Origin of the sequence: Streptomyces sp. NPDC006326, assembly GCF_040612915.1 — a bacterium.
In the GTDB taxonomy this organism is placed as follows: domain Bacteria; phylum Actinomycetota; class Actinomycetes; order Streptomycetales; family Streptomycetaceae; genus Streptomyces.
Genome location: NZ_JBEXRC010000021.1, coordinates 1 through 56,034 on the forward strand (window position 1 = coordinate 1; position 56,034 = coordinate 56,034).

55 protein-coding genes (1 of these 55 only partly in view) are annotated in these 56,034 nt (G+C 71.6%); 19 read left to right on the forward strand and 36 right to left on the reverse strand.

Going from position 1 to position 56,034, the window contains the following annotated elements; translation table 11 throughout:
* Positions 1-115: 115 nt before the first annotated feature.
* From ABZ128_RS17885 to ABZ128_RS17900, 4 genes are all read right to left on the reverse strand, one after another.
* A complete protein-coding gene (locus tag ABZ128_RS17885; protein WP_356849368.1) occupies positions 116-1,408 on the reverse strand; it encodes a hypothetical protein in 1,293 nt (430 codons plus the stop codon).
* Positions 1,383-1,946, reverse strand: coding sequence for a DUF6114 domain-containing protein (locus ABZ128_RS17890; RefSeq protein ID WP_356849369.1), 564 nt, complete (start codon positions 1,944-1,946; stop codon positions 1,383-1,385). Before ABZ128_RS17890 ends, ABZ128_RS17885 begins: the two co-directional genes overlap by 26 nt.
* 126 nt (positions 1,947-2,072) lie before the next feature.
* Positions 2,073-2,711, reverse strand: a complete 639-nt coding sequence (locus ABZ128_RS17895) for a DUF6230 family protein (RefSeq protein ID WP_356849371.1) — start codon at positions 2,709-2,711, stop codon at positions 2,073-2,075.
* Positions 2,712-3,306: 595 nt separating this feature from the next.
* A complete protein-coding gene (locus ABZ128_RS17900; protein ID WP_356849372.1) occupies positions 3,307-4,311 on the reverse strand; it encodes a tetratricopeptide repeat protein in 1,005 nt (334 codons plus the stop codon).
* 206 nt (positions 4,312-4,517) lie between these two features.
* Between ABZ128_RS17900 and ABZ128_RS17905 the strand changes: the two genes are divergently transcribed.
* On the forward strand, positions 4,518-5,144 hold the full coding sequence (locus tag ABZ128_RS17905) for a TetR/AcrR family transcriptional regulator (RefSeq protein ID WP_356849374.1): 627 nt from the start codon (positions 4,518-4,520) through the stop codon (positions 5,142-5,144).
* A 135-nt stretch (positions 5,145-5,279) separates the two neighbouring features.
* Here the strand turns inward: ABZ128_RS17905 and ABZ128_RS17910 are convergent, their stop codons facing one another.
* The 4 genes from ABZ128_RS17910 to ABZ128_RS17925 form a co-directional block, all read right to left on the reverse strand.
* A complete protein-coding gene (locus ABZ128_RS17910) occupies positions 5,280-6,980 on the reverse strand; it encodes a methylmalonyl-CoA mutase family protein (RefSeq protein ID WP_356849375.1) in 1,701 nt (566 codons plus the stop codon).
* Between the two features lie 80 nt (positions 6,981-7,060).
* On the reverse strand, positions 7,061-7,396 hold the full coding sequence (locus ABZ128_RS17915; protein WP_356849376.1) for a DUF3817 domain-containing protein: 336 nt from the start codon (positions 7,394-7,396) through the stop codon (positions 7,061-7,063).
* 58 nt (positions 7,397-7,454) lie between these two features.
* The gene (locus ABZ128_RS17920; protein ID WP_356849378.1) at positions 7,455-7,964 is read right to left on the reverse strand and encodes a MarR family transcriptional regulator; all 510 of its coding nucleotides are present in this window, start codon (positions 7,962-7,964) and stop codon (positions 7,455-7,457) included.
* 21 nt (positions 7,965-7,985) lie between these two features.
* Positions 7,986-9,239 carry an MFS transporter gene (locus ABZ128_RS17925; protein ID WP_356849379.1) on the reverse strand — a complete coding sequence of 418 codons (1,254 nt, stop codon included), beginning with the start codon at positions 9,237-9,239 and terminating at the stop codon, positions 7,986-7,988.
* A gap of 100 nt (positions 9,240-9,339) precedes the next feature.
* On the opposite strand from ABZ128_RS17925, the gene ABZ128_RS17930 reads away from it, so the two are divergent.
* A complete protein-coding gene (locus ABZ128_RS17930; RefSeq protein WP_356849381.1) occupies positions 9,340-10,338 on the forward strand; it encodes a DUF5937 family protein in 999 nt (332 codons plus the stop codon).
* Between the two features lie 52 nt (positions 10,339-10,390).
* Here the strand turns inward: ABZ128_RS17930 and ABZ128_RS17935 are convergent, their stop codons facing one another.
* Complete coding sequence (locus ABZ128_RS17935; RefSeq protein ID WP_356849382.1) at positions 10,391-10,699, reverse strand: MTH1187 family thiamine-binding protein; 309 nt, start codon at positions 10,697-10,699, stop codon at positions 10,391-10,393.
* On the reverse strand, positions 10,696-11,043 hold the full coding sequence (locus tag ABZ128_RS17940; protein ID WP_356849383.1) for a DUF3817 domain-containing protein: 348 nt from the start codon (positions 11,041-11,043) through the stop codon (positions 10,696-10,698). Before ABZ128_RS17940 ends, ABZ128_RS17935 begins: the two co-directional genes overlap by 4 nt.
* Before the next feature lie 153 nt (positions 11,044-11,196).
* Between ABZ128_RS17940 and ABZ128_RS17945 the strand changes: the two genes are divergently transcribed.
* The 4 genes from ABZ128_RS17945 to ABZ128_RS17960 all read left to right on the forward strand — a co-directional run bounded on the left by ABZ128_RS17945 (position 11,197) and on the right by ABZ128_RS17960 (position 13,842).
* Positions 11,197-11,835, forward strand: coding sequence for an AIM24 family protein (locus ABZ128_RS17945; protein WP_356849385.1), 639 nt, complete (start codon positions 11,197-11,199; stop codon positions 11,833-11,835).
* Complete coding sequence (locus ABZ128_RS17950) at positions 11,835-12,485, forward strand: AIM24 family protein (protein WP_356849386.1); 651 nt, start codon at positions 11,835-11,837, stop codon at positions 12,483-12,485. Before ABZ128_RS17945 ends, ABZ128_RS17950 begins: the two co-directional genes overlap by 1 nt.
* Positions 12,482-13,303, forward strand: a complete 822-nt coding sequence (locus tag ABZ128_RS17955; protein WP_356849387.1) for an AIM24 family protein — start codon at positions 12,482-12,484, stop codon at positions 13,301-13,303. The genes ABZ128_RS17950 and ABZ128_RS17955 overlap by 4 nt, the downstream gene beginning before the upstream one ends.
* A 62-nt stretch (positions 13,304-13,365) precedes the next feature.
* Complete coding sequence (locus ABZ128_RS17960; RefSeq protein WP_356849504.1) at positions 13,366-13,842, forward strand: MarR family transcriptional regulator; 477 nt, start codon at positions 13,366-13,368, stop codon at positions 13,840-13,842.
* A 296-nt stretch (positions 13,843-14,138) separates the two neighbouring features.
* On the opposite strand, the gene meaB is transcribed toward ABZ128_RS17960, so the two are convergent.
* Both meaB and ABZ128_RS17970 read right to left on the reverse strand, forming a co-directional pair.
* Positions 14,139-15,098 (reverse strand): methylmalonyl Co-A mutase-associated GTPase MeaB, encoded by a 960-nt coding sequence (gene meaB, locus ABZ128_RS17965; protein ID WP_356849388.1) that lies wholly within the window; start codon positions 15,096-15,098, stop codon positions 14,139-14,141.
* Positions 15,099-15,182: 84 nt separating this feature from the next.
* A complete protein-coding gene (locus tag ABZ128_RS17970) occupies positions 15,183-16,385 on the reverse strand; it encodes an acetyl-CoA C-acetyltransferase (protein WP_356849389.1) in 1,203 nt (400 codons plus the stop codon).
* Between the two features lie 137 nt (positions 16,386-16,522).
* Between ABZ128_RS17970 and mce the strand changes: the two genes are divergently transcribed.
* The 7 genes from mce to ABZ128_RS18005 all read left to right on the forward strand — a co-directional run bounded on the left by mce (position 16,523) and on the right by ABZ128_RS18005 (position 27,090).
* Entirely contained in the window at positions 16,523-16,966 is a 444-nt protein-coding gene (gene mce / locus ABZ128_RS17975) for a methylmalonyl-CoA epimerase (RefSeq protein WP_356849390.1), read from the forward strand.
* A gap of 312 nt (positions 16,967-17,278) precedes the next feature.
* Positions 17,279-21,814, forward strand: coding sequence for a polarized growth protein Scy (gene scy / locus ABZ128_RS17980; protein ID WP_356849391.1), 4,536 nt, complete (start codon positions 17,279-17,281; stop codon positions 21,812-21,814).
* A gap of 193 nt (positions 21,815-22,007) precedes the next feature.
* Entirely contained in the window at positions 22,008-22,946 is a 939-nt protein-coding gene (locus tag ABZ128_RS17985) for a cellulose-binding protein (RefSeq protein WP_356849393.1), read from the forward strand.
* Between the two features lie 115 nt (positions 22,947-23,061).
* Positions 23,062-24,090 (forward strand): ABC transporter ATP-binding protein, encoded by a 1,029-nt coding sequence (locus ABZ128_RS17990; RefSeq protein WP_356849394.1) that lies wholly within the window; start codon positions 23,062-23,064, stop codon positions 24,088-24,090.
* A 2-nt stretch (positions 24,091-24,092) separates the two neighbouring features.
* Positions 24,093-24,869 carry an ABC transporter permease subunit gene (locus ABZ128_RS17995; protein ID WP_356849395.1) on the forward strand — a complete coding sequence of 259 codons (777 nt, stop codon included), beginning with the start codon at positions 24,093-24,095 and terminating at the stop codon, positions 24,867-24,869.
* Between the two features lie 218 nt (positions 24,870-25,087).
* Positions 25,088-26,215, forward strand: coding sequence for an ABC transporter ATP-binding protein (locus tag ABZ128_RS18000; protein WP_356849397.1), 1,128 nt, complete (start codon positions 25,088-25,090; stop codon positions 26,213-26,215).
* Positions 26,212-27,090, forward strand: coding sequence for an ABC transporter permease (locus tag ABZ128_RS18005; protein WP_356849398.1), 879 nt, complete (start codon positions 26,212-26,214; stop codon positions 27,088-27,090). The genes ABZ128_RS18000 and ABZ128_RS18005 overlap by 4 nt, the downstream gene beginning before the upstream one ends.
* 12 nt (positions 27,091-27,102) lie before the next feature.
* Here the strand turns inward: ABZ128_RS18005 and ABZ128_RS18010 are convergent, their stop codons facing one another.
* A complete protein-coding gene (locus ABZ128_RS18010; RefSeq protein ID WP_356849399.1) occupies positions 27,103-27,438 on the reverse strand; it encodes an ATP/GTP-binding protein in 336 nt (111 codons plus the stop codon).
* A 230-nt stretch (positions 27,439-27,668) separates the two neighbouring features.
* Here ABZ128_RS18010 and ABZ128_RS18015 point away from each other — a divergent pair, with 230 nt between their 5' ends.
* Positions 27,669-28,688: an LLM class flavin-dependent oxidoreductase gene (locus ABZ128_RS18015; protein ID WP_356849400.1), complete on the forward strand. Its 1,020-nt coding sequence runs from the start codon at positions 27,669-27,671 to the stop codon at positions 28,686-28,688.
* Between the two features lie 132 nt (positions 28,689-28,820).
* On the opposite strand, the gene ABZ128_RS18020 is transcribed toward ABZ128_RS18015, so the two are convergent.
* The gene (locus ABZ128_RS18020; protein ID WP_226724241.1) at positions 28,821-29,213 is read right to left on the reverse strand and encodes an SCO5389 family protein; all 393 of its coding nucleotides are present in this window, start codon (positions 29,211-29,213) and stop codon (positions 28,821-28,823) included.
* A gap of 219 nt (positions 29,214-29,432) precedes the next feature.
* On the opposite strand from ABZ128_RS18020, the gene nucS reads away from it, so the two are divergent.
* Positions 29,433-30,104 carry an endonuclease NucS gene (gene nucS, locus ABZ128_RS18025; protein ID WP_356849402.1) on the forward strand — a complete coding sequence of 224 codons (672 nt, stop codon included), beginning with the start codon at positions 29,433-29,435 and terminating at the stop codon, positions 30,102-30,104.
* Positions 30,105-30,785: 681 nt separating this feature from the next.
* On the opposite strand, the gene ABZ128_RS18030 is transcribed toward nucS, so the two are convergent.
* From ABZ128_RS18030 to ABZ128_RS18040, 3 genes are all read right to left on the reverse strand, one after another.
* Positions 30,786-33,158 carry an ATP-binding protein gene (locus ABZ128_RS18030; protein WP_356849403.1) on the reverse strand — a complete coding sequence of 791 codons (2,373 nt, stop codon included), beginning with the start codon at positions 33,156-33,158 and terminating at the stop codon, positions 30,786-30,788.
* 186 nt (positions 33,159-33,344) lie between these two features.
* Positions 33,345-33,668, reverse strand: coding sequence for an STAS domain-containing protein (locus tag ABZ128_RS18035; protein ID WP_133896866.1), 324 nt, complete (start codon positions 33,666-33,668; stop codon positions 33,345-33,347).
* 164 nt (positions 33,669-33,832) lie between these two features.
* Positions 33,833-34,681 (reverse strand): 3-hydroxyacyl-CoA dehydrogenase family protein, encoded by an 849-nt coding sequence (locus tag ABZ128_RS18040; RefSeq protein ID WP_356849405.1) that lies wholly within the window; start codon positions 34,679-34,681, stop codon positions 33,833-33,835.
* A 627-nt stretch (positions 34,682-35,308) separates the two neighbouring features.
* Between ABZ128_RS18040 and ABZ128_RS18045 the strand changes: the two genes are divergently transcribed.
* Complete coding sequence (locus ABZ128_RS18045; protein WP_356849406.1) at positions 35,309-35,881, forward strand: cob(I)yrinic acid a,c-diamide adenosyltransferase; 573 nt, start codon at positions 35,309-35,311, stop codon at positions 35,879-35,881.
* Here ABZ128_RS18045 and ABZ128_RS18050 read toward each other — a convergent pair.
* Positions 35,878-36,429 carry a hypothetical protein gene (locus tag ABZ128_RS18050; RefSeq protein WP_356849407.1) on the reverse strand — a complete coding sequence of 184 codons (552 nt, stop codon included), beginning with the start codon at positions 36,427-36,429 and terminating at the stop codon, positions 35,878-35,880. The two genes, ABZ128_RS18045 and ABZ128_RS18050, sit on opposite strands and share 4 nt — an antisense overlap.
* A 180-nt stretch (positions 36,430-36,609) precedes the next feature.
* Between ABZ128_RS18050 and ABZ128_RS18055 the strand changes: the two genes are divergently transcribed.
* The 3 genes from ABZ128_RS18055 (at position 36,610) to ABZ128_RS18065 (ending at position 40,504) form a co-directional block, all read left to right on the forward strand.
* Complete coding sequence (locus tag ABZ128_RS18055) at positions 36,610-37,827, forward strand: histidine kinase (protein WP_356849409.1); 1,218 nt, start codon at positions 36,610-36,612, stop codon at positions 37,825-37,827.
* Entirely contained in the window at positions 37,824-38,501 is a 678-nt protein-coding gene (locus tag ABZ128_RS18060) for a response regulator transcription factor (protein ID WP_356849410.1), read from the forward strand. The genes ABZ128_RS18055 and ABZ128_RS18060 overlap by 4 nt, the downstream gene beginning before the upstream one ends.
* 185 nt (positions 38,502-38,686) lie before the next feature.
* On the forward strand, positions 38,687-40,504 hold the full coding sequence (locus ABZ128_RS18065; RefSeq protein ID WP_356849505.1) for a glycoside hydrolase family 18 chitinase: 1,818 nt from the start codon (positions 38,687-38,689) through the stop codon (positions 40,502-40,504).
* Between the two features lie 111 nt (positions 40,505-40,615).
* On the opposite strand, the gene ABZ128_RS18070 is transcribed toward ABZ128_RS18065, so the two are convergent.
* The 18 genes from ABZ128_RS18070 to ABZ128_RS18155 form a co-directional block, all read right to left on the reverse strand.
* The gene (locus ABZ128_RS18070) at positions 40,616-41,062 is read right to left on the reverse strand and encodes a DUF2550 domain-containing protein (protein ID WP_356849412.1); all 447 of its coding nucleotides are present in this window, start codon (positions 41,060-41,062) and stop codon (positions 40,616-40,618) included.
* A 131-nt stretch (positions 41,063-41,193) separates the two neighbouring features.
* Complete coding sequence (locus tag ABZ128_RS18075; protein WP_249767820.1) at positions 41,194-41,568, reverse strand: F0F1 ATP synthase subunit epsilon; 375 nt, start codon at positions 41,566-41,568, stop codon at positions 41,194-41,196.
* Between the two features lie 140 nt (positions 41,569-41,708).
* Positions 41,709-43,151 (reverse strand): F0F1 ATP synthase subunit beta, encoded by a 1,443-nt coding sequence (gene atpD / locus ABZ128_RS18080; RefSeq protein WP_356849414.1) that lies wholly within the window; start codon positions 43,149-43,151, stop codon positions 41,709-41,711.
* Positions 43,151-44,068, reverse strand: a complete 918-nt coding sequence (locus ABZ128_RS18085) for a F0F1 ATP synthase subunit gamma (protein ID WP_356849416.1) — start codon at positions 44,066-44,068, stop codon at positions 43,151-43,153. Before ABZ128_RS18085 ends, atpD begins: the two co-directional genes overlap by 1 nt.
* A gap of 20 nt (positions 44,069-44,088) precedes the next feature.
* Positions 44,089-45,684 carry a F0F1 ATP synthase subunit alpha gene (atpA, locus tag ABZ128_RS18090; protein WP_356849417.1) on the reverse strand — a complete coding sequence of 532 codons (1,596 nt, stop codon included), beginning with the start codon at positions 45,682-45,684 and terminating at the stop codon, positions 44,089-44,091.
* Positions 45,685-45,813: 129 nt separating this feature from the next.
* Positions 45,814-46,629: a F0F1 ATP synthase subunit delta gene (locus ABZ128_RS18095; RefSeq protein ID WP_356849418.1), complete on the reverse strand. Its 816-nt coding sequence runs from the start codon at positions 46,627-46,629 to the stop codon at positions 45,814-45,816.
* Positions 46,626-47,165 (reverse strand): F0F1 ATP synthase subunit B, encoded by a 540-nt coding sequence (locus ABZ128_RS18100; protein ID WP_356849419.1) that lies wholly within the window; start codon positions 47,163-47,165, stop codon positions 46,626-46,628. Before ABZ128_RS18100 ends, ABZ128_RS18095 begins: the two co-directional genes overlap by 4 nt.
* A gap of 41 nt (positions 47,166-47,206) precedes the next feature.
* Complete coding sequence (atpE, locus tag ABZ128_RS18105; RefSeq protein WP_355965164.1) at positions 47,207-47,440, reverse strand: ATP synthase F0 subunit C; 234 nt, start codon at positions 47,438-47,440, stop codon at positions 47,207-47,209.
* 77 nt (positions 47,441-47,517) lie between these two features.
* On the reverse strand, positions 47,518-48,354 hold the full coding sequence (atpB, locus tag ABZ128_RS18110) for a F0F1 ATP synthase subunit A (protein WP_356849506.1): 837 nt from the start codon (positions 48,352-48,354) through the stop codon (positions 47,518-47,520).
* 210 nt (positions 48,355-48,564) lie between these two features.
* Positions 48,565-48,999: a hypothetical protein gene (locus ABZ128_RS18115; RefSeq protein WP_356849420.1), complete on the reverse strand. Its 435-nt coding sequence runs from the start codon at positions 48,997-48,999 to the stop codon at positions 48,565-48,567.
* Positions 49,000-49,273: 274 nt separating this feature from the next.
* Positions 49,274-50,608, reverse strand: a complete 1,335-nt coding sequence (locus ABZ128_RS18120; RefSeq protein ID WP_356849507.1) for an MraY family glycosyltransferase — start codon at positions 50,606-50,608, stop codon at positions 49,274-49,276.
* A 105-nt stretch (positions 50,609-50,713) separates the two neighbouring features.
* Entirely contained in the window at positions 50,714-51,943 is a 1,230-nt protein-coding gene (gene glyA / locus ABZ128_RS18125; RefSeq protein WP_356849421.1) for a serine hydroxymethyltransferase, read from the reverse strand.
* A 144-nt stretch (positions 51,944-52,087) separates the two neighbouring features.
* Positions 52,088-52,744 carry a protein-tyrosine-phosphatase gene (locus ABZ128_RS18130; protein WP_356849423.1) on the reverse strand — a complete coding sequence of 219 codons (657 nt, stop codon included), beginning with the start codon at positions 52,742-52,744 and terminating at the stop codon, positions 52,088-52,090.
* Positions 52,741-53,388 carry an L-threonylcarbamoyladenylate synthase gene (locus tag ABZ128_RS18135; RefSeq protein WP_356849424.1) on the reverse strand — a complete coding sequence of 216 codons (648 nt, stop codon included), beginning with the start codon at positions 53,386-53,388 and terminating at the stop codon, positions 52,741-52,743. Before ABZ128_RS18135 ends, ABZ128_RS18130 begins: the two co-directional genes overlap by 4 nt.
* A gap of 46 nt (positions 53,389-53,434) precedes the next feature.
* The gene (gene prmC, locus ABZ128_RS18140) at positions 53,435-54,280 is read right to left on the reverse strand and encodes a peptide chain release factor N(5)-glutamine methyltransferase (protein WP_356849425.1); all 846 of its coding nucleotides are present in this window, start codon (positions 54,278-54,280) and stop codon (positions 53,435-53,437) included.
* Positions 54,281-54,335: 55 nt separating this feature from the next.
* On the reverse strand, positions 54,336-55,415 hold the full coding sequence (gene prfA / locus ABZ128_RS18145) for a peptide chain release factor 1 (protein WP_356849426.1): 1,080 nt from the start codon (positions 55,413-55,415) through the stop codon (positions 54,336-54,338).
* 111 nt (positions 55,416-55,526) lie between these two features.
* Positions 55,527-55,745 (reverse strand): 50S ribosomal protein L31, encoded by a 219-nt coding sequence (rpmE, locus tag ABZ128_RS18150; RefSeq protein ID WP_030153765.1) that lies wholly within the window; start codon positions 55,743-55,745, stop codon positions 55,527-55,529.
* Between the two features lie 223 nt (positions 55,746-55,968).
* A protein-coding gene (locus tag ABZ128_RS18155; RefSeq protein ID WP_356849427.1) for an LCP family protein crosses the window boundary here: on the reverse strand, positions 55,969-56,034 show its 3' portion. It continues 1,038 nt past the right edge of the window; the window shows 66 of its 1,104 coding nt (coding positions 1,039-1,104); its start codon lies off the right edge, out of view — the gene reads right to left on this strand; its stop codon occupies positions 55,969-55,971.

Sequence of the window (56,034 nt, forward strand, 5' to 3'; positions counted from 1 at the left end):
GCCGCGGAACCGGCATCCGCGCGGTCAGCAGGCGGGTCGCGGCCAGCAGGTTCGCGGCCGAGCGGCGGCCGACCGTCAGGGCGCGGACGGCCGGCTCAGCCGGGATGGGGCGGGCCTACTCCGGGGGGCCGATGTAGTTCTTGAGGCCCGGGACGGTCAGGGTGCCGCCGAACTGGCCGGCCTGGACGACCTTGACGTTCGTGAAGAACGCGAACGGGACGTTCAGGGGCGGCGGGCTGTTCGGGCTGAACTCGATCGGGATGAGGCCGAAGAGGTTCCCCTTGAGGCTCTCGGTGTACATCGTCACCGTCGCGCCGCGGATCTTGGAGGTGGAACCCGGGCGGGACTTCAGGTGGGCGACGTTCCCGCTCTTGCCGACCGTCTGGTACAGGTCCTTGATGTCCAGCGAGTCGGCCGTGAACTTCAGGACCTTCTTGGTCTTGCCGCCCGCCGTCTTCACCTCGACGATGCCGTGGTAGTCCAGGCCGTAGAGGGTCAGCATCGAGCTGTCGAGGTACCAGGGCTCGTCCGGGAGGAGCGGGATGCCCGGTTCCAGCTTGGCGTCGGCCAGCGCCTTGGCGTCGTAGGTCGGGCAGGGGAAGGGTTCCTTCCCGTTCGCGTCCTTCGTCTCCGCCGGCTTGGGGGCGCCCGTCTCGTCCTTAGGGTTCGTCGCGGTGTCCTTGACGTCCTGGGACAGCTCGGAGACGTCGACCCCGGCTTTCTTCGCCGCCTCGCGGATCGCGTCCGCGGACGGGTCCGGGGCGGGCTTCGCCGGCGGCGCGGGCGTCGTCGTGGAGGGCTTGGGGGCCGTAGTGGGCGTGGACGGCTTGGTGGGGGTGGGCGTCGGGGTGGCCGACGGCTGGAGCGGCTTGGTGAGCGGGTCCAGCAGCCCCTTGAGCGCGTCTCCCACGCCCAGCGGGTCCAGCGGGTTCGTGGTCTTGGAAGGCGTCGGCGCGGCGGCCGGGGCCTTGGGGGCCGTCTGCTGCGCACCGGCGGCTGCGGCCGAGGTGCTGGCGGACGGCTTCGGGGCCGGCGGGGTGACGCCGGGCTTGGGGGCGGCGGAGGCACCGGGCGCGGGCGTCGCGGTGGCCGACGAGCTCGGCGAGGGCGTCTTCGAGGGGCTCGGGGAGGCCGACTCCGCGGGACTGTCGGACCGGGTCACGCAGGGCCCGGGCGCGAAGGGGATCTCCTGGTCGTCGGCCAGGGCCAGCTTCGGCGCCATGCCCATCCCGACGAAGACCGCGGTCGGCATGGCCGCCAGCGCCATCGTCTTGCCGACGGGTATCTGGATCTTGTTCAGCAGCGACTTCCGGGGCGCGGCGTGCCGCGGACCCCTTCTTTCACGGGACTCCGCGCTCGGGGCCACGCCCGGCTGCGTCTCGTCACCCCGCACTGTTCCTCCCGCCATCGGCGTGGGCAGTCGTCTCGCTCGCGTATGCCGTTTCCGTTCCGCGGGGCGCCGGGATGCCCTGGGGGCCGCCCGCCATCGCCTCTGCCCTGCCGAGGTCGTCGGCCGCGGGGTCCGTCTCGTCCGCCGGGGTGCCGGGGGCCCACGCCAGGGCGAGGCCGCCGCCGATCATGGCGCAGGTGAAGCCGATGAAGAAGCCGCCGAGGTTGGACACCGGCAGCGACACCAGGGCCAGCAGGATCGAGGCGACACCGGCGAAGACCCGGATTCCCTGCTGGAACCAGAGAGCCAGCCCCAGGGTGATGAGCAGGATGCCGATGATCAGCGAGCCGGAGCCGGCCGTCGTCGCCATCGCGAGGGTGACATTGCCCAGCCGGAGGTCCGCGTACGGGAAGTACGCGATAGGGAAGCCACTGAAGAGCGTGAACAGCCCGGCCCAGAAGGGACGGCGACCGCGCCAGGCGTAGAAGTGGTAATACACCACGGTGAGCCAAGCGTCATCCGAGCGGCGAACGTAGACCGGGGCCTGGGGGTTCATGGACTACAGCTCCCTGGAAACGGTGGTACGGAGAACTCTGTGGAGCCCGGTCGGGCGGACGGCCTCGGCAGCGGCATTGTGCCGCCGCCGGAACCGACCGCCCTTCCGGTCACACTCCGGGACGGATTACTTCTCGTCCTGGTAGCACGGCTGGTCGCCACCCATGAGGCGCAGCTTGAGGTCGGGCAGCTTGAAGGTGCCCGCCGTCGTCGCCCACGCCTTCTGGCGCACGTTCGTCAGGGTCGCCTTGTCGGCGCGCTGCGAGAACGCGTAGGGGCTCGCGACCGTACCGGCCTGCGGCTTGGTCTTGTGGCTCGCGTCGCCCACGGCGACACCGATGTCGAGGTTCTTGAACTCGGCGTCGGTGTCGAGCTCCGCAACATCCAGGTAGATGTTGTCGGCGACGGCCGGCTTGCCCTTGTGGCCCGTGCGCAGCTGCAGCGTGATGTTGCCGAGCGGCGTCGGCGTCACCAGCGACTGGCACATGTTGGTGATCTCGGCGTGGCTGAACCCGGAGATGGTGACCGGGTGGTGCGCCGCGTTGCCCTTGAGGTCGTGACCCTCGGCAATGCCGCCGTACTGGATGAGGTTGTCACCGTCGAGCTTGTCGGCCGAGACCTTGAAGTCCTGACCGGAGACGCTGAAGGACGCCGCGAGGGCACCCTGCGCCAGACCCACACCGACCGCGGCGGTGGCCGCGATGCTCGGCACCATGACGAGCGCGAAGCGCTTCCATCTGGTCCCGCCACGAACCTGAGAACTCATTTCGTTCCTCCTTCTCGGACGTACATCTCCGGTCCGGGCCGTGCCCGTCCTGGGATGGGAGAAGTGCTACGTCCTCGGGAAGGAGCGCAGGCGGCCCAGCCGCGGCCGAGCCGCGTCCGATACACCAGCGTTCACCCCCGAGCGACAACCACTGGGTCACGCGTTCGCGCAACCAGGAGGACAGGCTCCGCCGGTGCGGCGAAGACCCCCCTGTCCCGCAGCCGGTGCCACTGTCACCGGCCGGCCCGGTGGGGACCCTCCACCGCGGCTCCGGACGAGCGGCTCTGCGGGAAGGACCGAGCGTCGCCGATCGTGGTCCATTCCAGGCCGGGGCACAAGGGGGGTCGTTACTGGCGGGTAACGGCAAGATAACCGGGGTGCGACCCGCCGCCGTCGGGCGGCGACACAGGGTGTCACCCGGGGCCACGACAGAGCGGGCGATTCAGGAACACACCGGACAGTTCACAGGGTTCCGTTTACTGCGAGTAACAGCAGCCGCAATTGCCAAGTTTTGGCAAAGTGCGGCCGCTGTTTATCTCCGTGTCAACAAATCGCCGCTCCTGCGGCGGCGCTCCGGGACGGCTCCGGCGGCGCCCTAGAAGAGCACCCGCGCGAGGGCCGTGCGCGCCGCCGCCACCCGGGGATCGTCGGCGCCGATGACCTCGAACAGCTCCAGCAGCCGCACCCGGACCGCGTCCCGGTCGGCGCCCGCCGTGACGCGGACCGTGTCGACCAGGCGCCCGAAGGCGTCCTCGACGTGCCCGCCGACGAGATCCAGGTCCGCCGCGGCGATCTGGGCCGCCGGGTCCTTCGGGTTCTCGGCGGCCGCGGTGCGCACCGCCTGCGGGTTCATGTCCTTCACCCGGGCGAGCAGCTCGGCCTGCGCGAGCCCGAGCTTCGCCTCGGTGTTCGCCGGGTCGTCGGCGAGGACGTTCTTGTACGCCTGCACCGCGCCGCCCAGGTCACCGGCGTCCAGCGCCACGACGGCCGCCTCCAGCAGCGCGTCGTACGGGCCGGCCGGGACGGCGGTCTCGGCGGCGGCGCCGCCCGCGCCGCCGGGCGCGGCGTCCGGGTCGACCGCGAGGCCGATGATGCCGAAGCGGTCCTCGGCGACCTGGACCAGCTGGGCGAGGGTCGCGCGGATCTCCTGCTCGGGAGCCACGCCCTGGAACAGCGGGAGCACCTGCCCCGCGACCACGGCGAAGACGGCCGGAATGCCCTGGATGCCGAACTGCTGCATCAGCATCTGGTTGGCGTCGACGTCGACCTTGGCCAGGACGAGGCGGCCGTTCGCCTCGACGGTCAGCCGCTCCAGGAGCGGGCTGAGCTGCTTGCACGGCTGGCACCACTCGGCCCAGAAGTCCAGGACGACCGGGACCTCGGCGGACAGCTGGATGACGTCGCGTTCAAAGCCGGCCTCGTCTACGTCGATCACGAGCGCGGACGGGGGCACGGCGCCCGCGGATGCGGGAGCGCCGCCCTGGGAGGCCTGCCGCGCCGCTTCGGCGCGCGCCTGCTCGGCCTTCGCCTTGGCCTCGCCGGCCGCCTTCACCGCGGCGAGGTCGACGACGCCGCTCATGGACATGTTTCTGGGCTGCATGCGTACATCCTCCCCCGTGTGCGCGCGCCGACGAAAAGGATCGGCCCATTTCCCCTGTGGCGCCGGGTCCCCACCTGGCGCCGGTAGCTCTTCGCGTGGTTGTCGCTCTTACGCTACGAGCCGTAGCGTAACTCCCCGCGGCGGCGCGCGCCCCGTGATCTGAAGCACAGCGGGCATTTCGGCTACCGGCGGGTATGGTCTCGGCCATGCGCAGCCCCAGCTCCCCGACCGGCCGCACCGGCCGTCCCCGCAGTGCCGCCGCGGACGCGGCGATCCTCGCCGCGACGCGGGACGCGCTGGTCGAGCTGGGCTGGTCGAAGTTGACCATGGGCGACGTCTCGGCCCGCGCCGGGGTCGCCAAGACGACCCTGTACCGGCGGTGGGCCGGCAAGAACGAGCTGGTCGTGGACGCGGTCGCGGAGCTCTTCGACTCCCTCGAACTCCCCGACCGGGGTTCGCTCGAAGCCGACGTCGAGCACGTGGTCCTGCAGTTCGCGGAGCTCCTGCGCCGGCCGGAGGCCCGTACGGCGCTGATGGCGGTCGTGGCCGAATCCACCCGCGACGAAGCACTCCGGGACCGGATCCGGTCGGCCATCGTGGACCGGCAGAAACGTCTCGTCGTACTGGGGCGCGAGCGGGCACAGGCCCGGGGCGAACTCCCGTACGAGGAGGACGAGACGATCGCGTGCCGCACCACCGACCTGATCTTCGACGTGATCGCGGGGACGGTGGTGCACCGGGCGCTGGTCAGCTCGGAGCCGGTGGACGGACTGTGGGTGGCCACCTTCACCTCCCTGCTGATGCACGGCCTGCGCGGTCCCGACGCGGCCTGAAGCCCCGATGCGGCCTGAAACCGCGCCGCGGTCGACGTCGCGCCGCGGTCGAAGCCCGGACGCACCGAGGCCGGTCGACGGCCACCCCCTCCGGGGCGGACCGCGACCGGCCTTGGACGCGCCGGACGGCAGGGACTAGAAGCCGGGGGGCTCGGTGTACGTGCCCCACTCGTCCCGGAGCGCATTGCAGATCTCGCCGAGCGTGGCCTCCGCCCGGACCGCGTCCAGCATGGCCGGAATCATGTTCGACCCGTCGCGGGCGGCGTCCAGCATGGCCTTGAGCGAGGCCGACACCTTCGCGTCGTCACGCCGCGCCTTGCGCTCCGCCAGCTCGCGCACCTGTACGCGCTCGACCTCGTGGCTGACGCGCAGGATCTCCAGGTCGCCGGTGACCGAGCCGTGGTGGACGTTGACGCCGACGACCCGCTTGTCGCCCTTCTCCAGCGCCCGCTGGTAGGCGAAGGCCGACTCGGCGATCTCGCCGGTGAACCAGCCGTCCTCGATGCCGCGCAGGATGCCCGAGGTGATCGGCCCGATCGGGTGCTGCCCGTCCGGGTGGGCGCGCAGGCCCCGCTCCTTGATCTGCTCGAAGATCTTCTCGGCGTCGGCCTCGATGCGGTCGGTGAGCTGCTCCACGTACCAGGAACCGCCCAGGGGGTCGGCCACGTTGGCCACCCCGGTCTCCTCCATCAGCACCTGCTGCGTGCGCAGCGCGATCTCGGCCGCCTGCTCGCTCGGCAGCGCGAGGGTCTCGTCGAGGGCGTTGGTGTGCAGCGAGTTCGTCCCGCCGAGGACGGCCGCGAGGGCCTCGACGGCGGTGCGCACCACGTTGTTGTACGGCTGCTGCGCCGTCAGCGAGACGCCGGCGGTCTGCGTGTGGAAGCGCAGCCACATCGACTTCTCGCTCTTGGCCCCGTACACCTCCTTCATCCAGCGCGCCCAGATCCGGCGCGCGGCGCGGAACTTGGCGATCTCCTCGAAGAAGTCCAGGTGCGCGTCGAAGAAGAAGGACAGACCGGGCGCGAAGACGTCGACGTCCATCCCGCGGGAGAGGCCGAGCTCCACGTACCCGAACCCGTCGGCGAGGGTGTACGCCAGCTCCTGAGCGGCCGTCGCCCCGGCCTCGCGGATGTGGTAGCCGGAGACCGACAGCGGCTTGTACGCCGGGATGCCGGTGGCGCAGTACTCCATGAGGTCGCCGATGAGGCGCAGGTGCGGCTCCGGTTCGAAGAGCCACTCCTTCTGGGCGATGTACTCCTTGAAGATGTCCGTCTGGAGCGTGCCGTTGAGCACCGCCGGGTCCACGCCCTGGCGCTCGGCGGCGACCAGGTACATGCAGAAGGCGGGGACGGCGGGGCCCGAGATGGTCATCGAGGTGGTCACGTCACCGAGCGGGATGTCCTTGAACAGGACCTCCATGTCGGCGGCGGAGTCTATGGCGACCCCGCAGTGGCCGACCTCGCCGAGGGAGCGGGGGTCGTCGGAGTCGCGCCCCATGAGGGTCGGCATGTCGAAGGCCACCGAGAGCCCGCCGCCGCCGGCGGCCAGGATCATCTTGTAGCGCTCGTTGGTCTGCTCGGCGTTCCCGAAGCCGGCGAACTGCCGGATGGTCCAGGTGCGCCCCCGGTAGCCGGTGGCGTGCAGGCCGCGGGTGTACGGGTACTCCCCCGGCCAGCCGATGCGCTCGAACCCCTCGTACGCGTCGCCGGGCCGGGGCCCGTAGACCGGATCGACGGCATCGCCGGAGAGCGTGGTGAAGTCGGCCTCGCGCTTGCGGGCTTTGTCGTAACGGGCCTGCCAGCGGCGGCGGCCCTCCTCGATGGCGTCAGCGTCCATACCCACGAATTTACTAGGACGTCCTAGTAAATGTCGATGGGAAACCCCGGGGAGTCTTCCCCGGGGGCTCCGGTGGAGTGTCAGACGCCGGCGCTCGCGGCGGCCGGGGCGCCGACGACCAGCGGCTCGACCTCGGCGCGGACCTGGCGCTCGACGAAGAAGGCGGCCAGCGGGACGGTGCCGCTGAGCATGACCCACAGCATCTTGCCGAAGGGCCACTTCGCCTTGGAGCTCAGGTCGAAGGCGAAGACCAGGTAGATCATGAACAGGACGCCGTGCACCTGGGAGACCACGAGGGTGAGGCCGGCGCCCTGGTCGAAGCCGTACTTGAAAACCATGCAGGTGCACAGCACCAGCAGCATCACTGCAGTGGCAAAGGCCATCACCCGGTAGCGGGTCAGCACGCTCTTCTTCATGGCACTGAGCCTAACCGTCCGTTTTTGCGCGATCCCGACGGGGGCAGCGTGACGTCGGCTACTGCTCCTCGAAGTCCGCGGCGGCGACCCGGAGGGGGCGCAGGAGCGCGAAGATCTCCTGGCATTCCTCGGCGTCGTACGCACCCAGGCCGAAGTCGATCTCCATCAGGTCCTTGGTCGCCGCCTCGACGACCTCGCGGCCCTTGTCCGTGATGGACGCGAGCGTGCCGCGCCCGTCGTTCGGGTTCGGCCGCTTGGCCACCAGCCCGGCCTTGGCCAGCCGGTCCACCGTGTTCGTCACCGACGTCGGGTGGACCATGAGCCGCTCGCCGATCTTCGACATCGGCAGCTCGCCGGCCTTGGAGAAGGTGAGCAGCACGAGCGCCTCGTACCGGGCGAAGGTCAGCCCGTACGGCTTGACCACCGCGTCGACCTCGCCGAGCAGGATCTGGTGCGCCCGCATGATCGAGGTGATGGCGGCCATCGAGGGCACCGGCCCCCAGCGCCGCTGCCATAGCTCGTCGGCGCGGGCGATGGGGTCGAAGGACAGGCTGAGCGGCTTGGACACGCTTCCGACCCTACCGGGCGGTCATTTGGCCGCGGGGTCCGTCTCATTCCTCGGTCCCTGCTCCCCGCGGCCCGCGGAGCGCAGGGCGGCGAGGAGCAGGACCACCACCGCCGTGCCGAGGACCGCGGAGGCGGTGACGACCGCGTGGACCGGGGCGAACTCGGCGGCGAGCCCGGCCAGGGCCATGCCCGCTCCCTGGAAGGTCATCAGGCCGGTGCTCAGCAGGGTCATGGCCCGGCCGCGCAGCGCCTCCGGGACGGCGTCCACGTACCACTGGTCGAGCCCGATGCCGTACGCGTGCGCCAGCCCGGTGAGCAGCAGTGCGGCCAGGACGACCGGCACCGGGGGCCGGACGGCGAACGCCAGCAGGGGCAGCATCGCGACGGTCGCGAGCGGGGCCACCAGCCGGGAACGGGCCCGCGGGCCCAGCCTCGACCCGGCCCACAGTTCACCCGCGATGGTGCCGACGGGCAGGGCGCACATCATCACCCCGAGGGCGGCGGTACCCGCGCCGATGCCGTCGGCGTACGGGGCGAGCAGGGCCTCCGGCGCGATGAAGAACACGGGCGGCAGCCAGCACAGCAGCGTGAGCACCCGCAGCCGGCGCCCGGCGAGGACGGCGCGCAGCCCCGCGAGCGGCGGGGTCCGCGCGGCGGCGGCCCGCGCGGGCCGGGCCCGGGTCCCGAAGCGCAGCAGCAGGGCCGAGCCGAGGAACCCGGCGGCGGTCAGCCCGATCGCGGCGCGCGGCGCGAGGACGGTGAGGAGCAGACCGCCGAGGCCGAAGCCGATCAGCTGGGCGCTCTGGGCCACCATGCGCATCAGCGAGCGCCCGAGGACGAAGGCCTCGCCGGGGCCGAGGACGTCGGCCAAGGCGGCGGCGCGCGTGCCCTGGAACAGCGGTGCGACGAAGGCCATGGCGCACCGCAGCGCGAGGAGCCCCGCGACGGGGGTGGCGGGCAGGACCATCACGGCCGCGCAGGCGGCGCACAGCAGGTCGCAGGCGACGAGGACCCGGCGGGCGGGGCGGCGGTCGGCGATCCCGGCGAGGAGGGTCCCGCCGAGGGCGTACGGGAGGAAGCCGAGCGCGAAGGTGAGCGCGCTCATCAGGGGCGAGCCGGTGGCGCGGAAGACGAGGACGGTCAGGGAGATCTCGGCGACGACGGCGCCGAGGACGGACAGCGGGTGGGCGGCGAAGACGGGCCGGAACTCCCGGACCCGGAAGACGGAGCGGTAGCCGCGGGCCGGCCCGGCCGCGGCGTCGTGGACGATGACCATGCCCGTCACCCTGGCGGGTCGCGCGCGGCGCCGGTAAAGATTCGCCGGAGCCCGAATCACCGGGGTGCGGGGAGGGCCGGGAAAGGGGGTGCACGGCCGCATGGGGTTCCACTTCCGCTTCGGGGCGGAGGACCTGCTGCGCTGCCGGTTCGCCGTCTCGCCGCGCTGGGAGACGGAGGAGGCCGTGCGGACCCTGCTGCGCCCGGCCCGGCACGTCTACCACCGGCCCTGGCTGCGGCGGATCAGGGCGGCGGCCGAGGGGCTGGACCTGCGTCCGCTGTGGCTGCTGATGCCGCGCACCGGCCACCATCCGGACTTCCTGAGCCCGCCCCCGGACGGACCCTGCGTCACCGTCGAGGAGGAGCTGGCGCGGGTGCGGGCCGCGGCCGCTTTCCCGGACGCGGTGCGCGAGGACCTGCGCCGGGCCCTGGTCTGCACCCCGGGCGCCGCGCAGAGCGCGCTCGGGGAGCGGATGCTCGCCGATCCGGCGCGCGCCGTGGGTGAGTTGGCGGACCTGTACGAGCAGGCCTGGCAGGCCCTGGTCGCCCCGCACTGGCCGCGGCTGCGCGCCCTGCTGGAGGCGGACGTCCTCTTCCACTCGCGGCGGCTGGCCGCGGGCGGGCTGGAGGCGCTGTTCGACGGCCTCCACCCGGATCTGCGGTGGCACGGCAGCACGCTCACCATCCGGCGGCCGGGGCACCACGACCGCTCGCTCGACGGGCAGGGCCTGCTGCTCATGCCGAGTGCGTTCGTCTGGCCGCAGGTGGTCGGCGGGTACGACCCTCCGTGGCAGCCGACGCTGGTGTATCCGGCGCGCGGGATCGGGGCCTTGTGGACGGCGTCCGGGGGGCCGGCCCCGGCCGCACTGGCCCGGCTGCTGGGCCGGGCCAGGGCGGAGGTGCTGTGCGCCCTGCAGGAGCCGGCCTCGACGACGGCACTGGCCCACCGGCTGGGGCTGGCGCCCGCCACGGTCTCCGCCCATCTGAAGGCCCTGCACGGGGCGGGCCTGCTGGTGTCGGCCCGCCACGGCCACCAGGTGCTCTACGAGCGCACCCCGCTCGGCATCGCGCTGACGACGGGCACGGCGCCCTCGCCCTGAGGAGCCGTGCCCCCGCAGCGGGCCGGGGCCGTCCGGGTGACCCCCGAAGGGGTTACGCGCCGGACTGCGGGGCCGCCAGGTGGCGTTCCACCGTGGCCACCTTGGAGGTCAGGGCGTCCGTCACCCCGGGACGGATGTCGGCCTTCAGGATGAACGAGACCCGGGGAGCCCTGGCCTCGACCGCCGCCACCGCGCGCCGGACGACGTCCATCACCTCGTCCCACTCGCCCTCGACCGTGGTGAACATCGCGTCCGTGCGGTTCGGCAGCCCCGACTCGCGCACGACCCGCACCGCTTCGGCCACGTACTCGCCGACCTCTTCACCGACCCCCAGCGGGGTCACCGAGAACGCGACGATCATGCGCTCGCCGCCTCACGACGCGCCCGGGCCGCCATGACGCTCGCGGTCTCCTCGCGCTTGAGCAGCTTGTCGCCGTACAGCCCGCCGAAGGGCAGCAGCGCGAGGAGGAAGAAGAGCGCCGCCTTCTTCGCCGGCCACTTCGCCTTGTTCCAGACGTCCAGCAGGAAGACCACGTAGACGAGGAACAGGATCCCGTGCAGGCCGCCCAGCGGCATCATGAGGTAGTCGATGTCCGAGATGCGGCTGAGCAGCGAGCCGAAGATCAGCAGGGCCGGGAAGGACAGCGCCTCCGGGACGGAGACGAGGCGCAGCCGGTGCAGGGCGGAAGCGGTCTTGATGTCCACGTACGGAACCTTTGCGTGGGGCGGCGGGGGTCCGTCCCAGTGTCTCAGCCACCCCGCTCGATCTTGACCTGGGGTGCGCACCGGCGCTCCCGGGCAGCGCGTATCGGCCACCGCGCCCTGTCGGCCGTCGTCCGCTGCCGATAACGTCATCCCGTGGCTCAGTTCCGACTCCAAGGCAGCAAGGTGCTCGCCGTCGACCTGACCGGGGATGCCGTGAAAGCGAAGAACGGCTCCATGGTCGCGTACGACGGCCAGATGGCCTTCAAGAAGATGACCGGCGGCGGCGAAGGCCTGCGCGGCATGGTGACCCGACGGCTGACGGGTGAACAGATGACGGTGATGGAGGTGCAGGGGCACGGCACCTGCTTCTTCGCCGACCGCGCGAGCGAGATCAACCTCGTCAACCTGCGCGGGGAGAAGCTGTACGTCGAGTCCAGCAACCTCCTGTGCACCGACGCCGGCCTGCGCACCGGCACCACCTTCACCGGCCTGCGCGGCGGGGCCACGGGCAACGGCCTGTTCACCACCACCGTCGAGGGCAGCGGCCAGGCGGCGATCATGTCCGACGGCCCGGCGGTGGTGCTGCGGGTCAGCGCCCAGTACCCGCTCTCCGTAGACCCGGGGGCGTACATCGCGCACACCGGCGACCTCCGGCAGTCCTTCCAGTCCGGGGTCACCTTCCGCACCCTGATCGGCGAGGGCTCCGGCGAGGCGTTCCAGATCCGCTTCGAGGGCGAGGGCCTGGTGTACGTGCAGCCCAGCGAGCGCAACACCATCGGGGGCGACATCTGATGCCGTTCCGCGAGATCAACTCGAAGATGGTCGAGGCCCAGGTGGTCCCGGGGCAGAAGATGTACAGCCAGCGCGGCGCGATGCTCGCGTACCGCGGCGAGGTCTCCTTCACCCCGAGCCTGACCGGCGGCCAGGGCGGGGTGATGGGCATGATCGGACGCCGGGTGGCGAACGAGCAGACCCCGCTGATGACCGTCGAGGGCAGCGGCACCGTGATGTTCGGCCACGGCGGCCACCACATCCAGGTGATCCACCTGACCGGCGAGACCCTCTACGTCGAGGCCGACCGGCTGCTGGCCTTCGACGGCACCCTGCAGCAGGGCACGATGTTCATGGGCTCGCAGGGCGGTGTCATGGGCATGGTGCGCGGCCAGGTGACGGGCCAGGGGCTGTTCACCACGACCCTCAAGGGCCACGGCTCGGTCGCCGTCATGGCCCACGGCGGGGTCATCGAGCTGCCCATCACCCCGAACCGGCCCGTCCACGTCGACCCGCAGGCGTACGTGGCCCACCACGGGGAGGTCAGGAACAAGCTCTCCACGGCCCTGGGCTGGCGGGACATGGTCGGGCGCGGTTCGGGCGAGGCGTTCCAGCTGGAGCTGTCGGGCCAGGGCGCGGTGTACGTACAGGCGTCGGAGGAGAAGCTGTGAACTTTGGTCCCGTGACCGGTGGCCCGGGCGGCCCTGCGGTCTTCGACCCGTACACCCTGCCCTCCGACGACAACGTGAACGCGTACACCTTCTGCGTGGAGCTCAAGGGCAGCCAGTGGTTCCTGCAGAAGGGCAAGATGATCGCCTACTACGGGCGCATCGAGTTCAACGGCATCGGCAACGGGCGCTTCGACCGGCTGCTGCGCACCAGTTTCCATTCGCCGCTGCACGCCAGTGACTGGGTGGTGGCCGAGGGGCAGGGCAAGATGCTGCTCGCCGACCGGGCCTTCGACGTGAACTCCTACGACCTGGACGACGGGAACCTGACGATCCGGTCGGGGAACCTGCTGGCGTACCAGCCCTCGCTCGCGCTGAAGCAGTCGATCGTGCCGGGCTTCCTGACGCTGATCGGGACGGGGAAGTTCGTGGCGGCGTCGAACGGTCCGGTGGTGTTCACGGAGCCCCCGCTGAGGGTGGACCCGCAGGCGCTGGTGGGCTGGGCGGACTGCCCCTCCCCCTGCCACCACTACGATCACGGGTACATGTCGGGCGTCATCGGCGGGTTGCGTTCGCTGACCGGCCTCGGCGGCACCTCGGGCGAGGAGCACCAGTTCGAGTTCGTCGGCGCCGGGACGGTGCTGCTCCAGTCGTCGGAGATGCTGATGGCGGAGCAGTCGGTCGGGGCGGTCGGGGCCGGCGCGGAGTCGGCGGGCGTGCCCGGGGCCGGTCACGGCGGCGGCCAGGGCCCGCTGGGCCAGCTCGGCGTGCCGCGGATGCCGGGGCAGCTGGGTGACATCCAGCGGCGCCTCGGGCTGTGATCTTCAGCTTTCCTGCTTTGTACGTCATTCAACTTCTTAGGTAGAGTTCATTCATGGAGACCATGGAGACCGAGACGCCCACGCGCTGGCTGACCGACGCCGAGCAGTGCGCCTGGCGCACCCACCTGGACGTCAGCAGACTGCTGATGCACCAGCTGGAAAAGGATCTCCAGCCCTTCGGACTCACCAACAACGACTACGAGATCCTCGTGAACCTCTCGGAGTCGCCGGACCACCGGATGCGGATGAGCGACCTCGCGACGTCGACGCTCCAGTCCAAGAGCCGGCTGTCCCACCAGATCACCCGGATGGAGACGGCCGGCCTGGTCGTCCGGGTGAACTGCGAGTCCGACCGCCGGGGCCTGTACGCCGTACTGACCGACGAGGGCATGGAGCTCATGCGGAAGGTCGCCCCGCACCACGTGGCGTCCGTCCGCCGGCACTTCATCGACCTGCTGCCGCCGGAGGCCCTGGCGGCGCTGCGGGCTTCGCTGGAGCCCGTGGCCACACACCTGCGCGACCAGCGCGGCAAGGTCTGAGGCGGACCCGCGGGTTCTGATGCGGTCCGGATGCGGCGACCCTAGACTGGCGAGCGCCCGGATTACCCCGATCTTCGAGGGAGTGGCGTCATGGCGAAGCGCGGCAACAAGAAGCGGGCCCGCAAGAAGAAGAAGGCGAACCACGGCAAGCGTCCCAACGCCTGACCGGTCCGCCCGACAGACGTACGAGAGCCGCGCCCCGGTCCATCGGGGCGCGGCTCTCGCGTACGGCGTTCCAGGCGGCTCGGGCCCGTGAGGCCCCGGGGCCCCCGGGCGGCCCCGGGCCCCGGGCGGCCTCAGGCCTCGGTCAGCGTCGCCAGCAGCGTGTCGGCGGCCGTGTACGGGTCGAGCTCGCCCGCCGCGACCCGGCCCGCCAGGGCGCCCAGGTGGGCGTCCCCGTGCACGTCCGCCATCCGGGCCCGCAGGGTGGTCACCGCGATGGTCTCCACCTCGCGCGCGGCCCGCGCCGTCCGGCGCTCGGCCAGTACGCCCCGCTCGTCCATCCACGCCCGGTGCTTCTCCAGCGCCTCGACCAGCTCGTCGATGCCCTGGCCGCGCGCGGCGACCGTCTTGACGATCGGCGGGCGCCAGTCGCCCGCGCCCCGGGACTCCCCGAGGCCCAGCATGTGGTTCAGCTCCCGGGCGGTGGCGTCCGCACCGTCCCGGTCCGCCTTGTTCACCACGTACACGTCGCCGATCTCCAGGATGCCCGCCTTCGCGGCCTGGATCCCGTCGCCCATCCCGGGGGCCAGCAGCACCACCGAGGTGTCGGCCTGCGAGGCGATCTCCACCTCCGACTGGCCCACCCCGACCGTCTCGACCAGGATCACCTCGCACCCGGCCGCGTCCAGCACGCGGATCGCCTGCGGGGCGGCCCAGGCCAGACCGCCCAGGTGCCCGCGGGTGGCCATGGAGCGGATGTAGACCCCCGGGTCGGAGGCGTGGTCCGACATCCGCACCCGGTCGCCGAGCAGCGCCCCGCCCGAGAAGGGCGAGGACGGGTCGACGGCGAGGACGCCGACCCGCTTGCCCGCCTTGCGGTACGCGGAGACCAGCGCCGAGGTGGACGTGGACTTGCCGACGCCCGGCGATCCCGTCAGACCCACCACGTACGCCCCGCCCGTGAGCGGGGCCAGGGCCGCCATCACCTCGCGCAGCTGCGGGGACGCCCCCTCGACCAGGGAGATCAGCCGGGCCACCGCTCTGGGCCGGCCTTCGCGGGCCTGGGCCACCAGCTGGGGGACGTCCACCGTCATAACGTGCTGCGCTCCTCGGTTCTCGCTACGGATACGGGTGACGGGCCGGGACCGGGCGCCGGGGCCGGCGCCGGTCCGCGGGTGCTAGGCCTGCGGCACGCGGATGATCAGGGCGTCGCCCTGGCCGCCGCCACCGCACAGCGCGGCCGCGCCGACCCCGCCGCCGCGGCGCTTCAGCTCCAGGGCCAGGTGCAGCACCACACGGGCACCGGACATGCCGATCGGGTGTCCCAGGGCAATGGCGCCACCGTTGACGTTCACCCTTTCCGGGGTCACGCCCAGGTCCTTCATTGACTGCACGGCGACCGCCGCGAAGGCCTCGTTGATCTCGATGAGGTCCAGGTCGGAAACCTCCAGGCCCTCCTTCTTCAGGGCGTGCAGGATCGCGTTCGACGGCTGCGACTGCAGGGAGTTGTCGGGGCCGGCCACGTTGCCGTGGGCGCCGATCTCGGCGATCCACTCCAGTCCCAGCTCCTCGGCCTTCGCCCTGCTCATCACGACGACGGCCGCGGCGCCGTCGCTGATCTGCGAGGAGGTGCCGGCGGTGATGGTGCCGTCCTTGGCGAACGCGGGGCGCAGCTTGCCGAGGGACTCCACCGTGGTCTCGGGGCGGATGCCCTCGTCCTGGGAGAAGACCACCGGCTCGCCCTTGCGCTGCGGGATCTCGACCGGGGTGATCTCGGCCTCGAAGACGCCGTTCTTCTGGGCGGCCGCGGCCCGCTGGTGCGAGGCGGCGGCGAACTCGTCCTGCGGGGCGCGCTCGATGCCGAGGCGGGTGTTGTGCTTCTCGGTCGACTCGCCCATCGCGATGTTCTCGAAGGCGTCGGTCAGGCCGTCGTAGGCCATCGCGTCGAGCATCTCGATCGCGCCGTACTTGTAGCCCTCGCGGGACTTCGGCAGCAGGTGCGGGGCGTTGGTCATGGACTCCTGGCCGCCCGCCACCACGATGTCGAACTCGCCGGCGCGGATGAGCTGGTCGGCCAGGGCGATCGCGTCGAGGCCGGAGAGGCACACCTTGTTGATCGTGAGCGCGGGGACGTTCATCGGGATGCCGGCCTTGACGGCGGCCTGGCGGGCGGGGATCTGGCCCGCGCCGGCCTGCAGCACCTGGCCCATGATCACGTACTGGACCTGGTCGCCGGCGATGCCGGCCCGCTCCAGGGCGGACTTGATGGCGAAGCCGCCGAGGTCGGCGCCCGAGAAGGACTTCAGCGAGCCGAGCAGTCGCCCCATGGGCGTGCGGGCCCCGGCGACGATCACGGACGTGGTGTTGTTCGTTCCGGACATGAGGCACAGCCCCTTGAAGATGAGGAGTGAACGAGGGTTTACCTGAATGTACTGAGCGGTACCCGCGCCGTCACCGGGCAGTCGGTGTGATCGCTGGCACGTTGCGTGACAACCCTCCTCGGCGGTGCACTGGTCCCATGCTGACAAGAATCGACCACATCGGGATCGCCTGCTTCGACCTCGACAAGACCGTCGAGTTCTACCGTGCCACGTACGGCTTCGAGGTGTTCCACACCGAGGTCAACGAGGAGCAGGGTGTGCGCGAGGCCATGCTCAAGATCAACGAGACCTCCGACGGCGGGGCCTCCTACCTCCAGCTCCTGGAGCCCACCCGCGAGGACTCCGCGGTGGGCAAGTGGCTCGCCAAGAACGGCGAGGGCGTCCACCACATCGCCTTCGGCACCGAGGACGTCCAGGGCGACTCCGAGGCCATCCGCGGCAAGGGCGTACGCGTCCTCTACGACCAGCCGCGCACCGGCTCGATGGGGTCCTCCATCACCTTCCTCCACCCCAAGGACTGCCACGGGGTGCTCACCGAACTGGTCACCTCCGCCCCGCAGGAGCCGGGCGCCGGGCACTGACGGCCGAGGGGCTCGCGGCCCGGGGCGGCCTGGGCCGCGAGCACCCTGCCCCGCTTCTTCCGCTTCTTCTTGATCACAAACCGGACGTCCGCATACCGGAAGCGGACGATCCGTGCACCAGCGCACTGATGTCCCGATTCCCCGGCCGGTAGAGTGGCCGTGGCTCGGCCGGGGTTCGGTGCTTCAGACGGGGTCGGGGCCTGTGACCCCTGCCCCGGTATCTGACACCATTCCCCCGGGGGCGCCGTTCAGCGGGCGGACGGTGCTCATTTGGGAGTGAGCTTGCGACCAGGGGACGGATGGGACCGCGCTGTGCGGGGCTACGAAAGCCAGGAGAGCCATCAGGCTGAAGCCGACCATCTCACGCGCTTCGAAGCCGAGATGGAGCGGCTGAAGAAGGAGCGCGGGAAGGCCGTCCAGCACGCCGAGGACCTCGGATACCAGGTCGAGGTGCTGCGGGCGAAGCTCCACGAGGTACGGCGCGCCCTGGCGTCCCGCCCCGCCTACGACAGCGCGGACATGGGCTACCAGGCCGAGCAGCTGCTCCGCAATGCCCAGGTCCAGGCCGACCAGATGCGTTCGGACGCCGAGCGCGAGCTGCGCGACGCCCGGGCGCAGACCCAGCGCATCCTCCAGGAGCACGCGGAGCACCAGGCCCGCCTGCAGGCCGAGCTGCACGCCGAGGCCGTCAACCGGCGCCAGCGGCTCGACCAGGAGCTCAACGAGCGCCGCCAGACCGTCGAGGCGCACGTCAACGAGAACGTGGCGTGGGCCGAGCAGCTGCGCGCCCGTACCGAGGCCCAGGCCCGCCGGCTCATGGAGGAGTCCCGCGCCGAGGCCGAGCAGTCCCTGAACGCCGCCCGCGCGGAGGCCGCCCGCGTCGCCGAGGAGACCCGGCGCCGGATGGCCGCCGACGCGGAGGCCGCCCGCGCCGAGGCCGAGGCCACCCTGCTGCGCGCCCGCAAGGAGGCCGAGCGGCTGCTGACCGCCGCCTCCGCGCAGGCCCAGGAGGCCACCGAGCACGCGGAGCGGCTGCGTTCGAGCACCACCGCCGAGGCCGAGCTGACCCGGCAGCAGACCCTGGACCTCGGCCGCGTGGCCGAGCAGCGGGTCCAGGAAGCCGACGGGGCCCTGCGCGAGGCCCGCGCCCAGGCCGAGAAGCTCCTCGCGGAGGCCAAGGAGAGCGCCGCCCGCCAGCTCGCGTCGGCGGAGTCGGTCAACGAGCAGCGCACCCGCACCGCCAAGGAGCAGGTGGCCCGGCTGGTCGGCGAGGCCACCAAGGAGGCCGAGACCCTCAAGGCGGAGGCCGAGCAGACCCTCGCCGACGCCCGCGCCGAGGTCGAGCGGCTGCGCACCGAAGCCGGCGAGCAGGCGCGTGCGGCGGCGGCCGAGGACACCGCGGCCCAGCTCGCGAAGGCCGCGCGGACGGCAGAGGACGTACTGAACAAGGCCTCGCAGGACGCGCAGGCCACCACCCGCGCCGCATCCGAGGAGGCCGAGCGGATCCGCCGCGAGGCCGAGGCGGAGGCGGAGCGGCTGCGCGCCCAGGCGGCGGCCACGGCCGACGAGCTCAAGGGCGCGGCCAAGGACGACACCGAGGAGTACCGGGCCCGTACGGTCGAACTCCAGGAGGAGGCGCGGCGCCTGCGCGGCGAGGCCGAGCAGCTGCGCGCCGAGGCCGTCGCCGAGGGCGAGCGGATCCGCGGCGAGGCCCGCCGGGAGGCCGTCCAGCAGATCGAGGAGGCGGCGAAGACCGCCGAGGAGCTGCTCGGCAAGGCCAAGGCCGACGCGGACGAACTGCGCGCCGGCGCGAGCGCCGAGAGCGAGCGGGTCCGCGCCGAGGCCGTCGAGCGGGCCACCACCCTGCGCCGGCAGGCCGAGGAGACGCTGGAGCGCACCCGCGCCGAGGCGGAGCGGCTGCGCGCCGAGGCCGAGGAGCAGGCGGAGGCCGTCCGCACCGAGGCGGACGCGGCGGCCCGCGCGCGGCGCGAGGAGACCGAGCAGGCCCTGGCCGCGAAGCGGACGGAGGCCGAGGAGGAGCTCGTACGCCTGCACGCGGAGGCGGAGAGCCGGCTGTCCACGGCCGAGCAGACCCTGCGCGACGCCCGCGGGGCGGCGGAGAACATCCGCCGGGAGACCACCGAGGAGACCGACCGGCTGCGCGCCGAGTCGGCGGAGCGGATCCGCACCCTCCAGGCGCAGTCCGAGACGGAGGCCGAGCAGCTGCGCACCGAGGCGGCGCAGGACGCCGGCCGGGTCCGGGCCGAGGCCGAGCAGATCGCCGTACGGCTGCGCAGTGAGGCCGAGGCCGAGGCGGAGCGGGTGCGCTCCGAGGCGCAGGAGACCGCGGACCGGCTGCGCGCGGAGGCGAAGGCCGCCGCCGAACGGGTCGCCGAGGAGGCGGCCGAGGCACTGGCCGCCGCGGCGGAGGAGGCGTCCCGGCGCCGCCGGGAGGCCGAGGAGACCCTGGCGTCGGCCCGTACCGACGCGGACAACGAGCGGGCGCAGGCCCGCGAGCAGAGCGAGGAGCTGCTCGCCGCGGCCCGCAGGCGCTCGGAGGAGGCCCAGGCCGAGGCGGCCCGCCTGACCGAGGAGGCGGAGCGGCGCGCCGCTGAGCTGGTGTCGGCGGCCGAGACCACCGCCCAGCAGGTGCGCGATGCGGTGGCCGGTCTGCACGAGCAGGCCGAGGAGGAGATCGCCGGGCTGCGCTCCGCGGCCGAGCACGCCGCGGAGCGGACGCGGACGGAGGCCGAGGAGGAGGCCGGCCGGGTCCGCAAGGACGCCTACGAGGAGCGCGAGCGGGCCACCGAGGACGCGAACCGGATCCGCAGCGAGGCCCGGGCCGAGACGGACGCGGCGAAGGCGCTGGCCGAGCGGACCGTCGGCGACGCGATCGCCGAGGCGGAGCAGTTGCGCAGCGACACCGCCGAGTACGCGCAGCGGGTGCGTACGGAGGCCACGGACGCGCTGGCCGCGGCCGAGCGCGACGCGGCCCGGACCCGGGCCGACGCCCGCGAGGACGCGAACCGGATCCGCGGGGAGGCGGCGGAGTCCCTGGAGTCCTCCCGCGCCGAGGGCGGCCGGATCGTCGCCGAGGCGACGGCGGAGGCCGAGCGGATCACCGAGGAGACCCTCGCGGCGAACGCGGCCACCGTCGAGGTGGCCACGGCGGAGGCGGAGCGGCTCACCGCCGAGGCGGTCGCGGCCGCGGACGCCACCCGCGCCGAGGCGGCGGACACGCTGGACGAGGCCCGCGCGGAGGCGAACCGGCTGCGCAGCGACGCCGCCGAACAGGCGGACCGGCTGGTCACCGAGGCGGCGTCCGAGGCCGAGCGGCTCACGCGGGAGACGCGCGCGGCGAACGAGGCGACGGTCGGCGAGGCGACGGCGAAGGCCGAGCGGCTCACCAAGCAGGCGGCCGACACGCTGGCCGCGGCCGAGCGGGACTCGGCGCGGATCCTGGTCGACGCCCGGACCGAGGGCGACCGCCTGGTCGACGAGACCCGTGCGGCCAACGAGCTGACGGTCGGTGAGGCCGCGGCCGAGGCCGAGCGGCTGCGGGCCGAGGCGGCCCAGGTCCTCGACGACGCCCGGGCGGAGGGCGGCCGGATCATCGGCGAGGCCACCGCGGAGGCGGACCGGGTCACGGTCGCGGCGAACGAGACGCTGGCGGGCGCCGAACGGGAGGCCGAGCAGACCCTCGACGAGGCCCGCGCGGAGGCGAACCGGCTGCGCAGCGAGGCCGCCGAGCAGGCGGACCGGCTCATCACCGAGGCGGCGTCGGAGGCGGACCGGCTCGTCGAGCAGACCCGCAAGGACAACGAGCGCACCGTGGGCGAGGCCGCCACCGAGGCCGAACGGCTGCGGGCGGAGGCGTCGGAGGCGCTGTCCTCGGCGCAGGAGCACGCGACCCGTACCCGCGCGGAGGCCGAGCGAGTCAAGGCCGAGGCGGCGACCGCGGCGGAGCGCACCCGTACGGAGGCGCGCGCCGAGTCGCAGCGGCTGCTGGACGAGGCCCGCGAGGAGGCCAACAAGCGGCGCAGCGAGGCCGCGGAGCAGGTGGACCGGCTCATCACCGAGGCCGCGGCGGAGGCGGACAAGCTCACCTCCGAGGCGAAGAAGCAGGCCCTCGCGGCGACGACGGCGGCCGAGGAGCAGGCGGACGCGATGGTCGACGCCGCCCGCAAGGAGGCCGTGCGGATCACCTCGGAGGCGACGGTCGAGGGCAACTCCCTGGTGGAGAAGGCCCGTACGGACGCGGACGAGCTGCTGGTCGGCGCGCGTTCCGACGCGGCGGCCATAAGGGAACGGGCGGAGGAGCTGCGCGCCCGGGTCGAGTCCGAGGTGGAGGAGCTGCACGAGCGGGCGCGCCGGGAGTCGGCCGAGCAGATGAAGTCGGCCGGCGAGCGCGTGGACAAGCTGGTCCGTGCGGCGACCGAGCAGAGCGTGGAGGCCGAGCAGAAGGCCAAGGAGCTGCTGTCGGACGCGAGCAGTGAGGCGAGCAAGGTCCGTATCGCAGCGGTCCGCAAGGCGGAGGCGCTGCTGAAGGAGGCCGAGCAGAAGAAGGCGGACCTGGCGCGTCAGGCCGAGCAGGCGCTCGCGGAGGCGAAGGCGGAGGCCGAGCGGCTCGTCGAGGAGGGGCGTCGCGAGCTGGAGGTCCTGGTGCGCAGGCGCGAGGACATCCAGGCGGAGATCTCCCGTGTCCAGGACGTTCTTGAGGCGTTGGAATCATTCGAGGCGCCCTCGGGTGGCGGGAAGCCGGCGATCGGCGGTCAGGGCTCCGGGGGCGTGAAGGCCGCGGCGACCGCGGGTTCCACTCGTTCTGGTGGTAAGGGGTCGGAGGGCTAGTCGCGGTGGGAGATGTGTGTTCCTGATGAAGGTTCACACGAACGGGTGATAAGCATTCTGTCGCCTTGCCACTCAAAAGGGGTGTCATTGTCCAGATCAAACCGGGATTGACTCGATGACACGCCGCTCGGGCGCCTAGGATTCCCCCAACACCTCACGTAGCACCTCATCGGTCTCATTCGACAGGAACCCCATGAGCGACACTTCCTCCCCCTTCGGCTTCGAGCTCGTGCGGCGTGGTTACGACCGCGGTCAGGTGGACGACCGCATCAGCAAGCTGGTCTCGGACCGCGACAGCGCCCTTGGACGAATCAACTCTCTGGAAAAGCGGATCGAGGAGCTGCACCTCGAAACGCAGAACGCCCAGGCCCAGGTGAGCGACGCCGAGCCGTCGTACGCGGGTCTCGGTGCCCGGGTCGAGAAGATCCTGCGCCTCGCGGAGGAGGAGGCCAAGGACCTGCGCGAGGAGGCCCGTCGGGCGGCCGAGCAGCACCGCGAGCTGGCCGAGTCGGCCGCCCAGCAGGTGCGCAACGACGCCGAGTCGTTCGCCGCCGACCGCAAGACGAAGGCGGAGGACGAGGGCGTCCGCATCGTCGAGAAGGCCAAGGGCGACGCCGCCACCCTGCGCGCCGAGGCCCAGAAGGACGCCGCCTCCAAGCGCGAGGAGGCCGACGCCCTGTTCGAGGAGACCCGTGCCAAGGCCGCCCAGGCCGCCGCGGACTTCGAGACCAACCTGGCCAAGCGCCGTGAGCAGTCCGAGCGGGACCTGGCCTCGCGTCAGGCGAAGGCCGAGAAGCGCCTCGCGGAGATCGAGCACCGCGCCGAGCAGCTGCGCCTGGAGGCGGAGAAGCTGCGTACGGACGCCGAGCGCCGCGCCCGTCAGACCGTCGAGACCGCGCAGCGCCAGGCCGAGGACATCGTGGCCGACGCCAACGCCAAGGCGGACCGCATCCGCAGCGAGTCCGAGCGCGAGCTGGCGGCGCTCACCAACCGTCGCGACTCCATCAACGCCCAGCTGACCAACGTCCGCGAGATGCTGGCGACGCTGACCGGTGCGGCCGTCGCGGCCGCCGGCTCCCCGATCGACGACGAGCCGGTCACGCGGGGCGTTCCGGCCCAGCAGAGCCGTTAGTTCGCCGGTCGTTCACGCACCGGCCGCTCCGTCCTGTCGAGGAGCGCATGCCCGAGGGCCTTATGTCACGTCGGTGAGGTGGCGTAGGGCCCTCGGGCGTTCTAGCGTGAACCGCATGATCGAGCTTGAGGGCCTTACGAAACGATTCGGCGCGAAGACCGCCGTGGACCACCTCAGCTTCCAGGTCAGACCGGGGGTGGTGACCGGCTTCCTCGGCCCCAACGGGGCGGGGAAGTCCACGACCATGCGCATGATGCTCGACCTCGACAACCCGACCAGCGGGACGGTCCGGATCGACGGCAAGCACTACCGGGACCTGAGGGAACCGCTGAAGCACGTCGGTGCACTGCTGGACGCCAAGGCGATGCACGGCGGCCGCAGCGCCTACAACAACCTGCTCTGCCTCGCCCAGTCGAACGGCGTCCCCGAGCGCAGGGTCACCGAGGTCCTGGATCTCGTGGGCCTGACGCCGGTGGCGAAGAAGAAGTCGAAAGGATTTTCGCTGGGTATGGCCCAGCGGCTGGGAATCGCCGCCGCGCTGCTCGGCGACCCGGAGATCCTGATGTTCGACGAGCCCGTCAATGGTCTGGACCCCGAGGGAATTCTCTGGATCCGCAATCTGATGAAGGGCCTGGCAGCCGAGGGGAGGACGATCTTCGTCTCTTCCCACTTGATGAGCGAAATGGCGCTGACCGCAGACCATTTGATCGTCATCGGCCAGGGAAAGCTACTGGCCGACATGTCCATGGCTGATTTTATTCACCAGAACTCCCGCAGTTACGTCCGGCTGCGCTCACCGCAGCAGGAGCGCCTCAAGGACCTCCTGCACCAGGCGGGGATCGCCGCCATCAGCGTCCCGGGCACCGGTGCACTGGAGATCGACGGGGTCGCCCCGGAGCAGCTCGGCGAACTGGCCGCCGAACACCGGATCGTGCTGCACGAACTCAGCCCGCAGCGGGCATCACTGGAGGAAGCGTTCATGCGGATGACGGCGGACTCCGTCGAGTACCACGCCCACGCACCGGGAGCCCCGGGAGCACCACAGACCCCGGGAACCCCCGCCGTCCCGGCCGCTCCGGGCCCGGCCGAGGACGCCCCCGCGTGGGGCGCCGGTTTCGAGGCGAAGCGCAAGGGCGGGCAGTGACCATGTCCTTCCCCGCAGTTCTCCGGTCCGAGTGGACCAAGATCCGTACGGTGGCCTCCACCACCTGGACGCTGGTCGCGGCGCTCGTGGTCACCGTCGGCGTGAGCGCCGGCCTGTGCGCCGTCGTCAACGCCACCTTCACGGACATGCCCCAGGAGCAGCAGCTCACCTTCGACCCGACCCTGGCCAGCTTCGCCGGCATGACCCTCGGCCAGCTCGCCATGATCGTCTTCGGGGTCCTGGTCGTGGGCACCGAGTACAGCTCGGGCATGATCCGCACCTCGCTGGCCGCCGTCCCGCGCCGCGCGCAGTTCCTGTTCGGCAAGCTGCTGGTGGCGACCGCGCTGGCGCTGGTCGTGGGCCTGGTCACGAGCTTCCTGTCCTTCTTCCTGGGGCAGGCCATCCTCGGCGACCACAGCATCGGCATCGACGAGCCCAACGTGCTGCGCGCGGTGGTCGGCGCCGGGCTCTACATGGCCATGATCGCCCTGTTCTCGATGGGCGTGGCGACGGTCCTGCGCAGCTCGATGCTGGCCCTCGGCATCCTGATGCCGTTCTTCTTCCTCGTCTCGACGATCCTCGGAGCCGTGAGCGCCACCCGGAAGGTCGCCCAGTACTTCCCGGACCAGGCCGGCTCCAAGATCATGCAGACGGTCCCGGGGGCGATGGACAGCGCCGAGGCCCCGTACGGCCCCTGGGGCGGCTTCGGGATCATGGCCCTGTGGGTGCTCGCCGCGGTGCTCGGCGGCTACCTCGTGCTCAGGAAGCGCGACGCCTGACGGACGGCCGTCCCCGCCGGGGGAGGTGTGGGGTCCGTCTCACGGCGGACCCCGCGCCAAAGATCCGTCCCCGGGCGGACACCGCCCGTACTACGGGTCATCCCCGGGTCGGCCTCAGGGAAGGCTCAGGGATCGGCCGGGGGCGGAACCGGAACCCCCTCGATATCCTCTTAACCCTTACTCGGACGAAAGCCGTCCGTCCGGCAAGGGGCAGAGCAATGATCGAGGCAGTCGGCCTGACCAAGCGCTTCGGCGCCAAGACAGCCGTCGACCAGCTGTCCTTCCAGGTCAAGCCAGGTCATGTCACCGGCTTCCTGGGGCCCAACGGCTCCGGCAAGTCCACCACCATGCGCATGGTCCTGGGCCTGGACCGGCCCACTTCCGGCCGCGTCACGATCAACGGCCTCCCCTTCCGGGAGCTGCCGAACGCCCAGCGGCACGTCGGCGCCCTGCTCGACGCCAAGGCCGTGCACGGCGGCCGCCGGGCACGCACCCACCTGCTCTCGGTGGCCCAGCTCTCCGGCATCCCCGAGAAGCGGGTGGACGAGGTCCTCGCCGTGGTCGGCCTCCAGCACGTCGCACGGCAGCGGACCAAGGGCTTCTCGCTCGGCATGGGCCAGCGGCTCGGCATCGCCACCGCCCTGCTGGGCGACCCCCAGGTGCTCCTGTTCGACGAGCCGGTCAACGGGCTGGACCCCGAGGGCATCCTCTGGGTCCGCAACCTCATGCGGCAGCTCGCCGCCGAGGGGCGGACCGTCTTCGTCTCCTCGCACCTGATGAGCGAGATGGCGCTGACCGCCGACCACCTCATCGTGATCGGCCGGGGCCGGCTGCTGGCCGACATGGGCACCCAGGAGTTCATCACGCACAACTCGGCCGGATTCGCACGGGTGCGGGCGGCCGACACCGATCGGGATGGCCGGGACACGCTGGCCACGGCCCTGACCGAGGCGGGCGGCCGGGTCCTCCAGGAGCCCGACGGAGCACTGCGCGTGACCGGCCTGGAGCTGCCCCGCATCTCCGACCTCGCCCACGGGGCCGGGGTACGGCTGTGGGAGCTGTCCCCGCACCGGGCCTCGCTGGAGGAGGCCTACATGCGGATGACCCAGTCCTCCGTCGAGTACACCTCCACCGATGACCCGCGGGCCGAGCTGTGGGAGCCCGAGCCGCTGAGCGTCCCGCGGTGGGAGGAGGAGGCGCCCGCGCCGCAGGTGCCGCAGGAAGGGTTCTTCGCTCCCCCTCCGCCCGGGGCCGGCGGCCGGCCCTTCCTGATGCCCGGCAGTGCAGCCGACCTCGCCGAAGCCGCCCGAAACACCACCGCAGACACCCGCAAGGACACCCGATGACCGGCCGCCCGACGACTGGCCCGACGACCGGCCCGAACCCGGCGACCTGCCCGGACCCCGCGGCCGAGCCCTACAGCTCGCCGCTTCCGACACCGCGCCCGCACCTGGGGCACGCGCTCGCCTCGGAGTGGACGAAGCTGATCTCGGTGCGCTCCACGGTGTGGACGCTCGGCTCGCTGGTGCTGCTCGTGGTCGGCGTCGGCCTGCTCGCCATCTCGCAGACCCGCGACGAGAACTACAACGAGATGCCCTTCACCACGCCGGCCGTCTTCGGTCTGCTGGTCGGGCAGCTCTCGGTGATGGTGCTCGGGGTGCTGACGATCACCTCCGAGCACGGCACCGGGCTGGTCCGCACCACCTTCACCGCGGCCCCGGACCGCCATCGGGTCCTGACCGCGAAGTACCTGGTCTCGGCCCTGGCCTGCTTCACCGCCACCGCCGGATCCGTCTTCGTCGTCGGCGTGGCCGCCGCCATCGCGCACGGCGGCCCCGCGGCGGGGGAGCACTCCGGCCACGAGTGGATCTCCGGTCTCGCGGGCTGCGTCTACGTGACGCTGCTGGGCGTGCTCGCCCTGGCCGTCGGGGCACTCGTACGGCACTCGGCCGGGGCCATCGCCGTCATGATCGGCGTCGTCACCCTGCCGCCGGTGGTCGGCGGGATACTGAGCGTCTGGCAGGCCACCGCCTCGCTCGGGACGGCGGTCCTGCAGCACAACGCACCGGTGGCGCTGATGCAGATGTTCGGCATGGCGGACAACGGCGGCAGCGGCACCGAGACGCTGCCAGGAAACCTGTCCCAGATGGTGCTGATCACGTTGGTGACGGGAGCCGCGGTGGCGGCGTCGTACGTGGTGGTCGGCCGCCGGGACGTCTAGGGCCTGGCCTCGTCAGTACCGAGGGGCGTTACGGGACCGCTGCACCCGCGAGGTGCGGCGGTCCTTCGCGTTCCAGCAGGCCTTGTGCCAGTGGCGGCGGTCGTCGACGCCGCCGTACTCCGGCCAGGCCACGAGGTGCGGGGTGCCCGAGGGGATCTCCTGGTCACAGCCCGGGCAGCGGTAGCGCTTGCCCGCCGCGCTCGCGCCCGCGACGTGCCGGACCTTCCACTCCTCGCCCTGGTACTCCTCGGTCCGTTCCAGCCCGAACCGGTCCAGGCCGCCCGTGCCCGGGTCCGGACGGTCGGCTGGATTCCCGCCGCCCCTGGGGCGGTTGTGGCGCGGTGACACGTATACCTCACGAATGGGCGGACGGAAGTGACTTTCTTCCAGACTACGCGCAGCGAGGGCGGGTACCCGCAGGGTGGCCGGCAGAGGCAGCCCGGAGGGCGACGACTGGCCTGACTATCCCAATAACTTTCCTGTCAGGCCGTGCCTTTGGCACGTGTCAGACGTTGTTGCCGTCAGAAGAACCGGTCCACCTGGGGGAGGCCGCGTCAGCCACGAGGAGGCTAAAGGCGATGCGCGTAGGAGCGTTTGTACTGGCGGCCCAGTTCCCGGGCCAGGGCCAGGGGGAGGCGCTGCACCGGGCGGTGCGGACCGCCGAGGCGGCCGAGGAGGCCGGTCTCGACGCCGTCTGGCTCGCCGAGCACCACTTCGTCCCGTACGGGGTGTGTCCCTCGGCGGTGACCCTGGCGGCCCTGCTGCTGGGCCGGACCAGGCGGCTGCGGGTGGGCACGGCGGTGAGCGTGCTGCCGAGCACGCATCCGGTGGCCCTCGGCGAGCAGGCGGCGCTCCTGCACCTCACCGCGGGGGGCCGGTTCACCCTGGGGGTGGGCCGGGGCGGGCCGTGGGTGGACCTGGAGGTGTTCGGGGGCGGCCTGGACGCGTACGAGAACGGCTTCCCGGAGGCGCTGGACCTGCTCCGGCGCTGGCTGGCGCAGCCGAGGGTCTCGGCCGACGGCGAGCGGTACGGCTTCCGCGAGGTGGCCGTCGTCCCGCGCCCGTCGGAGGCGCTGGACGGGGACGGATCCGGGCCGGAAGTGATCGTCGCCTGCACCTCCCCCGCGTCGGTCCGGCTGGCCGCGGAGCGCGGGCTGCCCATGCTGCTCGGGATGCACTGCGGTGACGAGGAGAAGGCGGAGATGGTCGCGCTGTACCGGCGTACGGCCGCGGCGGCGGGCCACCCGCCGCACGCTCCGCACGTGTCGGCGGGCGTGTGCCAGCTGGCGGACCGGACGGTGGACGCCAGGGAAACCCTGATGAAATCGATGCCGGGCTGGCTGAAACAGGGACTGGACGCCCACGTGACGGTGGACGGGCGGCTGCGCACGATGCGTGACCCGGTCGCGTACACGGAGTTGCTGTGCGATCTGCATCCCGTGGGGACCCCGCGGCTGGCCGCGGACCGCTTGGCGGCGACCTCCGAGCGGACGGGCATCACCCGGTTCGCGCTGCTGACGGAGGGCTCGGGTGATCTCGCCGCGACGGAGGAGAACGTACGGCGCCTCGGCGCCGAGGTCCTGCCCCGCCTCGGCTGAGAGCCCGGCCGGAATGCTGCCGCTCCGGTATCAGTGCACCTCCCGCGATGGATACGGAGCGGCAGCGGAGTACGGGTTTGCGGGTGGCGCGGTGGGACGGTGGTGCTGGTCCGGCTGGTGGTGCCTCCGGTCCTAGCAGTCCCGCAGCTCCGGCGACTGGTTGAGCAGCTGGCCACGGATCGACGTGAACTTGGCCAGCCTGTCGTCCACCGAAGGGTCCAGCGGGAAGACGGCCACACGGTGACAGTTCTGGAAGGCCAGCCGCACCCCGAAGTGCCGCTGCAGCGCACCCCTTATCGCGTCACTCGCGAGGGCGCGGAGCAGCTGCCCGCGCGCCTGCTCGTCGGGCGGCGGCGTCTGGTTGTCGGCGAACTCTCCGCCGTCGACCTTCAGCTGGGCCACCAGCGAGCTGATCATCTCCCAGGCATAGGGCAGGGAGGTCCGGACGCAGTCGACGAAAGCGGCTTCGTCGACCTCGCCTCGCTCGGCCTGTTCGAGTAGGGCCGGTGAGACGTCGAGCGACATGGGTTCTCCTCTCGCGACCCCGGCGTTTGGGTTGCCGGAGTCTTACGGGCAGGGAAGGAGGCCGCGACGCAGCGTGCACGCTCGGCAACCTCCTGCTCACCACGGTAGGCGCCCCTCGGGTGCCGCACCAGGAGAATGCGCATACAACGCGCCATCGGCGAAGGGGGCTTTCGGGGGCGAATCGCGTGGAGGCGGGTCGGTCGAGTAGCGTTGCCGACCATGCGTCTCGTCATTGCCCGCTGCTCCGTCGACTACGCGGGCCGGCTCACCGCCCATCTGCCCTCGGCACCCCGTCTGATCCTCGTGAAGGCCGACGGCAGTGTCTCGATCCACGCGGACGACCGGGCGTACAAACCGCTCAACTGGATGTCGCCGCCGTGCACCCTCAAGGAGGGGAGCGGGGATGACGCCGGCGTCTGGACGGTGGTCAACAAGGCGGGCGAGAAGCTCATCATCACCATGGAGGAAGTCCTCCACGACTCCTCCCACGAGCTCGGCGTCGACCCGGGCCTGATCAAGGACGGCGTCGAGGCGCACCTGCAGGAGCTGCTGGCGGACCGGATCGACACGCTGGGCGACGGCTACACGCTGATCCGGCGCGAGTACATGACGGCGATCGGCCCGGTGGACATCCTGTGCCGGGATGCCTCCGGCGGGACGGTGGCGGTGGAGATCAAGCGCCGCGGCGAGATCGACGGCGTCGAGCAGCTGACCCGCTACCTGGAACTGCTGAACCGGGATCCGCACCTGGCGCCGGTACGGGGCGTGTTCGCGGCGCAGGAGATCAAGCCGCAGGCGCGCGTACTGGCCGCTGACCGCGGGATGGACTGCGTGGTCCTGGACTACGACGCCCTGCGCGGCATCGAGGACGACAAGCTCCGCCTGTTCTGACGGACCGAGGCGCGGGCCAGGGCCCAGGCGGGCGGGCGGCCAAGGCCCGGCGGGCGGGCTTCGCCGGGTGTGGTGTCGTTGCCCGGGAGCGGGGCGGGGCCACTCCGGAAGTTCGTCTCGGCTCGCGGACCTAGCGGGATCGCGAACGGACCCGGCGGTGACCGCTCATCCTCGACTCACCACCGCAGTGTCCCCACCCGCCCGCACATCTCGCGGCCCGGCCCCCGCAGCGGGCCACGGACGGTCGTCGGACGCCAAGCCGGGAGGAGCGCGTAGCGATCTGAGGCGATGGTGGCCTCTCCCGCCCCCGATGGTCATCTCATTGGCGTCGGCTGCGGCTTGACCCGGCCGGGGCCCGGCATAGGGGGGCTATCGGCCCCGGATGGGGAACTGGCGACGGGACACGGCCCGCCCATCGCCGACGGGCCCGTCCCGGAACACGTACCCCCCGGCCATTCCCCGGGGGCTTCCCGGCAGTCTGTTGTCTTTCCGGGGCGGGCCGGGCAGTCAGGGGTGGCCGCAGGCCATCGCGAAGCGACGCGACGAAGGAGCGCCCTTGACGGCCCGGCCCACCCCGGAAGGACAGTGGACTGACGGGACGCCCCCGGAACCCCACCGACCCCGCCCGCGGGCATCCCGCCCCCACGCCACCGCCCCGCCTACCGACCCCCACCCCCGGGGTTACACGGTGGACGACGGTACGGGGGCCGTCGTGGTCGGGGCCGTTGGCGTCGGGGTCGGGTCCGGCGGGCTCGGCTGCGGGGGCGTCGGGGACGGCGGCGTCGGCGTCGGCGGCGTCGGGTTGCCCCCCGACGGCCGGGACGGCGGCGGGGTCGACGACGGCCGGCGCGAGGGCGTGCGCGAGGACGGGGTGGCTCCGGGAGGCTGCTCCGGCTGCGCGGCCGTGGATTCCGGGGCCGGATCCGTGGCGCCCGGCGCCGGCGCAGGAACGTTACCGCTACTCTCCGGCGCCCCCGGCAGGGACGACGTCGGGGTCGACGACACCGCCGGGCCGCCGCCGGTCGGCGACTCGGAGTCCGACGAGGACATCGCCAGGGCCACCACCGTGCCCAGCACCGCCACCGTCACCGCTCCCGCCGCCGCCAGCAGCGCCGGCTTGCGGCGCGACTGCCGGGCCGGCGGCGGCTCGGGCCGGGCGATCGGCGCGGGCGCCGGCTTCGGGTTGAGGGGGAAGGCCTCCTCGAACACCTCCGACAGCGTCGCCGGGGTCTGCGCCCGCTTGGTCACCGGTACCACCGGCGCCACGCGCGCAGCCACCGGCAGGGCCGCGGTCACCGCCTCCGAGGACCGCGGAGCCGCCGGCGGAGCCACGGGGGCAGCGGCCGGCGGCTCCAGGCGCAGCGGCGGCGACACCTGGACGCCCGCCGCCTCCCGGTCCGCGACCAGCGCCAGCGCCCGCCGCCCCGCGACCGTGCCCCGCTTGTCCGCGAGGGCGCCGCGCAGCCCGATCGACGCCTCCAGCTCGGCGCGCGCCCGGTCCAGCCGGCCCTCGCACAGCGCGAGCACCCCGAGTTCGTGGTGGAAGTACGCCTGCTCCGCGACCTCCCCCGCCTTGCGCGCGGCCTCCGCGCCCGAGCGCAGCACCCGCTCCCACGCCTCCCAGTGCCGGGAAGCCGCGAAGGCCGGCGCCGCCGTCCGGGCCAGCAGCACCGCGGCCACCACGTCCGCTCCGGCGAGGGCCGCCACCACCGCCTCGGCCTCCGCCGCGACCCGCTCCGGGGCCACCGAGGCGTGCCCGGTCCACCAGGCGTAGTGGCGGGCCGCCGTACGGGCCTCCTCCGCGGCGGTGTCCCCGTACCCGGCCTCCTCCAGCTGCCGGGCCACCCCGGCGGCGAGCCGGTAGCGGGTGCCGACCGGGGTCACCAGCCCCGCGGCCAGCAGTTCGGCGACGGCCGCGTCCGCGTGGGTGTCCCCCACCAGTGCGGGCAGGTGGGCGTGGTGCGGCAGTTCACCGCCGAGCGCGCACGCGATCCGCAGCGCCGCCCGCGCCGATTCGCTGGCCCGCGAGGCCAGCAGCTCGGCGGGGGCCGCGCCCTCGGCCAGCGTGGGCAGGGGCACGTACGCGGCGTCACGCGGCCGTTCCTCGAAGACCCCGGGCTCCTCGTCGTCGTCCTCGGCCGAGAGCCGGTTCAGCTCGTCGCGCTGCCGCAGCAGCGCGGCCGCCTGCACGAAGCGCAGCGGCAGCCCCTCCGAGGCGAAGCGCAGGTCGCCCGCCCAGGCGGTCTCCTCGTCGGTCAGTGCCCGGCCGAGGCCGGCTTCGAGCAGTTGCAGGCACTCGGTGCGGCCGAGGCCGCCGAGGAAGACCTCTTCCAGGTGGGAGTCGTCGGAGGGGGCCCGGGTGTCGGGCGTGGCGGCCAGCAGGTAGGCGCATTCGGGGGTGGCGCGCAGCAGCTCGTCGAGGGCGCTCCCGCCCATCTCCAGGTCGTCGAGGAGGACGATGGCGCCGATGTCGCGTACGCGGGCGAGGAGTTCGATCCGCTCGGGCCGTTCCAGGGAGGCCTCGAACACGGCCGCGTACAGCGCCTGGAGCAGCTCGCCCGGCTGCTGGTGCCCGTGGCCGCTGAGGCGTACGACGCCGTCGGGGGCCATGCCCGCGCAGTCGGCGGCGACCGCGTCGAGCAGGGCGGTGCGGCCGGATCCGGCGGGGCCGGTCAGCCGTACGGAACGGCCCCGGGCCAGCAGTCGTACGAGCCGCTCCCGTTCCTCCTCGCGCCCCAGCAGCGGGGCGGCCGGGCCGGCCGCCCCGGGCAGGGCGGGCGGACGGGCGGCGGCGTCGCGGGCGGTGCGGGAGGCCGCGTCGCGCTTGGGCGGGCGGCCGCCGCCGGTGCCGGGGCGGCGGGGCTCGATCTCGCTGCCGTCGACGGGGTTCACCGTGAGGGTGAAGTCCCCGGCGGTGAGGGTGACGACCCGCGCGGCGGGCGCCGGGGAGGAAGCGGAGGGCCCCGCGGGCGCCGGCGGTACGGGTCCTTCCGCCGCCCCGGCTGCTCCCTTGGAAGGCTCCTGCGGATGGGCCTGCCCCTGTGTACGGTCCATGACCAAGTCCCCCGATCGCGCCCTGCGCCTCGCCGTCCTGCCGCCCGGCCTTCGCACATGCCGCTGTCGCTACTGGTCCGGTTTCCGCCCGAACCCTAGACGGTGGCCGGTCGTACGGGGAACCGCAGGGGTGCCATCACCACCGGACCGTTACGTTTCCGCAGGAAACGCAAACGGAATCCGGCCTCAGACCCGCGGGAGGGATTCCGCTTCCAGGCCGCCCTCGATGGCGAGGATCCGGTGCAGCCGGGTCGCGACGAGGAGCCGCTGCATCTGCGGCGGCACCCCGCGCAGGACGAGGCGGCGCCCCGTCCGGCCGGCCCTCCGGTGGGCGCCCATGATCACGCCGAGGCCGGTCGCGTCCCAGGAGTCGAGCCCGGTGAGGTCGAGGACGAGGTCGCCGTGGCCGTCGTCGAGGGCGGCGTGGAGGGCCGTACGGGCGTCCGCCGCGCTGCGCACGTCGAGGCGGCCCCCGACAGCGAGTTCGGCGTGGTCGCCCCTGATGTGCATGTGTGCTCCCGGCAGTCCTGCGTACGTATGGTCCGACTGGTCCGTGGTCGACAACTTTCACTGCAACTGACTGCCACGCGGGCAGGGAAGTTGCCGACCGTGAGCGAACCGATACCTAATTCACCCGTGCGGGTGCTGGCATTCGAACTAGGGCGCTCGATCGCTCAGTGCTTGTAGAAGCCCTGCCCGGTCTTGCGGCCGAAATCACCCGCGTCCACCATGCGGCGCATCAGCTCCGGCGGCGCGAACTTCTCGTCCTGGGACTCGGTGTAGATGTTGCTGGTCGCGTGGAGCAGGATGTCCACGCCGGTGAGGTCGGCGGTGGCCAGCGGGCCCATCGCGTGTCCGAAGCCCAGCTTGCACGCGATGTCGATGTCCTCGGCGGACGCCACGCCCGATTCGTACAGTTTCGCGGCCTCTACGACGAGTGCGGAGATCAGACGGGTCGTCACGAAACCGGCGACGTCGCGGTTGACGACGATGCACGTCTTGCCGACGGACTCGGCGAACGCCCGGGTGGTGGCGAGGGTCTCGTCGCTGGTCTTGTAGCCGCGGACCAGCTCGCACAGCTGCATCATCGGGACGGGCGAGAAGAAGTGCGCGCCGACGACCCGCTCCGGACGCTCCGTCACCGCGGCGATCTTGGTGATCGGGATGGCGGAGGTGTTGGACGCGAGGATCGCGTCGTCCCGTACGAGCTTGTCGAGGGAGCGGAAGATCTCGTGCTTGACCTCAAGCTTCTCGAAGACGGCCTCGACGACGATGTCGACGTCGGCGACGGCGTCGAGGTCGGTGGTCGTGCTGATGCGGGCGAGCGCGGCCTCGGCGTCCTCCGCCGTCATCCTGCCCTTGGAGACGAACTTGTCGTACGAGGCCTTGATGCCGTCGGTACCGCGCGTCAGGGCGGCGTCGGTGACGTCGCGCAGCACGACGTCCCAACCCGCCTGAGCGGAGACCTGAGCAATCCCCGAACCCATCAGTCCTGCACCGATGACGGCGAGCTTCCCAGCCACTGCACACCCCTCGTTCTCAAACGGCCCGGTCTCATGGCCTCTCCGGCGGAGACTAGCGCTCGCGGGCGGCGGTGGGACCGTGAAGTAACACGCGTCACGTCTCAGATGACGGACATCACACCGGTCCGGCCCACCGCCCGGGCCCCGGCGCGGAGTTCACCCGCCGATACCGGCGGGCCCCGCCGCGGATGCGTTGCTCCAGCTCCTCCGGCCGGCCGGCCTCCCGTGCCACGTCGCGCGTGGCCCGGGTCCGGGCCATCCGGCCGCGGACGACGAGGCAGCACACTCCTCGCGGTGCCGGGCCGTCAGGGCCGGACCGCGCACAGCCTGCGGGAGACCACGGACAGGGTGGCCTCCGCGTGCAAGAGTGCGTCCGGCTCCGCCCGCGTCCGGCGTCCGGCGGCCCGGTCCTCGGCCACCGGGTCCTTGACGTGGTCGCGTACCGGGGCGTCCTCCTCGGCGGGCCGCAGCGCACCCGCGGCAGGGGTGCGTCCGCCAGGTGCTCCGCCCGGATCCGCAGCCGGAGCCCCGCGTCAGCGTCCGCCGCCCCGGGCTCCCCCCGCTCCAGCGCCTCGTGGGACCGGCCGGCGCGTGGGGTTTTCCGGGGCGGCTCATTACGCTGGCCGCATGGTGAACCTCACGCGCATCTACACCCGCACCGGCGACAAGGGCACGACCGCCCTCGGCGACATGAGCCGTACGGCCAAGACCGACCTGCGGATCTCGGCGTACGCCGACGCCAACGAGGCCAACGCGGCCATCGGCACCGCCATCGCCCTCGGCGGCCTGCCCGCGGAGGTCGTGAAGGTCCTGGTCCGGGTGCAGAACGACCTGTTCGACGTCGGCGCCGACCTGTGCACCCCGGTGGTGGAGAACCCGGAATACCCGCCCCTGCGCGTCGAGCAGTTCTACGTGGACAAGCTGGAGGCCGACTGCGACCGCTTCAACGAGGAGTTGGAGAAGCTGCGCAGCTTCATCCTCCCCGGCGGCACCCCCGGCGCGGCCCTGCTGCACCAGGCCTGCACCGTGGTCCGCCGCGCCGAGCGCTCCACCTGGGCCGCGCTGGAGGTGCACGGCGAGACGATGAACCCGATGACCGCCACCTACCTGAACCGCCTGTCCGACCTCCTGTTCATCCTGGCCCGGACGGCCAACAAGGAGCTCGGGGATGTGCTCTGGGTGCCCGGGGGCGAGCGCTAGCGCCGGACCTCGGCCCCCGCGGGGGCCTTGCGCGGCCAGATCGAGTAGGTCGCCGCGACGACGGTGTGGATGACGAGCACCCGCAGGGCGGCGAGCTGCCAGGCCCGCAGCCCCTCGGTGTCCGCCGCGTCGCCCGCGTACCAGACCGCCGCCTGGAGCAGTCCGAGCGCGACGACCGCTGCGGCCAGGGTCCGGATCCACAGCTTCCACTCGTGGGCGGCACGGGCCTTGCCGTACAGCGGGCCGGGGGGCCGCGACCCCTCTCCGAACCGGTACGCGGCGTGCCGGTCGAGCCATTTCACCGTGTAGGGGCCGTATCCGACGGTGTAGCCGAGGTAGAGCGCGGCGAGCCCGTGCGTCCAGCTCGGCTCCCCGCCGTTCTTCAGGTCCAGGGTCGTGGCCACGAGCAGCGTCAGCTCCAGCAGCGGCTCGCAGAGCAGGACCGCCGCTCCCAGCCTCGGCATCCGGGCCAGGTAGCGCAGGGCCAGCCCCCCGGCCAGCAGCACCCAGAAGCCGATCTCGCAGGCGATGATCAGGGCGACGAGCACGTGGCTCCCCTTCCGCTCGGTTCCTCGAAAACACCACTCGTTCCAGGGTCCCGGCCGCCGCCCCGCTCCTCCTCGTCGCGGGAGACGAAGAGCGACTGCATCCTTCGGTGTAGTGCGGGGGCCCGGCCCTCCACCGCCGTACCGAGGCCGGCTCCTCCCCGCACCGTGTTGGATGGGACCGTGACCAGGACCGCCGCCCCGCATCCCCCCTCCCGGCAGCGCGCCGTCTTCCGGCCGCACCCCCACGACGTCCTGCTCGCCGCGCTGAGCGTCCTCGCGGGGGTGGTGCTCTGGGCGCTCGGCATCTACAGCACCGGCAACCGGCACTTCTTCCCCGCCTGGGCCGCCCTGGTCCCCCTCCTGGTCCTCGGGGCCGTCGGCCTGCTGCGCCGCACCGCCCCCCGGGTCACGGTGGTCGTCGGCACGGTCGGGGTGATCGCCGACCAGTTCACCGTGGGGAACCTGGGCACCGTCCTGATCTTCACGGACCTGATGTACGCGGCCGTGGTCTACGGGAAACCCTCGATGGCCCGCCGGCTGCCGGTCTCCACCGGCCTGGTCACCGTCGCCGTGACCATCGCCTCCGTGGCCTGGCTGCGCACCCCGCAGGCACTGATGATCGGTGTGATCACCGGCATCGTGAGCTTCGGCCCGGCCCTGACCGGCGCCACCCTGCGCAACCACCGCGAGGCGGCGGAGGCCGCCCGGCTGCGGGCCGAGCAGACGGCGCTGCTGGCCGAGATGGACCGCCACCAGGCGGTGGTCGCCGAGCGCGCCCGGATGGCCCGCGAGCTGCACGACATGGTGGCCAACCACCTGTCCGCCATCGCGATCCACTCCACCGCCGCCCTCTCCATCGACTCCCCCGCCACCAGCCGGGAAGCCCTCGGGGTGATCCGGGAGAACAGCGTGGAGGGGCTGGCCGAAATGCGCCGGTTGATCGGGCTGCTGCGGGACGCGGGGGCCGAGCAGGAACCGGCCGCCACCCCTTCGCTCGCCGGACTGGACGCCCTGCTGGGGCAGGCCCGGGTCAACGGCTCGGCGAGCGGGCTGGACTTCGTACTCCGCGACGAGCGGCCGCCCGGTCAGCCGGTCCCGGCTCCGGTGGAGCTGGCCGCCTACCGGATCGTTCAGGAGTCGCTGACCAACGCCCTCAAACACGCGGCGCCGGGCACGGTCCGCGTCGGGGTGTCGCATGCGGACGGGCTGCTGACCGTACGGGTGGACTCGCCGTACGGGGACCGGCCGGGCCCCCGCGCCCCCGGCTCGGGCGCCGGGCTGGTCGGCATGCGGGAGCGGACGGAACTGCTGGGCGGCCGGTTCGAGGCGGGCCGGGCGGGATCGCTGTGGCAGGTGCGGGCGGTCCTGCCCGCGGAGGAGAAGGCGGTGGCCGGATGACGATCCGGGTGGTGGTGGCGGAGGACCAGAGCGCGGTACGGGCCGGGCTGGTGCTGATCCTGCGCAGCGCCGGTGACATCGAGGTGGCGGGCGAGGCCGCGGACGGGGAGGAGGCGGTGCGCCTCGCCCGGGAACTGCGGCCGGATCTCGTCCTCATGGACGTGCAGATGCCGCGGCTGGACGGCGTGTCGGCGACCCGCCGGGTGGTGGCGGAGGGGCTGGCCGACGTCCTGGTGCTGACCACCTTCGACCTCGACGCGTACGTGTTCGGCGCGCTGCGGGCGGGGGCTGCGGGCTTCCTGCTGAAGAACGCGGAGGCGGCCGAGCTGATCGAGGCGGTACGGACCGTCGCGCGCGGCGAGGGTCTGATCGCCCCGGCGGTGACGAGGCGGCTGATCGCCGAGTTCGCGGTTCCGCAGGCCGTACGGCCCTGTGTGCCGCCGGAGCGCGCCGCGGCCGTGGCCTCGCTGACGCGCCGGGAGCGGGAGGTGCTGGGCTGCCTGGGCGAGGGGCTGGCGAACGCGGAGATCGCGGTGCGGCTGGAGATGGCGGAGGCGACGGTGAAGACGCACGTCAGCCGGCTGCTGGCGAAGCTGGAGCTGCGCAGCCGGGTCCAGGCGGCGGTGCTGGCACGGGAGTTGGGGCTCCAGCAGGACTCCGGGGAACCGGGCTGAGAGGAGGTCTGGACCTCTTGACGCTTGGTCCAGACCTTTCTACGCTCGCCGCAACTGTGGTGAGCGTGGCATGACAACACGCTCACGGGCGGCGCAGGTCCCATCCCCAGTCGTAGTCGGCTGCTCGGCCACGACGGACCTACGGAGGAGCACCCTTGAGCACAGCACCCCCACCCCGCTTCCGACTGATCCGACGGCTCGCCGCGACCGTGGCCGCCCTCGCCCTGCCCGTCGCGGGACTCGTGGCCGTGGCCGCCCCCGCCGAGGCCGCCGCCTCCGCGACGGCGACGTACACCAAGGTCTCCGACTGGGGCTCCGGCTTCGAGGGCAAGTGGACGGTGAAGAACACCGGCACCACCACCCTCACCAGCTGGACCGTGGAGTGGGACTACCCCGCGGGCACGACGGTCACCTCTGCCTGGGACGCCACCGTCACCAGCTCCGGCACCCACTGGACCGGCAAGAACGTCGGGTGGAACGGCACCCTGGCCCCCGGCGCCACGGCCAGCTTCGGCTTCAACGGCGCCGGCCCGGGCTCCCCCAGCGGCTGCAAGATCAACGGCGGCTCCTGCGACGGCGGTACGACCCCCACCGACAGCCCGCCGTCGGCCCCCGGCACCCCCACCGCGAGCGGGGTCACCGACACCGCGCTCACCCTCGGCTGGAGCGCCGCCACCGACGACAAGGGCATCAAGAACTACGACGTCTACCGCGGCGGCACCAAGATCGCGACCGTCGCCGGCACCACCTACGCGGACTCCGGCCTGACCAAGGGCACCACGTACGCGTACAGCGTGACCGCCCGCGACACCGCCGGCCAGACGGGCCCGTCCTCGGGCACCCTCTCGGTCACCACGACCGGCGGCGGCACCACGCCCCCGGACCCGGGCGGCAAGGTCAAACTCGGCTACTTCACCGAATGGGGCGTCTACGGCCGCAACTACCACGTGAAGAACCTGGTGACCTCCGGCTCCGCCGCGAAGATCACCCACATCAACTACGCCTTCGGCAACGTGCAGGGCGGCAAGTGCACCATCGGCGACTCCTACGCCGACTACGACAAGGCCTACACCGCCGACCAGGCCGTCGACGGCGTCGCCGACACCTGGGACCAGCCGCTGCGCGGCAACTTCAACCAGCTGCGCAAGCTCAAGGCCAAGTACCCGAACATCAAGGTGCTGTGGTCCTTCGGCGGCTGGACCTGGTCCGGCGGATTCGGCCAGGCCGCGGCGAACCCGGCCGCCTTCGCCGACTCCTGCTACAGCCTGGTCGAGGACCCGCGCTGGGCGGACGTCTTCGACGGCATCGACATCGACTGGGAGTACCCGAACGCCTGCGGGCTGTCATGCGACACCAGCGGCGCCGCCTCCCTGAAGAACGTGCTCTCCGCACTGCGCGCCAAGTTCGGCGGCAGCAACCTGGTCACCGCCGCGATCTCCGCTGACGGCTCCAACGGCGGCAAGCTCGACCTCGCCGACTACGCCGGCGCAGCCCAGTACGTCGACTTCTACAACGTCATGACGTACGACTTCTTCGGCGCGTGGGACGCCAAGGGCCCGACCGCCCCCCACTCCCCGCTCACCTCGTACGCCGGCATCCCGATCGCCGGGTTCAACTCCGAGGCCGCCATCACCAAGCTCAAGGGCAAGGGCATCGCCGGCGCCAAGCTCAACCTCGGCATCGGCTTCTACGGCCGCGGCTGGACCGGCGTGACCCAGGACGCCCCCGGCGGCGCCGCCACCGGGCCCGCCGCGGGCACGTACGAGCAGGGCATCGAGGACTACAAGGTGCTCAAGGGCAGCTGCCCGGCCACCGGCACCGTGGCCGGCACGGCCTACGCCAGGTGCGGCAGCAACTGGTGGAGCTACGACACCCCCGCCACCGTCGCCGGGAAGATGACCTGGGCCAAGCAGCAGGGCCTCAAGGGCGCCTTCTTCTGGGAATTCAGCGGCGACACCGCGAACGGCGAGCTCGCCAACGCGATCCACACCGGACTGCAGTAAGCACCCCGCACTGCCCCGGTACGCACTCCCTCCGAAAGAAGGACGAAGCCGGGGAGACGGGTCCGCCCCCGTCCCCCCGGCTTCTTCGCGTACGGAAGGCGGTGTGCGCCCCTACGCCACGTTCACCCGCTGTCCCGGAGGCGCCGCCTCCAGCCAGGCCAGGAACCCGGTCAGCGCGTCCTCGCTCATCGCCAGCTCCAGGCGGGTCCCCCGGTGGAGACAGCCGAGCACGACGGCGTCGGACAGCAGCGCCAGCTCCTCCTCGCCCTCGGGAGCACGGCGGGCGATCACCTCGATGGAGGCGCGCTCCAGCAGCCGGCGCGGCCGGGGGGAGTAGGAGAAGACACGGAACCAGTCGATGCGGTCACCGCTGTAGCGGGCCACCCCGTACACCCAGCCCTTGCCGGAGACGTCGGGTTCCTCGGAGACGCCCCAGCGCAGACTGCAGTCGAAGGTGCCGCCGGAACGCTGGATGAGTCTGCGGCGCAGACCGAACACAAAGAGCCCGATCACCACCAGGGCTACGACCAGGCCGCTCACAAGCAGAGCGAGGAGCATCTTCACCGACCTCCTCGCTCATCGACATACCGCACACGAAAAAGCACCTGCATCGCCTCAGCCGCGACCCGGTCTGGAAAATTCCAGAACCGGACCGCGGCTGAGGTCTCACACCTGTTCGGTTACGGGGCTCAGTGCCCCGCGACCGCGCGCAGCCGGACATCGGCGCGACGCTCGGCGGCCGCATCGGCCTCCGACTTCGCGCGCTCCAGTGCCCGCTCCGCCCGCTGGACGTCAATCTCGTCCGCGAGCTCGGCGATCTCGGCCAGCAGGGACAGCTTGTTGTCCGCGAACGAGATGAATCCGCCGTGCACCGCGGCGACGACAGTGTTGCCCTCGCTGGTACGGATGGTCACCGGGCCCGATTCCAGCACACCGAGAAGCGGCTGGTGACCGGGCATGACGCCGATGTCGCCGGACGTGGTGCGGGCGACGACCAGGGTGGCCTCGCCGGACCAGACATTGCGGTCCGCCGCGACCAGCTCGACGTGCAGCTCAGCAGCCAAGGTGGCTCCTCGGGTCACCACCCGGCGGGTCAGCCGGGTGTTGGGTCAAATTCTAATGGGCGTGGGGAGAGGGACGGGACACACCCGCCCCTCTCCGTGAAACCGGTGAACCGGATGCGCTCCTCGCGGAGCGCGCCGGATCAGGAGACGCCCAGCTCCTTGGCGTTGGCCTTCAGGTCCTCGATGCCACCGCACATGAAGAACGCCTGCTCGGGGAAGTGGTCGTACTCACCGTCGCAGATCGCGTTGAACGCGGTGATCGACTCGTCGAGCGGAACGTCCGAACCGTCCACGCCGGTGAACTGCTTGGCGACGTGGGTGTTCTGCGACAGGAAGCGCTCGACGCGGCGGGCACGGTGGACAACGAGCTTGTCCTCCTCGCCCAGCTCGTCGATACCGAGGATCGCGATGATGTCCTGGAGGTCCTTGTACTTCTGGAGGATCCCCTTGACGCGCATGGCGGTCGCGTAGTGGTCCGCCGCGATGTACCGCGGGTCGAGGATGCGGGACGTCGAGTCCAGCGGGTCCACGGCCGGGTAGATGCCCTTCTCGGAGATCGGACGGGAGAGAACCGTCGTCGCGTCGAGGTGGGCGAAGGTGGTGGCCGGCGCCGGGTCGGTCAGGTCGTCCGCGGGGACGTAGATCGCCTGCATCGAGGTGATCGAGTGACCACGGGTCGAGGTGATGCGCTCCTGGAGGAGGCCCATCTCGTCGGCCAGGTTCGGCTGGTAACCCACCGCGGAGGGCATACGGCCGAGCAGGGTCGACACCTCGGAACCCGCCTGGGTGTACCGGAAGATGTTGTCGATGAAGAAGAGCACGTCCTGCTTCTGCACATCGCGGAAGTACTCCGCCATGGTCAGACCGGCGAGGGCGACGCGCAGACGGGTGCCCGGGGGCTCGTCCATCTGGCCGAAGACAAGGGCCGTCTTGTCGATGACGCCCGAGTCGTGCATCTCCTCGATGAGGTCGTTGCCCTCACGGGTACGCTCACCGACGCCCGCGAACACCGACACACCGTCGTGGTTGTTGGCGACGCGGTAGATCATTTCCTGGATCAGAACGGTCTTGCCGACACCGGCACCACCGAACAGACCGATCTTTCCACCCTTGACGTACGGGGTGAGGAGGTCGATGACCTTGACGCCGGTCTCGAACATCTCCGTCTTCGACTCAAGCTCGTCGAAGCTCGGCGCCTTGCGGTGGATCGGCCAGCGCTCGGTCACCTCGGCGTTGGCCTCGGGGACGTTGAGCACCTCACCCAGGGTGTTGAAGACCTTGCCCTTGGTGAAGTCACCGACGGGGACGGTGATGCCCGTGCCCGTGTCGGTCACCGTGGCCTGGCGGACCAGACCGTCGGTGGGCTGCATGGAGATCGTGCGGACCAGGCCGTCACCCAGGTGCTGGGCGACCTCAAGGGTCAGCGTCTTGAGCGCGCCGTCCTCGGCCGGGTCGGCGACCTGGACCTTCAGCGCGTTGTAGATGTCGGGCATCGCGTCGACGGGGAACTCCACGTCGACGACCGGGCCGATGACCCGGGCGACGCGGCCCGTGGCGGCGGCCGTCTCAACAGAGGTCGTCATTACTTGTCACTCCCCGCGGTCGCGTCGGCCATGGCGCTGGCGCCACCGACGATCTCGCTGATTTCCTGGGTGATTTCGGCCTGGCGGGCCGCGTTGGCAAGCCGGGAGAGGCTCTTGATGAGGTCTCCGGCGTTGTCGGTCGCCGACTTCATCGCGCGGCGGCGGGCGGCGTGCTCGGAAGCAGCCGACTGCAGCAGTGCGTTGTAGATGCGGCTCTCGACGTAGCGCGGCAGCAGGGCGTCGAGGACGTCCTCCGCCGACGGCTCGAAGTCGAACAGCGGAAGGATCTCGCCCTTCGTGCCGGTCTCCTCCTGAGCCTGGTCGAGGCTGAGCGGCAGCATCCGGCTGTCCACCGCGTTCTGCGTCATCATCGACACGAATTCCGTGTAGACGATGTGCAGCTCGTCGATGCCGCCCTCGGCGGTGTCCGCCTGGATGGCCTCGATCAGCGGCCCCGCGACGCGCTTGGCGTCGGCGTACTCCGGCCGGTCGGTGAAGCCGGTCCACGAGTCCGCGATCTTGCGCTCACGGAACCCGTAGTACGCGACACCCTTGCGGCCGACGATGTAGGTGTCGACCTCCTTGCCCTCGCTGCGCAGCCGCTCGGTCACCCGGTCGGCCTGCTTGATGGCGTTCGAGGAGTAGCCGCCGGCCAGACCGCGGTCGCTCGTGATGAGCAGGACCGCGGCGCGGGTCGGCGTCTCGACCTCGGTGGTCAGGGCGTGCTTGGCGTTCGAACCGGTCGCCACCGCCGTCACCGCGCGGGTGAGCTCGGTTGCGTACGGCATCGATGCCGCCACCTTGCGCTGCGCCTTGACGATGCGCGAGGCGGAGATCATCTCCATCGCCTTGGTGATCTTCTTGGTCGCCGTGATGGCACGGATGCGACGCTTGTAGACCCGGAGCTGCGCTCCCATGAGTCAGGTCCCTTCCGTCGTCACTTGGAGACGTTGACGGCCGGTGCGTCCTCGCCCAGGAGCTTGCCGTCCGAGGTCTCGAACTGGCGCTTGAAGCCGGCGATGGCGTCAGCGATCGACGTCAGGGTGTCGTCCGACATCTTGCCGCCCTCGGCGATCGAGGTGAGGAGGTCCTTGCGCTCGCGGCGCAGGTACTCCAGCAGCTCCGACTCGAAGCGGCGGATGTCGCCGACCGGGACGTCGTCCATCTTGCCGGTGGTGCCGGCCCAGACGGAGACGACCTGCTCCTCGACGGGCATCGGCTGGTACTGGCCCTGCTTCAGCAGCTCGACCATGCGCTTGCCGCGCTCCAGCGAGGCCTTCGACGCGGCGTCCAGGTCGGAACCGAAGGCGGCGAACGCCTCCAGCTCGCGGTACTGGGCCAGGTCGACGCGCAGACGGCCGGAAACCTGCTTCATGGCCTTGTGCTGCGCGGAACCACCGACGCGGGAGACCGAGATACCGACGTTCAGGGCCGGACGCTGGCCGGCGTTGAACAGGTCGGACTCCAGGAAGCACTGGCCGTCGGTGATGGAGATGACGTTGGTCGGGATGAACGCCGAGACGTCGTTGGCCTTGGTCTCGACGATCGGCAGACCGGTCATCGAACCGGCGCCCATCTCGTCGGAGAGCTTGGCGCAACGCTCCAGCAGACGCGAGTGCAGGTAGAAGACGTCACCCGGGTAGGCCTCACGGCCCGGCGGGCGGCGCAGCAGCAGCGACACGGCGCGGTAGGCGTCGGCCTGCTTCGACAGGTCGTCGAAGATGATCAGGACGTGCTTGCCGGCGTACATCCAGTGCTGACCGATGGCGGAACCGGTGTACGGCGCCAGGTACTTGAAGCCGGCCGGGTCGGACGCCGGGGCGGCGACGATGGTCGTGTACTCAAGCGCGCCGGCCTCTTCCAGGGCGCCGCGAACGGACGCGATGGTCGAGCCCTTCTGGCCGATGGCGACGTAGATGCAGCGGACCTGCTTGTTCACGTCGCCCGAGCGCCAGTTGTCGCGCTGGTTGATGATCGTGTCGACGGCCAGAGCGGTCTTGCCGGTCTGACGGTCACCGATGATCAGCTGACGCTGGCCACGGCCGATCGGCACCATCGCGTCGACGGCCTTGTAGCCGGTCTGCATCGGCTCGTGCACCGACTTGCGGACCATGACGCCCGGGGCCTGCAGTTCGAGGGCGCGGCGGCCCTCGGTCGCGATCTCGCCGAGGCCGTCGATCGGGTTGCCGAGCGGGTCGACAACGCGGCCGAGGTAGCCCTCGCCGACACCTACGGAGAGAACCTCACCGGTGCGCTGCACCGGCTGGCCCTCTTCGATGCCGTTGAACTCGCCGAGGACGATCGCACCGATCTCGCGCTCCTCAAGGTTGAGGGCGAGACCGAGGGTGCCGTCCTCGAACTTCAGCAGCTCGTTCGCCATGGCGGAGGGCAGACCCTCCACCTTCGCGATGCCGTCGCCGGCAACGCTGACCGTTCCGACCTCCTCGCGCGAGGCCGCGTCCGGCTGGTACGACTGGACAAAGTTCTCCAGTGCGTCCCGGATCTCCTCCGGCCGGATCGTGAGCTCCGCCATCTGGGTTCCCTGCTCTCCTTGTTGGGCCTGAAGCTTCTTAGGGGTCTGGGGGCGACCCCCAGGAATCTTCTGCAAGTTCTGCACGGCCCAACCGGGCCGCTAGGAATGCGTTGTTCTTTTGGTGGCCGGTCAGCCGGCCATGCGGCGGGAGGCCTCGGAAAGGCGCTCCGCGACGCTGCCGTCGATGACCTCGTCGCCGACGCGCACCACGATCCCGCCGAGGACCGAGGGGTCCACGTCCAGGTTCAGGTGCATCTGGCGGCCGTACAGCTTCGCCAGCACCGCGCCGAGACGCTGCCGCTGCACGTCGCTGAGCGGAACCGCGGTGGTCACGGTGGCGACCATGCGGTTGCGGCGCTCGGCGGCGAGCTTGGACAGGGACTCGAGTCCCGCCTCCAGGCTACGTCCACGCGGGTGCGTGACGAGACGCGTGACCAGACGCTCGGTGACCGCGTTCGCCTTGCCGCTGAGCAGGCTGCGCAGCAGCTCGCCCTTCGCGGAGGCGGTGGCCGACCGGTCGGTCAGCGCGGAGCGCAGCCCGGTGTTCGAGGCGACGATCCGGCCGAACCGGAACAGCTCGTCCTCGACGTTGTCCAGCGCGTCGCCCTGCTGGGCCGCCGTGAGGTCGGCGGTGGCCGCCAGCTCCTCCAGCGAGTCCACCAGGTCGCGGGACTGCGACCAGCGGGACCGGACCATGCCCGACACCAGGTCGAGGGTCTCCCCGCCGACCTGGCCGGACAGCAGCCGGCCCACCAGCTCGGCCTTGGCCTCGCCGGACTGCGCCGGGTCGGTGAGGACCCGACGCAGCGAGACCTCACGGTCGAGCAGCGCGGTGACGGCAGCCAGCTCACCGGCGAGCTTCGCCGCGTCGACGGACGTGTTGTCCGTCAGCGCGTCGAGACGCTCACGCGCGGAGGCCAGCGCCTCGCGGCTCGCTCCGTTCATCGGGCCGCCTCGGCCTTCTCCTCAAGCTCGCTGAGGAAGCGGTCGATGGTGCGGCTCTGGCGGGCGACGTCCTCAAGGGACTCACCGACGAGCTTGCCGGCCAGGTCGGTGGCGAGCTTGCCCACGTCCTGACGCAGCGCCTGAGAGGCGGCCTTGCGGTCGGCCTCGATCTGGGCGTGGCCGGCAGCGATGATCTCCTCACGCTGCCGCTGGCCCTCTGCGCGCAGTTCTTCCTTGAGCGCAGTGCCCTGCTCCAGCGCTTCCTGGCGCAGGCGCGCGGCCTCGTGCCGGGCTTCGGCGAGCTGGGCCTTGTACTGCTCCAGCACGCTCTGGGCCTCGGTCTGAGCGGCCTCAGCCTTCTCGATACCGCCCTCGATGGCCTCGCGACGCTCGTCCAGAACCTTGTTGATGTTCGGGAGGAGCTTCTTCGCGAGGAAACCGAAGACGATGACGAAGGCGATCAGACCGATGACGAGCTCGGGGATCGGCGGGACGAGCGGGTTTTCCGTCTCGGCCGCGAGAACCAGGAGGTTCACATCAGTGCCTTTCGTCTAATCGGACTAGTGGTCGGTTCGTCTTAGTAGACGAACGGCATGACCAGACCGATGAGGGCGAGCGCCTCACAGAAGGCGAAGCCGAGGATCTGGTTGGCGCGGATCAGACCGGCAGCCTCGGGCTGACGGGCGAGAGCCTGCGTGCCGTTACCGAAGATGATGCCGACGCCGACGCCCGGGCCGATGGCCGCGAGGCCGTAACCGATGGAGCTGAGGGAACCGGTGACGCCTTCGGCGGCAGCAAGGATCTGGGACATGCCAGTTCTTCCTTCTCTTTCACGGACCGGTGGGGGTTGGCCACCGGACGACAAGGGGGTTTGGGGGTGGGCCGGACTCAGTGGTGCTCGGCGAGCGCGCCCTGGATGAAGCTGCAGGCCAGGAGGACGAAGACGTACGCCTGGACAGCCTGGATGAAGAGCTCGAAGGCGGTCATCACGATGACCATGATGAACGAGACGCCCGCGTAGGCGATCCCGATCCCGTTCAGCAGGTACCAGCTGGCGATGGTGAACAGCAGCAGCAGGGTGTGACCGGCGAACATGTTCGCGAAGAGTCGGACCGCGTGGGTGAAGGGGCGCACCAGGACGTTCGAGAAGAACTCGATGACCATGACGAGCGGGAGCACCGGGCCGAGCGACTTGTCGTAGCCGGTGAGGTTCTTGAAACCGCCGACGAAGCCGTGACGCTTGAACGTCACCGACATCCAGATGAAGTAGACGATCGCCGCGAGAACCGCCGGGTACGCGATGATCGAGGTCACCGGGAACTGCGCCACGGGGACGATCGACCAGACGTTCAGGATCCAGACGAAGAAGAACAGCGAGACCATGAAGGGGACGTACTTCTCGCCCTCCTTCTTGCCCAGCGTCTCGTACACGATGCCGCGGCGCACGAAGTCGTAGCCGGACTCGGCGACCATCTGGAGCTTGCCGGGGACGACCTTCGGCTTGCGGAAAGCCGCCCAGAAGAAGGCGACGATGATCAGCGAGCCGAGCAGGGCGAGCAGCATCGGCTTGTTGAAGTACGCGCTCGTCAGGCCCGCTTCGCCCCACAGCGGCTCGAAGAGGAACGAGTGCAGGCCCGGACCGGGGAAGCCGCATCCGTCGAAGATGTGACAGTCGGTCTCGAAAGCGAGCACCTGCGTCGGGTCACTCACCGCGGGCTCCTTCAGCGTGGCGCATAGGTACGGCAACCTCGTTGTGTCGGCGCGGCGCACGGCCGCGGTTCGGCACTGGACTGGTGTAACGGGTTTGGGGGCGGCGGTCAGGCATCGAGCCTCGCGATGGAACAGGCGTCAGCTCAGATGCCCGCGCCCGCAATGCCGCAGTTGGCACCGGACGATAGCAGCATCTCGAACTCGCCCTTATTCCGGCCCTACCCCTCACGACTTCGGCCCCGAATTTTCGGGCTTGTCGCCCTTCGAGTCCGGTTCGACGTAGAGGATCTTGGCCTTCATGTGTGCACGCGTCTGTGCACCGATCCACACGAGGGTGGTGGCGACGAGCGTGATCGCGAAGGCCTTGGGGTGGAACAGCGTCGTGTTCTTGAACACGGCGACAAAGACGAAGAGCAGCAGGATCTGGACCGTGTAGAGCATGAGCCCCATGGCCTGGAACAGGTGCGGCAGCGATTTCGCGGTGCGTTGCAGAATGACGAATCCGGCGCCCATGAAGAGCAGCACCACCAGCGTGGCGATGACCGCCCCCAAAGCCCCCTTGCCGCCGGCCACGACAGCGCTGATGACGGCGGCAAGGCCGCCGGCAGCGGCTGTGGGCACAGCGGCGTGCAGGAGGGATCGGACGTCATCTGACCGCATGGCGGGTTGCTCCGCGTGGTGGTGGGGGCACGGGACTCGTACGGGACGAGCGTAAGCCCGGTCCGAGATCGAACCTCGGGCCAAGGGACCGTCGCACTACGGTCCTTCGGCTCTGTCGCCGGGTTTAGTGAACGGTATCACAAACTATTTGATGAGAGCTTTACCCGGCGAGTGTGCCGACTGTCACACATGAGAGGTAACCCGCCCGTGTGTGCGCGACAGCCGATGGTCTCGTGTGCTAAAGGACGCCCATGTCGGACTTGTTCCGGCGTCGTCAGCGCGCCGATCCGGCCTTACGCCGGTCGGGGAAGCGCGAACGGGGGCCTACCGCGGTCGCTCCGTTGACGCCGGACACACCGACCACGATCGGCCTGGCCGGCTCCGGCTCCAGGCCCGAGTCGTCCAGGGCTGCCGCCTCGGCGGCCCGCTCCGCGTGCCGGTAGCGGGGCGGCACCAGGAACTCGGCCCAGCGCGGTGCCCGCGGGGTGAACCGCGGCAGGAGCAGCAGGACCAGGCCCACCGCACTCAGCGCGACGATCACGAGCACGATCCACATCGAGGCCGAATGCACCGAGTAGGCCACGGCGCCGAAGGCGATCAGCCCCGACCAGAAGTACATGATCAGCACGGCGCGGCTGTGCGAATGCCCGAGTTCCAGCAGCCGGTGGTGCAGGTGCCCGCGGTCCGCCGCGAAGGGCGACTTGCCGTTCCACGTACGCCGGACGACGGCCAGGATCAGGTCGGTCATCGGGATCGCGATGATGGTCAGCGGCAGCAGCAGCGGGATGAAGACCGGCAGCATCGCGTGGGTGGCATTGCGCTCACCGCCCGCGAACAGGGCCATGGTGTCCGGGTCCACCTGCCCGGTGATGGAGATCGCTCCGGCGGCGAGCACCAGGCCGATGAGCATCGAGCCGGAGTCGCCCATGAAGATCCGGGCGGGGTGCATGTTGTGCGGCAGGAAGCCCAGGCACATGCCCATCAGGATGGCGGAGAAGAGGGTGGCGGGCGCGGCCGCCTCGATGCCGTAGCCGAACCAGATCCGGTACGCGTACAGGAAGAACGCGGCGGAGGCGATGCACACCATGCCGGCGGCCAGTCCGTCGAGGCCGTCCACGAAGTTCACCGCGTTGATGGTGATCACCACGAGCGCCACGGTGAGCAGGTTGCCCTGCCACTGGGTCAGGGCGACCGTCCCGATCCACGGGACGGGGATCCACAGCATGGTCAGACCCTGCATGACCATCACGCCGGCGGCGATCATCTGGGCGCCGAGCTTGATCAGGGCGTCGATCTCGAACTTGTCGTCGAGGACGCCGATCAGCCAGATCAGGGCGGCACCCGACAGCAGCGCCCTGGGTTCGTTCGACAGCTCGAAGACGCCGTTGAGGTTCTGCAGGTGGTCGGCGACCAGCAGCCCCGCGCACAGTCCGCCGAACATGGCGATGCCGCCGAGCCGCGGGGTGGGCTCGCGGTGGACGTCGCGGGCGCGGATCTCCGGCATGGCGCCGGCCGCGATCGCGAACTTCCGCACGGGCCCGGTCAGCAGGTAGGTCACCGCGACCGTGACGCAAAGCGTCAGCAGATATTCACGCACGGGCTGCCCCAGATGTATCGCCGGCCATCTCAGCCCCACACATTAGCTGCGATGTCCCCGCCACCGAGGACGCGAGGGGTCCGTATGCCGGTTCCACCGCTCCCCCTTTTGTCCGCTTCACTCCTGGTACGGGGGGAATCCACCCGTCAGTTCGGTGACTGCCGTCCGGGTTCTCGTCGCGTTGCCCGTCAGCGCTGCGGTGAACAGCTCCGCGATCCGCGCCATCTCGGGCTCCCGCATGCCCTGGGTCGTCACGGCCGCCGTTCCGAGGCGGATCCCGCGCTGGTCCCCGTACGGCAGGGCGCACGTGTCGAGGACGATCCCGGCCGCGGCGAGCCGGGCACGGGCGGTCGGCCCGTCGATGCCGAGGCCGGCCGGGTCGGCGACGATCAGGTGGGTGTCGGTGCCGCCCGTCGTCACGGTGAAGCCGCAGCCCTCCAGCTCCTGCGCCAGCACCCGCGCGTTGGCCACCACCCGGTGGGCGTACGTGGTGAACGCGGGCGCGGCCGCCTCCCCGAACGCCACCGCCTTCGCGGCGATGGTGTGCATCTGGGCGCCGCCCTGGGTGAAGGGGAACACCGCCCGGTCGATCCGCTCGGCGAACTCGGAGCCGCACAGGATCATCCCGCCGCGCGGGCCCCGCAGCACCTTGTGCGTGGTCGCGCAGACGATGTCCGCGTACGGGACCGGGCTGGGCGCCGCCCCGCCCGCGACCAGCCCGATGGGGTGCGCGGCGTCCGCGATGAGGAAGGCCCCCACCTCGTCGGCGATCTCCCGGAACGCCGCGTACTCGGGGTGGCGCGGGGAGGAGATCGACCCGCAGACGATGGCCTTGGGCCGGTGCGTCCGGGCCAGGTTCTGCACCTGGTGGTAGTCGACGAGCCCGGTCTCGGCGTCGACCCCGTAGCCCACGAAGTTGAACCACCGCCCGGAGAAGTTCGCGGGCGAGCCGTGCGTCAGGTGCCCGCCGTACGCGAGCCCCATCGCGAGCACCGTGTCCCCCGGCCTCAGCAGTGCGGCGTAGGCGGCCAGGACGGCCGCGGAGCCGGAGTGCGGCTGTACGTTGGCGTGCTCGACGCCGAAGAGGGCGCAGGCCCGCTCGATGGCCGCCCGCTCCGCGAGGTCGGCGTACTCGCAGCCGCCGTGGTAGCGGCGGCCCGGATAGCCCTCGGCGTACTTGTTGGCGAGCGCCGAGCCGAGCGCGGCGAGCACGGCGGGCGAGGTGAAGTTCTCGGCGGCGCTCAGCTGCAACGTGCCGGCCTGCCGCTGCGCCTCACCGGCGAGCACGTCGGCCATCTGCGGATCCTGCTGCCGCAGCAGGTCCGTGGGCGGGGTGATGACGCTCATGGCGCGACTCCAGTGGGCTGTCCCGGTACCCGCCACTCTAGGACGCCCCGGCCCGTTCCGCCCTGCGGGCCGTCCGTCGGAGCCCGGTGCGTCGCCCGCCGCGGCCTTCGACGGCCCGCAGACCGCGCGTGCGGACCGGGAGGGTCAGCGGGCGGCCGTGACGCCGGTCAGGGCCGTGACCACCGGATCGAGCGCCTGGTTGATCTCGTCGCCGATGGAACGGAAGAAGGTGATCGGCGCGCCGTACGGGTCGTACACCTCGTCCGCGTCCGGCGAGGGCGCCAGCAGCCACCCGCGCAGCGCGGCCGCGGCCCGCACCAGGGCGCGGGCCCGCTCGGCCACCCCGTCGTCCAGCGGCGGCAGCGTGGCCGGGTCTATGGCCCGCACCAGGCGCGTGAACTCCTTCAGCGTGAAGGTCCGCAGCCCCGCCGAGTGCCCCATCGAGATGACCTGCGCCCGGTGGTCCCGGGTGGCCGTCAGCACGAGGTCGGCGCGGATCACGTGCTCGTCCAGCAGCTCCCGCCCGGTGAACCCGGAGGCGTCCGCGCCGAAGTCCGCCAGCACGGCCGCCGCGTTGGCCTCCATCGGGGCGCCCTCGTGGCCCCAGGTGCCCGCGCTCTCCACGATCAGGCCGCCGGCCGGCAGCCCGCCCAGCCGGTGCGCCAGCGCATGCCGGGTCAGCCGCTCGGTGATGGGCGAGCGGCACACGTTTCCGGTGCTGACGTGGAGGATGCGGAAGGTGTCCGACCGGGCCGCCGCCGGGTGGTGCCCGCTTGCTATGCCACGCCCCTCAGGGCTCACGGGGCCACCTCAAGGTCGGGTACGACCTCCCGCAGCTGCTCGGCGGTCAGCGCCCCCTCACGCAGCAGGACGGGAACCTTTCCGGTGACGTCGACGATCGAGGACGGCTGGATGCCCGGCGTCGGACCGCCGTCCAGGTACACCGACACGGAGTCGCCGAGCATCGCCCGCGCCGCCTCGCAGTCCTCCGGCGCGGGCTGCCCCGACAGGTTCGCCGAGGACACGGCCATCGGCCCGACCTCGGTCAGCAGCTCGATCGCGACGGGGTGCAGGGGCATGCGGACGGCAACGGTGCCGCCGGTCTCGCCCAGGTCCCACGCCAGCGACGGCTGGTGCTTGGCGACCAGCGTGAGCGCGCCCGGCCAGAAGGCGTCGACGAGCTCCCACGCCTGCTCGGAGAAGTCCGTGACGAGGCCGTGCAGGGTGTTCGGGGAGCCGATGAGCACCGGGACCGGCATGTTGCGGCCGCGTCCCTTGGCGGCGAGCAGGTCGCCGACGGCCTCGGCGCTGAAGGCGTCCGCACCGATCCCGTACAGGGTGTCGGTGGGCAGCACGACGAGTTCGCCGCGGCGCACGGCGGAGGCGGCTTCACGCAGGCCCGTCTTGCGGTCCGTCGCGTCGTTGCAGTCGTATCGCCGGGCCATCAGCGGGACTCCTCGTGCAGCAGGGTGTTCTCGGGCGGGGACGCGCTCACGGCAGGGCCTTGCGGGCGGTCGCGAAGCGCGGGCGGTTGTTCAGGTCGGGATGGTCGGCGGCGTCGGCCCAGCCTCGCTCCTCGGCGAAGATCCACGGAACCTGGCCGCCCTGGGTGTCGGCGTGCTCGATGACGACGATGCCGCCGGGCCGCAGCAGCCGGTGCGCGGTGCGCTCGATGCCCCGGATGGTGTCGAGGCCGTCCTCGCCGGAGAAGAGGGCCATCTCCGGATCGTGGTCACGGGCCTCGGGGGCCACGTACTCCCACTCGGTGAGCGGGATGTACGGCGGGTTGGAGATGACCAGGTCGACCTGGCCGTCCAGCTCGGGCAGCGCACTGAGCGCGTCGCCCTGGTGGACGCTGACCCGGGTGCCCTCGGCGTTCTTGCGGGTCCACCGCAGCGCTTCCTCGGACAGCTCGACGGCGTGCACGCGCGAGCGCGGCACCTCCTGCGCCATGGCGAGCGCGATGGCGCCGGAACCGGTGCACAGGTCCACGATCAGCGGCTCGACGACGTCCATCGCCCGGACGGCGTGTATGGCCCAGTCCACGACCGACTCGGTCTCGGGCCGGGGCACGAACACCCCGGGCCCGACCTGGAGCTCCAGGTACCGGAAGAAGGCGCGCCCGGTGATGTGCTGCAGCGGCTCGCGCGCCTCGCGCCGGGCGACGGCCTCCCAGTAGCGGGCGTCGAAGTCCGCGTCCTTGACGTGGTGCAGTTCCCCCCGCTTGACGCCGTGCACGAAGGCCGCGAGCTCCTCCGCGTCGAAGCGCGGTGAGGGCACGCCGGCGGCGGCCAGCCGCTGGGTGGCCTGGGCCACCTCGGCAAGCAGCAAGTTCACGCTGGTCCTCCGGGCTGCTGTCGTACGGGGGTGGTGCGGGGGCGGAGCGGGCTGATCAGTTCGCGGCGGCGAGCTTGGCGGCCGAGTCGGTGTCGACGCAGGCCTGGATGACCGGGTCGAGGTCGCCGTCGAGCACCTGGTCCAAGTTGTACGCCTTGAAGCCGGTCCGGTGGTCCGAGATCCGGTTTTCCGGGAAGTTGTACGTACGGATCTTCTCGGAGCGGTCCACGGAGCGCACCTGGCTGCGGCGCACGTCGGAGGCCTCCTGCTCGGCTGCTTCCTGGGCGGCCGCGAGCAGGCGTGAGCGAAGGATACGCATCGCCTGCTCCTTGTTCTGGAGCTGGCTCTTCTCGTTCTGGCAGGAGGCGACCACACCGGTCGGGATGTGCGTGATGCGCACGGCCGAGTCGGTGGTGTTGACGGACTGGCCGCCGGGGCCGGACGAGCGGTAGACGTCGATGCGCAGGTCGTTGGGGTTGATCTCGACCTCGACCTCCTCGGCCTCCGGGGTGACGAGCACGCCCGCGGCGGAGGTGTGGATGCGGCCCTGCGACTCGGTGGCCGGAACGCGCTGGACGCGGTGCACGCCGCCCTCGTACTTCAGGCGGGCCCAGACGCCCTGGCCGGGCTCGGTGGCGCCGTTGCCGCCCTTGGTGCGGACGGAGACCTGCACGTCCTTGTAGCCGCCGAGCTCGGACTCGGTGGCGTCGATGATCTCGGTCTTCCAGCCCACCCGCTCGGCGTAGCGCAGGTACATGCGCAGCAGGTCGCCGGCGAAGAGGGCCGACTCGTCGCCGCCCGCGCCCGCCTTGACCTCCAGGAGCACGTCCTTGTCGTCGCTGGGGTCGCGGGGGACCAGCAGCAGGCGAAGCTTCTCGGTGAGCTCCTCGCGCTGCGCGCCCAGCTCCTTGACCTCGGCGGCGAAGTCCGGGTCGTCGGCCGCGAACTCCTTCGCGGTCTCGATGTCCTCCCCGGTCTGCTTCCACGCCCGGTAGGTCGCGATGATCGGGGTCAGCTCCGCGTAGCGCTTGTTGAGCTTGCGCGCGTTGGCCTGATCGGAGTGGACCGAAGGGTCGGCGAGCTTCTTCTCAAGGTCGGCGTGCTCGCCGACCAGTTCCTCGACCGCCTCGAACATCGGGGGCTCCTGGGGTGAAAAGTACGAAAAAGGGCTGCGGGACGACAAAGGCGCCGGTCCGGCCGCCCCCGTGTGGACAGGGTGCAGCCGGGGTCCGGCGCCGGGGGCTCGCTACTTCGAGCCGGCAGCCTTGCCGAAGCGGGCCTCGAAGCGGGCGACACGGCCACCGGTGTCGAGGATCTTCTGCTTGCCCGTGTAGAACGGGTGGCACTCGGAGCAGACCTCGGCACGGATGGTGCCCTCGGTCAGGGTGCTGCGGGTGGTGAACGACGCGCCACAGGTGCAGCTGACCTGGGTCTCGACGTACTCGGGGTGAACATCGCGCTTCAAGGTGTCTCCTAGATTCGGGAGGGCGCCGGGTCGCAGGAGCCGAATTGCGCACTGCGTGAACCGGGGCCGACAGACCAGTCTGCCAGGACCGGGCTGCCTGTCAAAATTCTGAGGACGATCCCCTCAACGAGGGGGGTCCGGGATCTATTCCGCGGGCCGTGGAGCCGGGCGGGGCCCGGGCGGAGGGCCCGGTGAAGAGCCCGGCGAGGGGCCCGGTGAACGCCTAGCGGACGATCTCCCCCGCCTTGCCCTTGTCGCCCATGGAGTTCGCCGTGGCCTCGGCCGGGAT

Bases quoted from the DNA above. Each gene is read 5' to 3' on its own strand.
- ABZ128_RS17905 (WP_356849374.1), top strand. From the start codon at position 4,518: ATGCGCAGCCCCAGCTCCCCGACCGGCCGCACCGGCCGTCCCCGCAGT.
- ABZ128_RS17895 (WP_356849371.1), bottom strand. From the start codon at position 2,711: ATGAGTTCTCAGGTTCGTGGCGGGACCAGATGGAAGCGCTTCGCGCTC.
- prfA (WP_356849426.1), bottom strand. From the start codon at position 55,415: ATGTTCGAGGCGGTCGAGGAACTGGTCGGCGAGCACGCCGACCTTGAG.
- ABZ128_RS18030 (WP_356849403.1), bottom strand. From the start codon at position 33,158: ATGGACCGTACACAGGGGCAGGCCCATCCGCAGGAGCCTTCCAAGGGA.
- glyA (WP_356849421.1), bottom strand. From the start codon at position 51,943: ATGAGCGTCATCACCCCGCCCACGGACCTGCTGCGGCAGCAGGATCCG.
- ABZ128_RS18015 (WP_356849400.1), top strand. From the start codon at position 27,669: ATGCGCGTAGGAGCGTTTGTACTGGCGGCCCAGTTCCCGGGCCAGGGC.
- ABZ128_RS17990 (WP_356849394.1), top strand. From the start codon at position 23,062: ATGATCGAGCTTGAGGGCCTTACGAAACGATTCGGCGCGAAGACCGCC.
- ABZ128_RS17915 (WP_356849376.1), bottom strand. From the start codon at position 7,396: ATGAAGAAGAGCGTGCTGACCCGCTACCGGGTGATGGCCTTTGCCACT.
- ABZ128_RS17910 (WP_356849375.1), bottom strand. From the start codon at position 6,980: ATGGACGCTGACGCCATCGAGGAGGGCCGCCGCCGCTGGCAGGCCCGT.
- atpA (WP_356849417.1), bottom strand. From the start codon at position 45,684: ATGGCGGAGCTCACGATCCGGCCGGAGGAGATCCGGGACGCACTGGAG.
- ABZ128_RS18005 (WP_356849398.1), top strand. From the start codon at position 26,212: ATGACCGGCCGCCCGACGACTGGCCCGACGACCGGCCCGAACCCGGCG.
- ABZ128_RS17995 (WP_356849395.1), top strand. From the start codon at position 24,093: ATGTCCTTCCCCGCAGTTCTCCGGTCCGAGTGGACCAAGATCCGTACG.
- mce (WP_356849390.1), top strand. From the start codon at position 16,523: ATGCTGACAAGAATCGACCACATCGGGATCGCCTGCTTCGACCTCGAC.
- ABZ128_RS18000 (WP_356849397.1), top strand. From the start codon at position 25,088: ATGATCGAGGCAGTCGGCCTGACCAAGCGCTTCGGCGCCAAGACAGCC.
- ABZ128_RS17925 (WP_356849379.1), bottom strand. From the start codon at position 9,239: ATGGTCATCGTCCACGACGCCGCGGCCGGGCCGGCCCGCGGCTACCGC.
- ABZ128_RS18095 (WP_356849418.1), bottom strand. From the start codon at position 46,629: ATGAACGGAGCGAGCCGCGAGGCGCTGGCCTCCGCGCGTGAGCGTCTC.
- ABZ128_RS17890 (WP_356849369.1), bottom strand. From the start codon at position 1,946: ATGAACCCCCAGGCCCCGGTCTACGTTCGCCGCTCGGATGACGCTTGG.
- ABZ128_RS18085 (WP_356849416.1), bottom strand. From the start codon at position 44,068: ATGGGAGCGCAGCTCCGGGTCTACAAGCGTCGCATCCGTGCCATCACG.
- ABZ128_RS17935 (WP_356849382.1), bottom strand. From the start codon at position 10,699: ATGATCGTCGCGTTCTCGGTGACCCCGCTGGGGGTCGGTGAAGAGGTC.
- ABZ128_RS18135 (WP_356849424.1), bottom strand. From the start codon at position 53,388: ATGGCCCGGCGATACGACTGCAACGACGCGACGGACCGCAAGACGGGC.
- ABZ128_RS17930 (WP_356849381.1), top strand. From the start codon at position 9,340: ATGGGGTTCCACTTCCGCTTCGGGGCGGAGGACCTGCTGCGCTGCCGG.
- ABZ128_RS17960 (WP_356849504.1), top strand. From the start codon at position 13,366: ATGGAGACCGAGACGCCCACGCGCTGGCTGACCGACGCCGAGCAGTGC.
- nucS (WP_356849402.1), top strand. From the start codon at position 29,433: ATGCGTCTCGTCATTGCCCGCTGCTCCGTCGACTACGCGGGCCGGCTC.
- ABZ128_RS18020 (WP_226724241.1), bottom strand. From the start codon at position 29,213: ATGTCGCTCGACGTCTCACCGGCCCTACTCGAACAGGCCGAGCGAGGC.
- ABZ128_RS17885 (WP_356849368.1), bottom strand. From the start codon at position 1,408: ATGGCGGGAGGAACAGTGCGGGGTGACGAGACGCAGCCGGGCGTGGCC.
- ABZ128_RS18060 (WP_356849410.1), top strand. From the start codon at position 37,824: ATGACGATCCGGGTGGTGGTGGCGGAGGACCAGAGCGCGGTACGGGCC.
- atpD (WP_356849414.1), bottom strand. From the start codon at position 43,151: ATGACGACCTCTGTTGAGACGGCCGCCGCCACGGGCCGCGTCGCCCGG.
- ABZ128_RS17950 (WP_356849386.1), top strand. From the start codon at position 11,835: ATGCCGTTCCGCGAGATCAACTCGAAGATGGTCGAGGCCCAGGTGGTC.
- meaB (WP_356849388.1), bottom strand. From the start codon at position 15,098: ATGACGGTGGACGTCCCCCAGCTGGTGGCCCAGGCCCGCGAAGGCCGG.
- ABZ128_RS17900 (WP_356849372.1), bottom strand. From the start codon at position 4,311: ATGCAGCCCAGAAACATGTCCATGAGCGGCGTCGTCGACCTCGCCGCG.
- ABZ128_RS18070 (WP_356849412.1), bottom strand. From the start codon at position 41,062: ATGCTCCTCGCTCTGCTTGTGAGCGGCCTGGTCGTAGCCCTGGTGGTG.
- atpE (WP_355965164.1), bottom strand. From the start codon at position 47,440: ATGTCCCAGATCCTTGCTGCCGCCGAAGGCGTCACCGGTTCCCTCAGC.
- ABZ128_RS17970 (WP_356849389.1), bottom strand. From the start codon at position 16,385: ATGTCCGGAACGAACAACACCACGTCCGTGATCGTCGCCGGGGCCCGC.
- ABZ128_RS18115 (WP_356849420.1), bottom strand. From the start codon at position 48,999: ATGCGGTCAGATGACGTCCGATCCCTCCTGCACGCCGCTGTGCCCACA.
- ABZ128_RS18035 (WP_133896866.1), bottom strand. From the start codon at position 33,668: ATGCACATCAGGGGCGACCACGCCGAACTCGCTGTCGGGGGCCGCCTC.
- ABZ128_RS17985 (WP_356849393.1), top strand. From the start codon at position 22,008: ATGAGCGACACTTCCTCCCCCTTCGGCTTCGAGCTCGTGCGGCGTGGT.
- ABZ128_RS18045 (WP_356849406.1), top strand. From the start codon at position 35,309: ATGGTGAACCTCACGCGCATCTACACCCGCACCGGCGACAAGGGCACG.